The following is a 56226-nucleotide window of genomic DNA, read 5'->3' on the forward strand; positions in this document are numbered from 1 at the left end:
CGCCGTGCCAGAACCTCTGTCTCCACGCGGGCAGTTCGTGTCTGCCACGCCTCACTGACTTCCTGATGACAGCAGACACACTAACCCCGACGCATACGCATGTCTACAGCAGCCACGACAGGTTCCAGCCCATGAGAGTGAAAGGTTCTACATCAGCACCCATGTGCCGCAGCCGCGCGGCTTCGGTTGGGACATGACGCGCGGGAGCGCCCGTCGCGACGACGCGCCATCACGGCCGCGGCGCAACCATGAGCGGGCTTCGGGCGTCGTGATCACCGAACAGTGATCCGCGAGAAGGGGCATCCGTGCGCGCAGCCAGACGCTGGACCGGATTCGCCGTCGCCGCGGCAGGGGCGGCGGTGCTCCTCACCACCGCCTGCGGGAGGCCGTCGGCCCCGGCGGACGGCGACACGGGCAACTCCTCGCCCGGTGCTTCAGCGCCGGCGTCCCGGACGCCCGGTGCTCCGGCGGCCGTGAAGAGCCCGCCGAACCCCGGCTTCGCGGACTTCCAGGCCAAGCCCTGTCCCCGGCTCACCGAGGCCGACAGGACCAACGGCCACCTGATCACCACGGTCGCCGGCCCGCGCGAGGGCGTCACCGTCCACCCCGGTGGTGAACCGCAGACCGTCCTCGTCAAGCTCTGCAACACCACCGGCGAGGCACTCCGCGGCATCGCGCTCTCCGCACAGGTCGAGTGGAACTACGCGGGCGAGCGGCAGCCCGAGCTGACGGTGGAACGGCGCGAGGCCCCCGACGGCGACTGGCACCCCGTCGAGCTGGCCGTGGTCAACGACTACCAGCCGTTGACCGGCGCGTCCGGTGCGCGGGACCTGCCCGCCGACGGCACCCGCATCGTGGAGTACCGGATCAGCGCCGCCGAGGACGCCCCCGCGGGCAGTGGGCGGCTCAGTATCCATGCCGTCCGGGCCGACGCGGACCCGTTCGACATGGAGGACATGCGCGGCGGCGGCAGCGGCGGCTTCCCCCTCACCACGGCCTCCGGCAACTGAACGCTCCGGAGTTTCCGGAGTTCCCGGGGTGCTCGCGTCGGCGGTGCCCGTCGTGCGGTCCGGCATGCCCGGGATCGGCCGCGGCTGACGCACCGGGTTCAGAGCAGGTCCTGAGCCTCGTCGCGCAGCGTCGACAACGCGTGCCGCGCGGCCGCCGTGTCCGGCAGCACGGCGAACAGCAGGGGGCTGCCGGCGGCCGGTTCCTCGGCCAGGGTCCGGCGGATCCACTCCGTGCCTTCCTTGAGCTCGGCGTACGCGTCCACCGTCCCACCACTGCGGGCGAAGTTGCCGAGCGCCGACCGGTGCATCGCGTCGATCAGCGCGGAGAGCGCCACCGGCAGGAACGCCGGACCGTCCGGGGGCAGTCGGTCACGCAGATACGCCCGCGTCAGGGCGACGTAGCGCTCGTTCTCGAGCACCTCACGCCTGCGCAACTCGGGCACGACCCGGGTCAGCCGGTAGCGCTGGAGCACCAGTTCGGGCCTGCTCAGGAAGTCGAGCATCACCACCTCGGTGGCCGCGACGACGACGTCCACCGGCGACCGCCCCCCGGTCGGCTTCACCAGGTGGCGCGCCAGCAGCTCCAGCCGCGCGGAGTGATCGGGGAACGCCAGCTCGTCCTTGCCGTCGAAGTACCGGAACACCGTACGCCGCGACACCCGCGACGCGTCCGCGACGGCCTCCACGGTGACGCTCTCGTAGCCCTGCTCCAGGAACAGCGCCATCGCCGTCTCCGCGATGCGGTACTTCGTCTCCAGCCCCCGTTCGGCCACGGCCCCTCCCCTCCTCGACTCCTCGACGTCGTCGCGCGAAGTCGTCGAGGAGTCTATGGCCACGGTCGCGCGGGAAGGCCGGGCCTGCCGCCTCCCCGCGCGCGGTCGGCGCCGCCTACCCGCCGGACAGGCCGGCCCGGGCGGCGACGGCGCGGTTCCGCGTGGTCACCTCACCCCTTCCGCACCGGCCGGAGAGCCCACGTCGGCCTCCTGGCCGGTCCGCCGGTCCTCGGAACGCACCGTTCGGTGCAGCACCGGCAGGAGCAGCACGCCGAGGACGGCGGCGCCCACGAGCACGGCGTACCCGGCGGACTCGCTTCCCCGGCCCTCGGCGAGTCCGTACAGGTAGGGGCCGACGAACCCGCCGAGCAGTCCGACCGTGTTGATGAACGCGAGCCCGGCCGCGGCCATCAGCCCGGACATCCGCGCCATCGCGACCGACCAGTAGAGCGGGAGGATGCCGACCAGCAGCAGCATCGCGGCGTCGATCAGCAGAATGCGCAGCACGGCACCGTCGGAGACGCTGTACGCGATCGCCACCGGGACCGTGGCGACCGTCACGTACGTCAGGACCCGGACCTCGTTCCGCACGCGGCGCTGGATCCACGGGATCACGAGCACGCCGACGAACGAGGCGATGCCGGCGCTGCCGCTCACGACACCGATCAGGAAGGCCCCTTCGACGTCGAGGCTTTCGACGATGGACGGGAAGTTGTACTGGATCGCCACGCTGCTGACCTGGTTCGCGAAGTAGATCAGGGACAGGGCGAGGATGAACGGCCGGGCGAAGGCGATCCTGACGTTGCCCTTCAGGGTGCCGTGCCCCGGAGCGGTCCGCACGACCGCGCGGTCGTTCAGCACCGCGGCCTCCCGCTCCGTCAGCCACGGTGCGTCCTCCGGCCGGTCGGGTACGAGGCGCCACACGAAGTAGGCGACGACCACGGTGAGCAGGCCCTCGACCAGGAACATCCACTGCCAGCCGTACAGTCCGCCCGCTCCGTGGAGCTCCATGAGAGCGCCGCCGAGGGGAGCTCCGAGCGCGAACCCGGCACACACGGCGAGGTAGAGGATCCCGACCACGGTCACCCGCTGCTTCTGCGAGAACCAGATCGTGACGGTGTACATGAGCGCCGGGTACAGGCCGGCCTCGGCCGCGCCGAGCAGGAACCGGACGACGTAGAAGGACAGTTCGTCCTGCACGAACATCATGCAGGAGCACAGCAGACCCCAGGTCACGGCGATCCGGGTGATCCAGCGCCGCGGTCCGACGCGGTACATGATCAGGTTGCTGGGCACCTCCAGGAGCGCGTAGCTCAGGAAGAAGATGCCGGCGCCGACGCCGTACGCCGCGGCGCTGATGCCCACGTCGGCTTCGAGTGACGTCTTGGCCATACCGACGTTGGTGCGGTCCACGAACGCCATGAAGTACGTGAGGCACAGAATCGGCAAGAGACGGAAGGCCGCTTTGCGGCTCGCCGTGGCGTGCAGGGCGTCGGTGCCGTCCTGCGCGGTTCGCTGCTGGTTCACAACGGGGCTCCCGGAGCGTATGGCACTGGATGTCATTTTTTGACACTCGGTGGCGCTGGACTGTGCCACACGCCACACCCGAGCACAAGACCTCTGACGCAGGCTCGAGTTGACGCCTCTGGGCACGGGTGACGGCAGAGCAACGCCGCGGGACCGGCCGCCAACGCCGTCGCGGACGCGGGTGCGACAGGTCGGTGAAGATGAAGTGAAGGCAGTCCGAAGCAAGCGTGTGGGCGCGCGGCCGGTTGCCGACTAAAGTCTTTCCATCACTGCTGGTTACGGGGGCGGAACCTGGTGCACGCATGCCGGGTCGCCGGTGGGGAGGGCCTGTCGAGCATGAGCCGTCGCTCCAACGGGTTGGTCGCTGTCTGGGCCGAGGCGCAGCGCCAACAGCAACGTCAACAGGAGGCGCAAGCCAGGTTCCAGCGGGAGCAGGAGCGGCAACAGCGCGCCCACCAGCGGGAGATCACGCGCAGCTACCGTGAGCAGAGAGCGGCCTACCGGGAGCAGCGCGAGGCGGAGGCTCGGCGCCGTACGCAGGAACTCGACGCGCAGGTCGAGGCGTTGCAGGGCCTGCTGACGACGGGGTGCCGGGCTCCGGCGTTCCGGGCTGGCGCGCTCACCCGGCCGGAGCGGATCGAGGCCTTCTCCCGGGGCAGCTCGCGCACCCCATCCGCATGCCGGACCCGAACCAGCCTCAGTACCAGCCGCAGCAGGGCGGTTGGACCGCCGCACGGCGGGCGCAGGCACAGGCGGAGGCCCGCTCCAGGTTCGAGCGGGACCGGCAGGCCGCACAGGCCGCCGAAGCGCAGCGCCGACACCAGTTGGCCACCTATCAGGCGCAGTACCAGCAGTGGGCCGAGGCCCAGTTGGACGAGATCCGTCGGCACAACGCCGGCATCGTGGAGATGGCGACGGGGCTTCGCAACGGAGATCCCGAGGCCGCGGTGGAGTACTTCTCCGCCGCCCTCTACGCCTCGACCGGCTGGCCGGAGGACCTGCCCCGCCGGCTGTCCGCGGCGTACGACTCGGGGGCACGCCAGCTGGTGCTGAACTGGGAGCTGCCCAAGTACGACGTCGTCCCGGAGGCGAAGTCGGCGCGCTACATGATCAACGCCGATCAGGTGAAGGAGTCACCCCGACCGGTCACGCAACGCCGCGCCCTGTACCGGGACGTACTCGCGCAGTGTCTCCTGCTGGTGCTGCGGGACCTGTTCGCAGCCGATGAGTTCGGCGCGCTGGAATCAGTCGCGCTGAACGGGTTCGTGGACGATCACGATCCGGCGACCGGCAGACGGACGCCCATGTTCCTCGGCACCGTCATGGCTTCGCGTTCGACGTTCGCCGCATTGCACCTGGAACAGGTGAACGCGGTCAACTGCCTGGTGGACGGCCTCCGGGGGCAGTTGTCCCCACGCCCCGACCAGTACGCGCCCGTGCGGCCCGGCCGGCTTCCCGAAGACGTCGGCAACGGCGTCGTCACCCATGGGGACGGCGAAGAGCCGGATCTGTACGAGATGGACCCCGTCGCCTTCGAAACGCTGGTCGCCGATCTGTTCCGGGCCATGGGCATGCAGGCCGTGACCACCCAGCGCTCGAACGACGGCGGTGTCGACGTCGACGCGCTGGACCCGGCCCCGATCCGCGGCGGCAAGATCGTCGTGCAGGTCAAGCGCTACCGCAACACCGTCCCCCCGACCGCCGTCCGCGACCTGTACGGAACCGTCCAGGACGCCGGCGCCAACAAGGGCGTCCTGGTCACCACCTCCGCGTTCGGCCCCGGCTCACACACCTTCGCCAACGGCAAGCCCCTGGAACTGGTGGCGGGCTCCGAACTGGTCGACCTGCTGCACCGCCACGGGCTGCGCGGGCGCCTGGGCGGCGGCGGACGCCCGGTGCCTGCCCAGAGGACGGCACCGGACAGCGAGACCGGCGGTGACACCGGCAGCGCCACCGGCACGGACGATCACAACGTGTTGGGCATGTACTGGTCAGGCAGCGTCGCCCTGGACGTGTGCGTGCTCGTCTGCCACGGCAACCGGGTCCTGGACGACGACCACTTCGTCTTCTACAACAATCCCCGCACACCCGACGGCACGGTGCGCACGCTCGCCCCCGTCGCGCCGGACAGGGCCGCCGTCCAGGTCTCCTTCGACGCCCTGCCGGCACGCGCCGACCGCCTCGTCGTCATCGCCGCGGTCGACCCCGTCGCCGACCCCGCGGCCGACCTGTCCGGGTTCACCGACGCCGGCATCCGACTGCTGGACTCCGAGGGGTCCCCGCTCGACCAGCTACAGGTCTCCGACGGCCGCCCGGAGGAAACCGCCCTCGTGCTGGGATCCTTCCGCCGCCGCGCGAACGGCGACTGGGACTTCGTCACCGGAGGCAGGGGATACCGGGGCGGCCTGGAGGAACTGGTCCGGGATTACGGCGTCGACGTGGAATAGTTCCGCCGTCGAACGGCCGTGTCGCTTCGGAGGCGGGACCGAGGTGGACGAGTGGGTGAAAGCTGCTACAGATTTTCTAGTCATTCATAGTCATCTCTAGTCGCGGATGTCGAATATTTTGGCCTTGTGAAGCTTTCGGAGTGGGCACGGCAGCAGGGCGTGAGTTACCAGACCGCCTGGCGATGGGTGAAGAACGGGAAGATGCCCGTTCCGGTCCGCCAGGCGCCGTCCGGAACGTGGTTGGTCACCGAGTCCGCTCCGGCCGTCTTTGCGACCTCGGGGCGGGTGGTGGCGTACTGCCGCGTGTCGTCCGCCGACCAGAAGGCCGACCTCGAGCGGCAGGCGGCCCGGGTCGTGGCCGGCGCGAACGGGCTCGGCCTGGCCGTCGCCGAGGTCGTCACCGAGGTCGGCTCGGGGCTGAACGGGCGGCGCCGCAAGCTGCACCGCCTGCTGTCCGACCCGCAGACGGCGGTGATCGTGGTCGAGCACCGGGACCGGCTGGCCCGGTTCGGCGTCGAGCATCTCGAAGCCGTCCTGTCGGCGTCCGGGCGGCGCCTGGTCGTCCTCGACCCCACCGAGACCGCTGACGACCTGGTGCCAGACATCACCGAGGTGCTCACGTCGATGTGCGCCCGCCTGTACGGGCGGCGGGCGGCGAAGAACCGCGCCGCCCGCGCGGTGGCCATGGCGACCGGCGAGGCCACCGAGTGAAGAAGTTCCAGGCGCAGCCCGGTTTTGTGGTGCAGGCGTTCCGGTTCGCCCTGGACCCGAACGCCTCCCAGGAGCATGCGCTGCGTTCGCACTGCGGCGCGGCGCGTGCCGCGTACAACTGGGCTGTCGGCTGGGTCGAGGCGTCGTGGTGGCAGCGCCGCGCGGAGGAGTCCTACGGCGTCGCCGAGGAGCAGCTGACAAAATGGCGGCCATGGTCGCTGCCCGTCCTGCGGAAGGCGTTCAACGAGACCAAGCACACCGATCCGAGGTTCGCGGCCTGGTGGGAGGAGAATTCCAAGGAGGCGTACTCCACCGGCCTCGCGAACGCCGCTGCCGCGTTCGACAACTACGCCAAGTCGAAGCGGGGCAAGCGCCGTGGCCGTGCGATGGGTATGCCGCGGTTCAAGTCGAAACGGAAGGCACGTCTGTCCTGCCGGTTCACCACCGGCACGATCCGCGTGGACGCCGACGGCCGGCACGTCACGCTGCCCCGCCTGGGCACGGTCCGCACCCACGAATGCACAGCGAAGCTCCTCGACCGCGTCCAGGCCAGGACGGCCCGGATCCTGTCCGCGACGGTGCGGCACGAGCGCGGACGCTGGTTCGTGTCCTTCCAGGCGGAGGTGAAACGCGGCCTGGTCCGCGTCACGCGGCCGGATGCCGCGGTCGGCATCGACCTCGGGGTGAAGACCCTCGCGGTCATGGCCGACTCGACGGGTGAGATCCGCACCGCGCCCAATCCCGGCCACTACGACAGGGCACGCAAACAGCTGCGCCGCGTCTCCCGCGTCGTGTCCCGACGCCAGGGCCCTGACCGGCGCACCGGACAGCAGCCGTCGAAGCGGTGGGAGAAGGCCAACGCCCAGCGGAACAAGGTCCACCACCGCGTGGCAAACCTCCGCGAAGACGCTCTGCACAAGCTCACCACCGCGGTGGCCGCCGAGTACGGCACCGTCGTGGTCGAAGACCTCAACGTCGCCGGCATGCTCCGCAACCGGCGTCTGGCCCGCCAGATCGCCGACGCCGGATTCGGCGAGATCCGCCGCCAGCTCGACTACAAGACCCGTCAGCGCCACGCCACCCGCCTCGTGGTCGCCAACCGCTGGTACCCCTCCTCCAAGACCTGTTCCGGGTGCGGCGCGGTGAAAGCCAAGCTGCCGCTGCACGTCCGGACGTACGAATGCGACGCCTGCGGCCTGGTCATCGACCGGGACGACAACGCCGCGCTCAACCTCGCCGCCCTCGCGGCAGCCTGCGTGACTGGTACCGGAGTGGCCGGAGACCAGGACACCGCCCCGGCGGTGTCGAAGCCTCGTGGAGCCGACCAGAAGACCCGCACCACCCGCCTCCGCCGCACGGCGGAGGCGGGGCGGGCAGGTGGCGCAACCCTGCCTCGACAGCGGCAGACGGAAACGAGAGACCGTCCTCAAACCGAGCCCCTGACGCTCTGGTGACGAGACGGACCTTCCGGGCCGAAATGCCCGGAATGCCGAGACCTGACTACGGTCTCGGCAACGGCGAAGGACATGACGACCTGGGGACTGGTCATCGAGACGACCATGGGGGTCGGAGAACGCAAGCACACCGAGGCATACGTGCTCGCTCACGTCACCGGAGAGCGCGAGGAGGCACTCGCGGAGCTGGAACGGCGGGCGCGGAACCACTCACCCGCGCACCCCAGAAACCCCAAGCGCCGTCGGCTCCTACGACAGGACGACGGGTTCCTGCTCGTCGTGGACGGGGCGTGGCAGTCGTTCGTCACCCGGTTCACGGTGGCGGAACTGCTCGAGGACTCCGACGCGCCCCCCGCCCCGGAACCGGTGGTGGAAACCGTGCCGGAGCCTGTGGTGGAGGCGCCGAGTGCGCCCGTCGCCGCAGCAGCCGAGCCTGTGGAGCAGCCGGTCGAACGGTACGCGGACGGGGTGCCGGTCAAGCCGGCCTGGCTGGGACGCACCGACCTGCCGTGAGAACGCCACCGATCGATGCGCCGAGGTGGGTCATCAGGCCCCGGCGGTCGAAGCTGCCCTGGACGCGCTTGCGGACCGCGGGACTCGCCTGCTCCAACAGCGTGCGGTCTTCCATGTCCGTGTTCTCCTTCGTGCCGGTGTGCAGCAGGGCGGGTCCGGTCAGGCGGCCAGGCGTTCCGCGAGCAGGACGACACCAATGACGATCATGATGGCGCCCGAGGCGCGGGTGACCGCCCGGGCCGTGGAGGGACGGGTCTTCAGAACGGTGCGGGCGAGGAAGCCGACCGTGAGGTACACCAGCGCGCAGGCGGTCATGTGCAGGGTGCCGAACAGGCCGGTCTGCGCGGCGACGGGCCAGCCGCCGGTGGTGTCGATGAACTGCGGGAACAGCGAGAAGTACAGCAACAGCGCCTTGGGGTTCAAGCCGCTGATCCCGGCGCCCTTGAGCATCACCTGTCTCTGGGAGGCACCGGCCGTCTCCTCCGAGGCTGCCAGGGCGGCCGGCTGGCGCAGCACGTTCCAGCCCAGCCAGACCAGGTAGCCGGCTCCGGCGACGGTCAACGCGGTGAGCACGACCGGCGAGCTCGCCACGATCACGACCAGGCCCGCGACGGCCAGGATCGTGTAGCCCGCGTACCCGGCGATCAGCCCGGTCACGGCCGGGAGGACCGAGCGCTCCCGCAGACCCGCCGAGATCGTGAAGGCCCAGTCCGCCCCCGGGGTGAACACCAGCAGGAGGTCCACCGCCAGAAAAGCCGCCAGCGTGGTCGCGTCCATGAATCCGTCCCTCTCACGTACCCGGCTACGCAAGGGAGGCTAGGCCGGACCGGCCCGAAAGTGTTCCTGTCTTTACCCCAGAATCTCGCCTATTGGAGGAGAATCTTCTTCATGGACGCCCTAGACCGGAAGATTCTTGCCGAGCTGCAGATGGACGGCCGTCTCACGGTCACCGAACTCGCCGCACGTGTGCAGCTGAGCGTCTCGCCCTGCCACCGCCGCCTGCGCGACCTCGAACGCGAAGGTGCGATCCGCGGCTACCGCGCCGTCGTCGACCCCGCCGCCGTCGGCCTCCACTTCGAAACCCTCGTCTTCGCCACGCTGCGCTGGGAGGATCCCGACACCGTCACCTCCTTCGAAGAAGCGGTGAGCGCCATCCCGCACGTCCTCCAGGCCCAACGACTCTTCGGCGAACCCGACTACCTCCTGCGGGTCGCCACCACCGACCTCACCGCCTACCAGCAGCTCTACGACCAGCAACTCGCCCGCCTGCCCGGAGTGCAGCGCCTGACCTCCACCCTCGTCATGAAGAACGTCGTCGACGACCGGCCCTTGCCCGCATAGACCGTCGGCGCAGGCCGGACGCCGCTCAGCCCGGGCGCACCTCTCCGAGCCGATCCACAGGTCACGAGCATGGCTCGTCCGTGATGTTCCGTGGGAAGAGTGGGGGCATGACTGCGTACAAAACAATGCCGTTCCGCCTTGAGACCGAGCGGCTGATACTGCGGCCGTGGGCCGAGTCGGACGCCGCCGAGTTCTGCGCCCTCCTCTCCGAACGCGGCAAGGGGACCCCCACGGTTGAGCACATCCGGACGTCCATCGCGGAGCTGCTCACCGCGACGGCCACTACGGGGATCGCCCTGTTGCCCATCCAGCGCCGTGACGAAGACGACTTCATCGGCTACTGCGGGCTGATCATCGGCCGCTCCACCCTGGAGGAGCCCGAGATCGCGTATGAGCTGTTCCAGCGCGCGCATGGGCGTGGCTACGCCACCGAGGCGGCCAGGGCGGTGCTCGATGCCGCTGTCGCGACCGGGCGGAAACGGCTCTGGTCGACCGTCGGCGCATGGAACACACCGTCGCTCCGTGTCCTTGAGAAGCTCGGGTTCGAGCGGGACCACGTTTCCACGGAAGACAACGGTGAAGTGGTCTGGCTCACACGCGCGTTGCCGTGACGCGAGAGCACGCTCCCGGGGCTTCATGCACACCTGCTCGAGTGCGCTCCGGCGGGGCACCGGGCATGCCGAGATCGGTCAGCACTCGGGTCACCCCAGGCGACCCGACTACTGACCCTGCCTTGAAGGACGGGGCCTACGCGCGAGGTACTCGGTCACCCAGCGGTGCCCAGCTCGCACCATACGTACTTCCCCCTGTTCCCCTCCCTGGCCAGCGGCTGCCAGCCCCACACGTCGGCGCAGGCCCGCACCAGAGCCAGGCCCCGCCCGTCCTCTTCCTCCAGTTCCGGGGTGAAGGGCCGCGGCGGCTCCGGCGGGGACGGGTCCGCGTCCCACGCCCCGATCCGCAGGACGCCGTTGGCCGACCAGCGCACCCGCAGCGCCGCCGGCCCCTTGGTGTGGCGCACGGCGTTGGAGACCAACTCCGTAGCCATCAGCTCCGCGACGTCGACCAGGCGAATCAGGCCGTGCATGGTGAGGATCAGACGCAGGGTGCGACGGCAGATGGTGACGGCTCTCGGGTCGTTCGGGATGTACAGGGAGTACTCCCACGGCTCGGTTTCGGGCATGCGAACTCCAGTTGGGTGAGGGAGTTGGGAGCGCTGCAGGAGGACGGGCGACGGTGTCACTGCCGCCACGTCATGGCAGGACGAAGCGGTGCACTTCCGACGCTCCAGCTCACGTATAGCGCTCAATGCGTCACCGACGGTAGGTCTAATTCTTCATGTCACGCAAGCCGGTTCGCGTAATCTGACCCCGAACGAGTTGCGTTCACTGGCGCATTGGATTGGGGAGCAGTCGATGGCCTTGAGGCGTGAACCGACGGCGCGTCAGTTGAGATTGGCGACCGAGTTGCGTCGCCTCCGTGACGCTGCGGGGCTAGCCGCTCGGGAGGCGGCGGCGCTGCTCGGAGTGAGCCCCGTGCAGATCAGCCACATCGAATCTGCCCTCGCCGGCGTAAGCGAGGAGCGACTACGTCGCCTTGCCGCCAACTACGCTTGTTCAGACGTTGAGTTGATCGACGCGTTGGTCTTCATGGCAACTGAGCGGGCCCGAGGCTGGTGGGAGGACTACCGAGGTCTTCTGCCCGCCGCGTACCTGGATCTCGCCGAGTTGGAGCACCACGCGAAGTTCCGGAAGGACGTGGCGGTCATCCACGTGCCGGGGCTGTTTCAGACGGAGGACTACGCATGGGCCCTGTTCGCCTACATGAACCCGGAATTCCCGGACTCGGAGGTGGAACACCGGGTGTCACACAGGATGCGGCGGAAGATCGTCATCGAAGGCCCAGACCCGATCCCGTACGACACCGTGATCCATGAAGCAGCGCTTCGGATCAAGGTCGCCGGACGTGCTGCGACTCGGGCTCAACTGACGCGCATCCTCGAGATGTCAGATGCCGACCATGTCACGGTCAGGGTCATTCCCTTCGCACTGGACGACTTCGCAGGCGCCGGAAGCACCATGGTGCACCTGGGTGGACCGGTCCCTCGTCTGGACACCGTGGTACGCGATGCCCCTCACGGCACAGCACTCCTCGATTCCGAAGCCCAGCTGGAACACTTCCGGAAGCTCTTCCATAGGGTGAGTGAACGGTCACTCACCCCAGATCAGTCACGTGACCTCATCCATGAGTTGACCAAGGAGTTGTGAGGAACCCAATGACCGCCCACCCCACTACTCACTGGCGCAAGTCCTCCTTCTCCGGGGGCGGTGAAGGCAACGACTGCGTGGAGGTCGCGGAGTCTGACGACGCCCGCATAGCCATCCGCGACTCGAAGGACCCTGCCCGTGCTTCCCTCTCCGTCTCTGCCCTTGCTTTCGCCCTCCTCGTCGATGCTCTGAAGGATCAAAACGGTGTCGCCGTCGCCCAGGTCATCCCGACAGGGCCTGAAGACATCCCTCCGTACCCGACCGACCCCATGGGAGAGATAGGCCTGCCCGACCTCAGCAACGACGAGATCGAAGACACTCTGAGGGGGAATGGGTTCTCGCCCCTGGTCGCCAATGCCAACAGCAGCGCTCTGACCAAGGAGCTGTGAGGCGCCCGGTGATTACTCGCGACAACTGGCGGAAGTCCTCCTACTCGGGCAGCGGCGACGGCAACGCCTGCGTGGAAATCGCGGAGGCGGACACCCGCATAGCCATCCGTGACTCGAAGTACCCGGCCTGTGCCGCTTTCTCCGTATCCGCTCCGGTCTTCGCCGCCTTCGTCGGCGGCTTGAAGGCCCAACCGGGACCTCTGGTGTAGCAACAAGCGCTCTGCCACGCAGTGAAGTGGCTGGAACAAGTGCTTCGATCACTGGTTTTGACGCCAACCAGGGTGAAATCCGGTCACGTTCGCCTACGTTGGGCGCACTGATCGCGCTCATCACAGGAGGCTCAGCCGTGTCGGAGGACACCACCCCGGACAGTGCCGGTTTCGAGACACGTGCCCGCATCGATACGACGAAGCCGCACTCGGCGCGGTTCTGGAACTACTTCGTCGGGGGCAAGGACAACTACAAGGTCGACCGGGAGATCGGGGACCAGATCAAGGGCATCTTCCCCGGGCTGGTCGACGTGGCGCACACCAGTCGACGCTTCCTCGGGCGGGCCGTCGGGCATCTGGCCGGGCAGCAGGGGATACGGCAGTTTCTGGACATCGGTACGGGACTGCCGACCGCCGACAACACGCACCAGGTGGCGCAGCGCGTCGCTCCGGACGCGCGGATCGTGTACGTCGACAACGACCCGATCGTGCTGACCCACGCCAACGCCCTGCTGACCAGCACCCCCGAGGGCCGTACGGACTATCTGGACGCCGATCTCTACGACCCGGAGTCCGTCCTGCGGGCCGCCGCCGGGACGCTGGACATGTCCCAGCCCGTCGCGCTGATGATTCTCAACACGCTCGGCCACGTCGCCGACTACGAGCAGGCGCGTGATCTGGTGCGCCGGCTCATGGCGGGGCTTCCCTCGGGGAGTTACCTGGTGATCAGCGACAGTACGGCCACGAGCGAGGGCATGGTCGCGGCCTCGAACGCCTACAACGCGAGCGGCGCCGTGCCGTACTACGTGCGCGAGGTCGAGGAGATCGCCGGGTTCTTCGACGGCCTGGAGCTGGTGGAGCCGGGCGTCGTACGGGTCCCGGAGTGGCGTCCGGAGGCCAGCGCGCCGGACGAGGACGAGGCGAAGGACGTGGACGCCTTCTGCGGGGTGGGGCGCAAGCCGTAGCCGGGAGCAGGAAGGCGAGTGGGGGCCGACCCGCGGGTCGGCCCCCACCTGTTTCTCGCCCTCAGAGCCGACGGCCGGCACTGGCGATCCCGGGTAACGTTTCTGCAGGTCAGCGCAGCAATCACGTGATCACCTGTCATGGTGAAACCGCCCGACAGTAGACAACCCGAAAGGGCAATTCCTGGTTGTTCCCGACGTTCGCCAGGAACAACCAGCAGGAGATCACCTTGATCACGAAGTGAGACGTTCATGACCGAGCAGCATGGGTCGGATACGGGTCCGGGGTATGCGGAGCGCCAACGCCGGGCCGGGATCGTGTCGTTCGTTGCGGGGCTTGTCGCGGCTCTCGCCTTCTTCGCGTTCTTCCCCGGGTTGCCGCATGTCATCGACTGGGGCGCCATCCTCGCCTCCCTGGCCGCGGGTGCCCTTGCGCGCTGGGCTTGTCGGGCGTGGATGGCAAGGAGCCTGGAGAAGAAGGAGAAACACAGCGATCAGGTGTGATCGCTGTCTTTGGTCTCGTGGGCGGCTGGGGTTCGCGACCCGGTGGTGGGGGGTGAGGGTGCCGGCCTCTCCGCCGATGCGTGTCGCTTGTGGTGACGGCTTGACGCCGCTGCCAGTGCTGCTGTCACCGTCAGGGACGTCGCCGCGAGGGCCGTCATGGTGATGGCCGGGGTGGTCAGTTGGGCCAGGGTGCCGGACAGGGTGGCGGAGAGGCCCTGGAGGGTGAGCATGCCCGAGGAGTGGAGGCCGAGGGCGTGGCCGGAGAGGTGGGGCGGGGTGAGGGTCGTCAGGCGCTCCTGGTGGACCAGGCTCGCTCCGAAGCCGATCGAGGCCAGGGCGACCAGGGCGGCGGCCACGGGGACGGGTGGGTGGAGGGCGAAGAGCAGGTACGGGGTGGCCAGGAGCAGGAGGAGTGGGGTGCCCAGGCGGGTTCTGCGGCTGGGCGGGACCAGGCGGCCGACGGTGATGTCGCCGGCCAGCATGCCGAAGGCGGCGCAGGCGAAGAGGGTGCCGGCGGCCTCGGGGGCGTAGGGGACGTAGAGGGATTCGCAACCGACGATCAGGCCGTTGGGGATCCACAGGGCCAGGTAGACGTGGCGGCGGGGTGGGGACGACCAGAGGGCGGCGTTCGCGCGCCAGGTGGCTCGTACGGAGGGGCGGCCGGAGGCGCGCGGGCGGCGGCGGGTCAGGGTCAGGCGGGCGGCTGCGGCGGCCGTGGCATGCAGGGTCGCCGCCAGGAGCAGTGACAGGTGCGGGGAGAGGACGGCCACCAGGATGCCGCCCGCCGCGTAGCCCGCGATCTGCATGATTCCGCTCATCATGTTGAAGAGCGAGCGGCCCAGGAGGTAGCCGTCCTTGGGGAGGATCTCGTTGAGGAGTCCCCAGCGGACTCCCCCGCCGACCGACTCCGCCAGTCCCTTGACGAGGAGGACGGTGAACAGCGCCGTGAGCGGCAGGGTGGGCAGGGCCATGACGGCCGTACCGGCCGCGTAGAGCAGTGCCAGACCGGTCATCGCCGCGCGGGGTGGCAGGCGGTCCGCGGCGGACATGAGGAGCGTCGCGCCGAGGACGTGGGCGAGGGACGGGCCGAACATGGCCAGTGCGGACAGCAGGGGTGAGGCGGTCTCGCGGTAGACCAGGGTGGCCAGGGCGAGGCCGCTCGTCGTCCGGGCGACCGTCTGGGCGGCGGCCGTGAGGAAGAGCGGGGTGAACTCCGCGGTGCGGAAGAGGTCCCTGTAGCTGCGCATGCGCGGGAGTCTGGGGAGGGACGGTGAGCGGCGTTATTGTTTCGCCGGTGCGCGAAAGCAACTCGGCTTTGGGAAAGGACCCTTGGGGTGGGGTGGTGGCAGGTCAGTGCGGACACGCTGGCCGCGAGCCGGTTCGTGCTGTCACCGTGTGCCGAGACCTTCGCGAGTCTGCGGCTGCTGCACGCCACCCATGCCGCGCATCCCGGTGAGTGGCAGTGGCTCGATGCTCATCTGCCCGCCTACCGAGCGCGGTTGGCCCGCGACCCGGTCACCGCGCTGCTCGTCCCGTCCGGGCTCGGGGTGGAGTGGATCGCCGATTTCCTGACGCCGACTCCGAGGGGCGGGGAGACCTTCGAGGAGGAGGTCGCGCGGGTGCGCGCGGTCTCGCCCGCGGTCGCCCGGGAGCATCTCGGTCTGTCCCTGCGCGGTCCGCTTCCCCCGCTGCTGGAGCGCGACGACCTGCCGGAGCGCGCCGCGGACCTGCTCACGTGGGTCTGGGAGGAGACCGTGCGCCCCTACTGGGCCCGGCGCCGACGGGTGCTCGAGGCCGATGTGGTGGCGCGGGTGGCACAGGTGGGACGGGGTGGCTGGGCGGCCGTGCTGGACGCCCTGCGGCCGGGGACCCGGTGGCTCGGGGAGAGCCGGCTCCAGGTCAACCTGCACGAGTATCCGCCCCGGGAGATCTCCGGGGCCGAGTTGGTGTTCGTACCGGTGACGCCGCAGCGTGTGGGCTGGGTGTCGTGGGAGGGGACGGACCGGTACGCCCTGGTGTACCCGTGCACGGGGGCGCTCGCCGACGGGGGTGGGCGGGCGGTGCCGGTGAGTCTGGGGGCGCTGCTCGGGGGCGCGCGGGCCCGGGTGCTGGTGCTGCTCGGTTCCCCGATGAGTACGAGCCAGCTCGTCGCCGTGACCGGTCAGGGGCTGGGGTCGGTCGGCCGGCATCTGCGGGTGCTGCTGGACGCAGGGCTGGTGGAGCGGTGGGGCCGGGCGGGGCGGTCCGTGTTGTACGTGCGGTCGGCGGCCGGTGAGGTGCTCTTGGAGGCGGGTACGGGGATGTCCCGTGACGGGCGGAGTTAGCATCCGGGTATGACGACTGTAGAGACCAACGGTTCTTCTCCCCTCGATGTCGAGATCGGTGCTCTGAGCGGTGGGTCCGCCGAGCTGGGGCGGTATGCGGGGCAGGTCGTGCTGGTGGTGAACGTGGCCTCCAAGTGCGGGCTGACGCCGCAGTACGCCGGGCTGGAGCGGCTGCACGAGAAGTACGCGGCACGGGGCTTCACGGTGCTCGGGGTGCCCTGCAACCAGTTCATGGGGCAGGAGCCGGGCACCTCGGAGGAGATCGCCGAGTTCTGCTCCGCGACGTACGGGGTGACCTTCCCGATGACCGAGAAGGTCGAGGTCAACGGGGAGGGGCGGCACCCGCTGTACGAGCGGCTGGTCGGCTTCGCGGACTCCGAGGGGCACAGCGGGGACGTCCGCTGGAACTTCGAGAAGTTCCTGATCGGGCGGGACGGCAAGGTCGTCGCCCGATTCTCGCCGCAGACCGAGCCGGAGGCGGCGGAGGTCGTGGCGGCGGTCGAGAGCGCGCTCGGTTAGGGGCTGCCGCCCCGGCATCCGGTTCCGGGGGCCGCGTTGACCTTGCCCCTGGGGCAGGGTCCAGCGTTCGTGTCGTCGGGCGGACGGGCCGCCCGGCGACGGAGGATGGCGCGGTGGACCCAGAGGTGGACTCGGAGAGCGGGGAACTGCTCGGCATCGGCGCGTTCGCGGCGCGGGCGCGGCTGTCGGCCAAGGCGTTGCGGCTGTACGACCGGCTGGGGCTGCTGGCGCCGGCGCGGGTCGACGAGGCCACCGGTTACCGGTACTACCGGACGGGTCAGGTCGAGCGGGCCCGTACGGTGGCGCTGTTGCGGCAGTTGGACATGCCGCTCGCCCGGATCGCCGAGGTGCTCGACGCGGACGACGGTGCGGCCGCGGCCGACCGGCTCGCCGCCTACTGGGCGGACGTCGAGGCGCGGGTCGCCGGGCAGCGGACGCTCGCCGAATTCCTCCGTGGACGGCTCTCTGGGAGGAGTTCCGAGATGTACGGGAAGTTCGTGGTCGAGACGGTGGACGTGCCCCGGCAGGTGCTGATCACCGAGACGCGGCACACTCTGGCGGACGAGTTGCCCGCGTGGATCGGGGCGGCGCTGGGTCGGCTGGAGCGGGGCGCCTCGGAGTGCGGGGGCGTGGCCGGGGTGCCGTTCGTCGTCTATCACTCCGAGGTGTCGACGGAGAGCGACGGTCCTGCCGAGGCGTGCGTGCCGGTCGCCGACGAGGCGGCGGCGCGGGCCTGGGTCGAGGCGCGGGGCCGGGCGTGGGAGACGGCGGTGCGGGTGGAGCCGGCCCAGCGGTTGGCCTACACCCGGATCGCCAAGGCGCAGGTGGCTCATCCGCAGATCCTGGCCGCGTTCGAGGCGGTGGAGCAGTGGATGGCGGCCGAGGGGCTGGCGGCTGCGGGTCCGTGCAGGGAGGTGTACTTCGCGGACTGGGATGCCGCCGGGGTCGAGGATCCGGTGTGCGATGTCGCCTTTCCGGTGCGGTCAGCCGCTGAGTCGTCGGGCTGACGCCATGCGGTGAGGCTGCGGGGAGTCGTTCGCCGTGCCGAGAGGGTTGCGGGGTGGGTCGAGCCCTCTCGGCAAGGACGGCGGTCTCGTCGAGAGGGCTCCGTGGAGCTCTGTCCGGTTCCGGCCTTCTCAGGCCTTCACCGAGGCCACGAAAGCGGTCCACGCGTCCGCGGGGAAGGCCAGCTTCGGACCCTCGGGGATCTTGGTGTCCCCGAGTTCCAGTGCCTCCTCGGTGGTCGACCTGACCATCACGCACGCGCCGTTGTTGTTGGTGTAGGAGGACGTCGTCCACGTTTCCGTGGTGCCCAGACGAATTGCCATGTTCGCTCCGTAGCCAGTTGCTGAGTTGCTGTCACCGGGCTGCGCATTCCGGCAGGGACCCGCAGAACGGATTTCGCCAGCCCTCGTTCGTGGTTGGCGTGATCGACGCTACTCGTCAGCATCCTTTTCCGGCGGGGCCATTCACTCGACTGGGTGACATATTCCAAGAGCACTTTCAGTCAGGCGTGTCAGCGATATAACATCCCGCCCTCTCCCCCAGGGGGTCAGCGCGCGTACTCCTTCGCGACGCGTTCCAGCAGCTGGCGGGACTGTTCCACGTTCAGGGACTGCGCCCTCAAGTGCTCGTACATCACGGTGTACTTCTGCACGTCGTGCGGCTTCTCCAGGTACAGGTCGCTGGTCACGCCCTCGATGTACACCACGCTCGAGTCGGCCGCGTCCGCGAACTCCAGGATGGAGTACTGGCCGTTGATGCCGGAGTGCGCGCCGACCTCGAACGGCAGCACCTGCACGGTGATGTGCGGCAACTGGGACAGCCCCATGACGTGCTCGAGCTGTTCACGCATGACCTGCCTGCTCCCGACGATCCGGCGCAGCGAGGCCTCGTCCAGGACCACCCACAGCCGCAGCGGGTCCTTCTCGGCGGTGATACGGCCCTGTCGGCGCAGGCGCACCTCGACCCGCTTGTCGTTCTCCTGGTCGGACGACTCGGGCGAACCGCCCTGGACGATCGCCTCGGCGTACGCGCGGGTCTGCAACAAGCCGGTGATGATCTGCGGTTCGTAGACCCTGAGCGACTCCGCGTCCGTCTCCAGGCCGATGTAGACGCTGTACGGGATGTCGCCGAAGGCGTGCCACCAGCCCTGCTGGCGCGAGTCCTTGGCCATTTGCATCAGCGACTCGACGACCCGCTGGTCCTCCACCTCGTAGACTCCGCAGAGGTCGCGGACGTCACGCTGGCTGATGCTGCGCCGGCCGTTCTCCAGTCGGCTGATCTTCGACTGCGACACCAGCAGTCGTTCCGCCACTTCCTCGGCCGTCATGCCCTTGAGCTCGCGGAGCCTGCGGAGCTCCTGGCCCAGCCGGCGTCGCCTGACGGTGGGATTGACATTGGACGCCACGGGACGTGCACCTCCGGCTGTGTGCCTCGTACTTACTCGTACTTGCCACTTTGCGTATCTGGTGTTGAGCAGACTGCCACCAAGGCGCTTCCCACCGCTGGGAAACAGTGGATGTGCGACCACTGTCCGGCAGTTCGCGGTGTGGTGACGCGACGGACCGGTGCGGGCGGGTAGCGTCGACCGGTTGCGCCGTCGACCAGTCGTGAGGTCCGCCGGTTCGCGGCACGCCGAGCGGGGCGGAGAGAGCCGTGCACTCTCCGCCCCGCTCGAACAGCGGCTCCCGTGACCGGTGCTGCGGTGCCGGGGCCGAACCAGGGCCCCGGTGAGCCCGGTCGGCCTAGTGGGCGGCGGCGCGCGCCATGGATCCGTGGCGCGGCTGGGCCGGTACCCCTCGGGCGGGTTCCGGTCCGCCCCGGCCGCCGGGGGTGGCCTGACGGCCGCCTGCCGGGGCCGCGCCACGGCGTGGCTGGGCCGCCACACCGTTCTGCACGTCCATCACGGCATGCGCCACCAGGCCGCCCATCGGGTCGTGCCGGATCAGGTCCCGCAACCGGGAACGCGAGGAGCGACCCTCGTTCCCCGGGTACAGGTGCTTGCCGAGACCCACCGCGTGCGCCAGTGCGGCGAGCGCCGCGGTCCGCGGGTCCGGCGGCACGCCGGTGCGGATCGCGGAGTCCAGCCGGGCCCTGATCTCCCGGCTGATCTCGGTGTCCGTCGCCTGGTAGCGAGTCGTCGGCAACACCCCGCACATCTGGCCGGCCACGGCATGCACCATGCCGCACCGCTCCAGATGCGAGAGGTAGGTCTGGCGGAGCCCGAGACGGGGCCCGCCGATCCAGTGGACGGCCCGAACCGGAGCGCCGCGCCTTCGCAGCAACTCCAACGCGCAGTCCAAAGTCGGATCTCCAGTCGGCCGTGGCACCACCACGGCGATACGATCCCCGTCTGGGGCTATCCGTCCGGCCAGCGCCAGCTCCACTAGCTGCGCTCCGGCCAGACCGAGGTCGAGCGACTGCGGCTGCGCAGTGGTACCCGTGGCCGGGTCCAATGCCAGCAGCAAAAGCTCTTCCGGAAGTGTTCTGCGGCTCCTGCCCATCCATGCCTCCCCGCGTGGATGAATGACAGGGTGACCCCTCTCACATTGGTCTGTCGAGGGTGCGTGACCGGTTCGTGAGGGAACCGACAGGTATGTCGTTCTCGTCCACCACGTGGGGGACGCCCGTACACAGGACACTGGTACATGGTTCGGACAGCGCCGCTGAGCGTTGTTCCGGACGGGCGAATTGCGGATTCACGGTTCGGTAGGCGTACGCGCGGACGCGCGACGCACGGAGGAGGCATCGGTGGCGGGCGAGTCCCCCGACAGGTCGAAGCAGCGCGAGTCGTCGGCAGAACCGACGCCGGGGAGCGCGGGTCCGGTTCCCGAGGCCAGGAGTGCGACGGAGGACTCCGCGGAGAAGCGGGACCCCCGGCTGCCGGTGGGCCGGGACGCGGCGTCGTCGTCGACGCCGTCGGAGTCGTCCGCGTCGGCCAAGGACTCCACAGGGGACGCCGATACGGCCACCCGGGTGCTGTCGGTACGCGAGGCGCGGACCGACGAGGAGGAGCGGGAGGACCGGGAGGGCGAAGAGGCCTCGGATTCCGCCGAGTCGGGCTCCGGGGCCGAGGAAGCCGCACCCGACGGGCGTGACGATTCCGCCTTGGATGGTGACGGGCGGCTGCAGGCCGTCGCCGCCTCGTGGGTGCGGTCTGCGGACGAGGCGGAGCGGACGGAGCAGGACGGGCCGGGGAAGGGCGCGGAGAGCCCCCGGAAGGCCGAGGACGGTGACGGGGACGACACGGACGAGCAGGACGCCCAGAACGGCCAGGACGGCAGCGAGAGCCTCGACGAGGGCTCAGGCGAGGCTTCCGGGGCCGACGGTGGCGACGAGTCGGAGTCGGACGCGAAGGCCGACGCCGACGCGGCCCTCGTCGTCGCCGACACCCCCACCGCCGATGACGACGGCGACGGCACCGACACGGACGCGACCGCCGAGGCCGACGAGGCTGCCCCCGAAGCCGACGCGAACAAGGCGAGCGGCACCGACGACGTCGACGCCGAGTCCGCCGCCGGGACCGACGGGGCCGAGTCCGCCGAGACCGACGAGGCTGCCCCCGGCGCGCCCTCCACCGATCAGCCCACCGCCGTTTTCAAGGCCCCGCGCCCCTCCGCGCCCGCCGTCGATCAGCCCACCACCATGCTGAAGCTGGGTGACGCGGCCAAGGACGCCGACAAGGCCGCCGAGAGGACGGACGACAAGGCGGACGACAAGGCGGCGGAAAACGACCTCGAGGGCGAGGACGGCGAGGACAAGGCCAAGGACAAGGGTCGGTCCGCCCCCGACCCCCAGCCCGAGTCCGCGGCCGAGCGCACCAGCAAGTTCGTGCCGCTCAAGGACCTGGACGACCCCGAGGTGCGCAAGGCCCCGAAGCTCGGGGACTCCGTCACCACCGCGCTCCGGGTGCCGCCCTCCGCGTCGCCCGCCGCCGCATCGCCCGTCACTTCCCCCGCCGCCGCCACCCGTTCGGTCCCGCAGGTCGGGCCGGAGCTGACGAGGCAGCAGCCGCTGCCGCCCAAGCCGCCGCTGGACCTGCTGGCCGAGCTGACCAACACCCCGCCGCCGCCGGAGACCCCGCTGCGGACGGCCGTGCGGCGGGTCAAGATCTGGACGCCGCTGGTCGTGCTGCTGGTGATCGTCTTCGCGGTCGTGCAGAACATGCGGCCGCTGCCCGCACCCACCCTGGCGCTCACCGCGAAGGACACCCACACCTTCGACGGCGACCAGGTGAAGCTGCCCTGGCCGGACGAGGGCCAGGGCTGGATGAGCGTCGACGGCATCGGCACGATGGACCGGTTCGGTGAGCAGAAGCCGGTCGCCATCGGCTCGGTCGCCAAGACCATGACCGCGTACGTCATCCTGCGCGACCACCCGCTGAAGCCGGGCGAGGAAGGCCCGAAGATCGAGATCGACCCGACGGCGGAGAAGGAGGGCGGCTACGACCAGCAGGGCGAGTCCACCCTCAACACCGTCAAGGCCGGCGACTTCCTCACCCAGAAGCAGGCCCTGTCCGCGGTCATGATCCCCTCCGCGAACAACATCGCGCGCCTGCTGGCGCGTTGGGACGCGGGCTCCGAGGAGGCGTTCGTCGAGAAGATGAACGCCACCGCCAAGGAGCTCGGGATGACCGACACCACGTACACCGACCCGTCCGGCCTGGACAAGACCACCGTCTCCACCGCCGAGGACCAGGTGAAGCTCGGCATCGCGGCCATGAGGATCCCGGCCATGGTGGCCATCACCAGTGCGGCCAGCTGGACGGACCCGACCGGCAAGAACTGGAGCAACCACAACCATCTGCCCTACACCATCGGCGCGATCGGCCTCAAGACCGGCAACACCACCGCAGCCGGCGGCAACCTGCTCTTCGCCACCCGCAAGGAGGTCGACGGCCAGACGGTGACCGTCGTCGGCGCGATCCTCGGCCAGCGCAAGGCACAGTCGACCCTCGACCTGGTCAACGCGGTCAGCAAGACCGCGCTGCTCGCCGCGCAGGAGGTGCCGACCTCGGAGAAGATCCTGAAGAAGGGCGACGTCGTCGGGTACGTCGACGACCGGCTCGGCGGTCACACCCCGGTCGTCGTCACCAAGGACGTCACCGCGGTCGGCTGGGCCGGCCTGAAGGTGAAGCTGGACCTCTCCGCCGACGCCCTGCCGCACACCGAGAAGGCCGGTACGGAGGTGGGCGCGCTCACCGTGGGCGACGGCAAGGACAGCGCCGCCGTCAAGGTCCCGGTCGCCCTCCAGGAGGACCTCGTGGAGCCCGGCTTCTCCGCCAAGCTGACCCGCATCGGCTGATCCACGGCGAGCGGCGGGCATCGCGCCCCGCCGGTCGGTGCCCGCCCGGGCGCCGGCCGGCGGGGCGCGTGCTAGCGTCACGAAACGGGCAGGTCGCCGTGGCCGGGACGCGGATGTCAGCACCACGGCGGACGGCCGCGACCGCGAACGGAACGCGAACAGAAGACGGGACACGGGGAGTGCCTTCAGGTGGCCACTGCGGAGCCGACACGCGCCGACGACGCCGATCCGGGCCCGGGCTCCGGCCCGCGAATACACGCCCCGGAAGCAGATCGGCCGCCGGGCGGCACACCCGACCCTGAGCGCGGCTCCGAAGCCGCTTCGGACGCCGACCCCGATATCCCCACTCCCACGCGGGTCTCCCGTTCCAGGGCCGTCGTCCTCGCGGTGCGGGCCCGGATGCTGCGGCACCCGGTGCTGTCGGTCACCGCTCTCGCCGGCGCGCTGCACATCGTCTGGTTCTTCACCTTCGCGAACAGCGGCGGCGACCTGGCGGCGCAGGACGCCTGGGCCGAGTTCGTCGGCCGGCACCCCGACTCCGCGTACAACCTGGCCTGGTACGGCGGCATGCACCCGGTGTCGTACAGCGTGGTGTCGCCGTACCTGATGTCGCTCCTCGGTGTGCGGACGACGATGATGCTCGCGGGGACGGCGTCGGCCGCGCTGCTGACGATGCTGCTGATCCGCAGCCTCCCCGGCCTGCGCAATCCCCTGTGGGCGGCGCTCGCGGGCGTGTTCGGGCTGCTGGGCAACGCGGCCTCGGGGCGGGTGACGTTCGGGCTGGGCATGATGTTCGGGCTGGCCGCGGTCGCCGTGGTGTTCTGCTGGCCGTACCGCTGGCGTTACAAGCGCTGGGCGAAGGCGCTGTGCGCGGCGCCGCTGGCGGCGCTGGCCACGATGTCCTCGCCGGTCGCGGGCCTGTTCGTGGGGCTGGTGGCGGTGGCCCTGTTCCTGCAGAAGCGACGGCCGGGGGCGTGGGCGCTGGGGCTGGGGCCGACCGCGGTGGTGGCGGTGTCGGCCTGGATGTTCCCGTTCTCGGGGACGCAGCCGATGGGGTTCGGCTCGGTGGTCCTGCCGCTGGTGTTCTCGGTCCTGGTGGCCGTCCTGGTGCCCCGGGAGTGGCTCACGGTCCGGATCACGGCCGCGGTGTACGGGCTGGGCGTGGTGCTGGTCTGGCTGGTCAGTTCGCAGATCGGTTCCAACATGACGCGGCTGGCGATGCTGTTCGCCGGGGTGGCGCTGGTGGCGGCGCTGCCGTTCGCGGTGCCACGGAGCCTCAAGTGGTACGCGATCGTCGTGGCGTTCGTCGGGTTCGTCGGGTGGATCGGCTTCAAGTCGCTCGACGACGTCGTGCACACCACGCCGGCCGCGTCGTGGGCGCGTGAGCTGGCGCCGTTGGTGAACGAGCTCCAGGAGGTCGGGGCGGAGCGGGGGCGGGTGGAGGTCGTGCCGGCGCGTTCGCACCGCGAGGCCTCGGCGCTCGCGCCGTACGTCAATCTGGCCCGGGGCTGGAACCGGCAGGCCGACATGGAGCGCAATCCGCTCTTCTACGACGACACGCTCAACTCGGCGAACTACCACGAATGGCTGAAGCGCTGGGCGGTGCACTTCGTGGTGCTGCCGAAGGACGAGCCGGACGGTGACGGCGGTCAGCGGGAGCGGGAGCTGGTCCAGCGGGGGCTGCCCTATCTGAAGCAGGTCTGGGGCGACGCGAACTGGCAGCTGTTCGAGGTGAGCGAGCCGACCCCGCTGGCCGAGCCGAACACGGTCGTGGAGCGGGCCGAGCAGGGCGAGATGACGATGCGGGTCGAGAAGGCGGGCCGCGTCCTCGTGCGCATCCCGTACTCGCCGTGGCTGAGCATCGTCGACGCGGAGGGCAACAAGCTGCAGCCGCCGCAGGAGACGGAGGAGTCCAAGGAGCGTTCCGACGGGGACGGCTCCGGAAACGCTGAGGACGTGCCGAAGACGTACGACAACGTCAACGGCTGCCTGATGGAGACGGAGGAGGACGCGAACGGCGACAAGTGGACGGTGCTGCTCGCGCCGAAGCCGGGCACGTACCGGCTGGCGGCGCCGTACACCGTGCCGCGCGGCACACCCTGCCCGGACGAGCTGCGCTGACGGGGGGTCAGCCGGGCAGGGTGCCTGCGATCCCCCGGGGGTACCTCGCCAGCCAGGCCGGGGACGAGCCGGCGGGGCTGTGCAGGGCGGGGCCCTGGGTCATCTCCATGGCGAAGTCGTCGGCGAGTTCCAGGATCGTGGGACGGCCCTCCAGTTCGGCCAGCCAGGCCGGCGGGAGGGCCGTCTCGCCGTGCAGGGCGCCCAGCAGCCCGCCGGACAGCGCGCCGGCCGCCGCGCTCGGCCCGTCCTGGTTGGCGGCGAGGCACAGCCCGTGCCGTACGTCCTCCCCCACCAGGGCGCAGTACACGGCGGCGGCGACGAGCCCTTCCGCCGTGCCCGTCCCGGCGAGCTCGGTGACCCGCTCCGGGGTGGGCATCCCCTGCCGCACGGCACCCAGGGCCTGCTGCAGGGCGTCCGACACCGGCTGGTGCCCCGGCCGGGCGGCCAGCAGCGCGAGCGCCCGCTGCACCGCCGTGTCCAGGCTCTCGCCCCGGGCCAGCCCGTGCACGATCACCGCGTACGCGCCGGCCGCGAGGTAGGCGGTCGGGTGCCCGTGGGTCTGTGCCGCGCACTCCACGGCGAGCTGGGCGACGAGTTGCGGCTCCCAGCCGACGAGCAGCCCGAAGGGCGCCGAGCGGGCCGCCGCCTCGGGCCCCGCCTCACCGGGGTTCTTGGGCGACCCGGGCGTCCCCATGGTCCCGTCCCCGAGCCCCAGCAGCAGCGCGCGGGCCGGGTCCCGGCGGGCGTAGAGCCACTCCTCCCGCGCGAGCCAGCCGTCCTCCGCCCGGCGCTCGTCCGGCCCCCAGTCCCGTTGCGTGGTCGCCCAGCGCAGATACGCCTGGTGCAGGTCGGTCGGCGGATGCCAGGCGCCGGTGTCGCGCCGTACCTGCGCGCGGATCAGTCCGTCCACGGAGAACAGGGTCATCTGGGTGAGGTGCGTGACGGCCCCGCGCCGGTCGTGGGCGGGGACGAGTCCGGTGACCCCCGCGGCGCCGTGCGCCTTCCGGATCGCGTCGGCGCCCATCCCGTCCACGGGCGCGCCCAGGGCGTCCCCGAGGGCGACCCCGAGCAGCGTTCCGCGCACCCGGCTGCGGAAGTCCTGCTGCTCGCACCGCCCCCACACGGGCCCGGCAGTCGCGTCCACCCAGACCTCCCAGGCCACCGTGCGTACGTGCGACGCCCAGCACTGTAACGAACGGGAGTGACCGGTCCAGTACGCGGTGAGGCAGGGGAGCGGCACCCGAAACGACCGATCCTGACCATTACCGGCCACGCTGGGCACGTGCGTCCCAGCCCTTCACCGATCACCCCGGGTCACCCGGGTGCGCCTCACGTCGTCACAACAGCGCCCGACCACGTCGCGCAATCACGGCGGAGGGACACACCATCGATTGACTTCGGAATACGTTCCGAAGTACGGTTTCCGGTATGTCCACTCCCACGGTCGCCTTCTCAGAGCTCTCGAAGAACTCGAGACGTGTCGCCGAAACGCTCGACCGGGCCCACCGCGTGCACATCACACGTCGGGACGGCGAGGACCTCTACCTGACCACGGCCCGCCATGACCAGCAGCGCGAGGAAACGGCGGACGTCACGGCCCGTCTCCTCGCCGCCCTCGTTCGCAGCGATGCCGGCGAGCGGGCCGTACAGCGCGCGCTCCCCTCGGTCTTCCCCTGGGTCCGTCACCTGTCCACGGAGGAGCTGCGGCAGTTCGTGACCGACCTCATCGACGCCACGCACGACGTCGCCCAACTGGACATACACGGCGAACTCCACCGCGTCATCGTCGAATGGCGCGCTACGGCCCGCATTCTCGCCGATCCCGAACTCACCGCACAGCTCACCCGTCGGCTGCCGGACGAAGACCATGGCGAGGTGACCGCGCCGTGAGCCCCAGACGCGGTGACGAGGTCGCCCCACCCTCCGTGGGTGAGGAACGGCACCTGCGATTCGCGACGAACGAGGCAGCGAAGGGGTGGGGCGAGTTGGGTGCGGAGGCGCCGGGAAACACACGTCGCTGTTTCGAGGCCCTGCGCAGGGACCCGTTGTCCCGAGCAGACCTCGATCGTCAGCACCGGCTGCGCGGCCGACTGGCCACGGCCGACCTCCGCGGCCAGGAGCTCGCCCAGTGGGAGTACGAGGTGACGGCAGGCGGCCGTGTCCGCTACCTCGTCGACGAGGAGCGCCGGACGGTTCACCTCGTGTACGCGTCCACCCGGCACCCCAAGGACACCGACTGATCCGCCCGCGACGGCGTCGGATCGGCCGGGGTCGGCCGTTACTCGACGACCCGGACCGTGGTGCCCGGGGTGCCGAAGGTCCACAGGGCCTTGCCGTCCGCCTTGCCCACGCGGATGCCGCCGGTCGTCCGGCCGTCGGGCGGTGGGGGTGAGGAGCCGTCGACGGCGTTGGAGAAGGCGATGGAGACGCCCGACTTGGCGGCGAAGTAGATGACGTGCTCGACCTCGACGCCGTCGCTGCCGGTCGTGGCCTCGGTGCGGGTTCCGATCGTGTACGTGCCGGGGTCGGGGGCGACCGTGCCCGGCCAGACCTCGAAGGAGCGGCGGGGGGCGTCGCTGGCGTCCACCAGCCACACCTGCTGGTCGTCGAGGGAGTAGACGATCCGGCGGCCGGTGCCCGAGTCGGCCGGGACCGCCTCCGACTCCGTCCCGGTTCCCTTCTCCTTCGGTTCGGCGGACGGTTTCGCGTCCGCCGTCGCCGACGCGCTCGGGCGGCTCGTGGACGCGGTGGGCTTCGGCCCCTGGTCCGCCTGGACGGCCAGGACCGCCACCGCGGCTATCGCCCCCGTGGTCAGCCCGGTCACCCAGGCCCACGAAGGAAGACGGGCAGGCACCGGTACGCATCTCCTCAGCTACGAGAACCCCCTCACCTCCGGGGCCCGATCATCGTACTGCGACCGGGGCGGGGCAGCCGGATGGGCCGCCCTCACCCGTCCCGGCTCGCCCCGGCCCCGTCCCGGCTCGCCCCGGCCTCAGTCCAGGACCGGCAGGAGGGCCGGCAGGTGGCCGTCGGAGGCCGCCGCCGCCCGCTGTCGTTCGGCCGGGACCTCGCCGTACAGGGTGGTGCGGGGCCTGGCCGGGCGGCCCGCCGCCTCCGCGACCGCGATCAGGTCCTTGACGGACTTGTAGGAGCCGTAGGAGGAGCCCGCCATGCGGGAGATGGTCTCCTCCATCAGGGTGCCGCCGAGGTCGTTGGCGCCGGAGCGGAGCATGTCGGCGGCGCCGTCGGCGCCCAGTTTGACCCAGCTGGTCTGGATGTTGGGGATGTGCGGGTGCAGCAGGAGGCGGGCCATCGCGGTGACCGCGCGGTTGTCCCGGGTGGTGGGGCCGGGGCGGGCGATGCCGGCCAGGTAGACCGGGGCGTTGGTGTGGATGAAGGGGAGCGTGACGAACTCGGTGAAGCCGCCGGTGCGTTGCTGGATGCCGGCCAGGGTGCGCAGGTGCCCGAGCCAGTGGCGGGGCTGGTCGACGTGGCCGTACATCATCGTCGAGGAGGAGCGGATGCCCAGCTCGTGGGCCGTCTCGACGACCTCGATCCAGGTGGCCGCCGGCAGTTTGCCCTTGGTCAGGATCCAGCGGACCTCGTCGTCGAGGATCTCGGCGGCCGTGCCGGGGATGGAGTCCAGGCCCGCCTCCTTGGCCGCGGTGAGCCACTCGCGGACGGACAGGCCGGTGCGGGTGGCGCCGTTGACCACCTCCATCGGGGAGAAGGCGTGCACATGCATGCCGGGGACGCGTTCCTTGACCGCCTTCGCGATGTCGAAGTACGCGGTGCCCGGCAGGTCGGGGTGGATGCCGCCCTGCATGCAGACCTCCACCGCGCCCACGTCCCAGGCCTGCTGGGCGCGGTCGGCCACCTGCTGGAGGGAGAGCGTGTACGCGTCGGCGTCGGTGCGGCGCTGGGCGAAGGCGCAGAAACGGCAGCCGGTGTAACAGACGTTGGTGAAGTTGATGTTGCGGGTGACGATGTAGGTGACGTCGTCGCCGACCGCCGTCTTGCGGACGTCGTCCGCGATCCGGCACAGGGCGTCCAGCGCCGGGCCGTCCGCGTGCAGCAGGGCGAGGGCCTCGTCGTCGGTCAGCCTCGTCGGGTCGTCGGCCGCCCTCGCCAGGGCCTGGCGCACGTCGGTGTCGATGCGCTCGGGTGCCATGCCGGGGGCGGCGGCCTCGCGCAGCGCTTCCCAGTCGCCGTAGACCTCGTCGAAGTCGTCGCGGCGGTCTGCGGTGCGGCCCTCGGTGTCGATGGTGTGGTGCAGGTCGGTGCGGCCGCTGGCCGTGAACACCTCGTCGGGCTCCTGCCAGGGGCGGCCCTCGACCACGGCGTCCGGGAGGGCGAGGCCGGTGGCGGGGTCGGCGAGCGCGGCCACGTGCGGGCGCAGCCGCGGGTCCAGCCAGGGTTCGCCGCGGGTGACGAACTCCGGGTAGACGCAGAGACGTTCGCGCATCTCGAAACCGGCCGCCCGGGACTTCTCGGCCAGTTCCTCGATCCGCGGCCAGGGGCGTTCGGGGTTGACGTGGTCGATGGTGAGCGGGGAGACGCCGCCCCAGTCGTCGATGCCGGCCGCGATCAGCCGTCCGTACTCGGAGTCGACGAGGTTGGGCGGGGCCTGCAGGCAGGCGGACGGGCCGAGGACGTGCCGGGCCACCGCCACCGTGGCGACCAGCGCGTCGAGTTCCGCGTCCGGCATGCCGCGCATCGCGGTGTCCGGCTTGGCGCGGAAGTTCTGGACGATCACCTCCTGGATGCCGTGGTGGGCGCGGGAGACCTTCCGCAGGGCGAACAGGGACTCGGCGCGCTCCTCGTGGGTCTCGCCGATGCCGATGAGGATGCCCGAGGTGAAGGGGACGGAGGAGCGGCCGGCGTCCTCCAAGACGCGCAGCCGCACGGCCGGTTCCTTGTCCGGGGAGCCGTGGTGCGGGCCGCCGGGCTCGGACCACAGCCGGGTCGCGGTGGTCTCCAGCATCATGCCCATCGAGGGCGCGACGGGCTTGAGCCGCTGGAAGTCGGTCCAGGTCAGCACGCCCGGGTTGAGGTGCGGGAGGAGTCCGGTCTCCTCCAGGATGCGGATGGAGATCGCGCGGACGTAGGCGATGGTGTCGTCGTAGCCGTGCGCGTCGAGCCACTCGCGCGCCTCGGGCCAGCGGTCCTCGGGCTTGTCGCCGAGGGTGATGAGGGCTTCCTTGCAGCCGGCGGCGGCACCCTTGCGGGCGATGTCCAGGACCTCGTCCGGCGACATGAACATCCCGTGCCCGGCCCGGCGCAGCTTGCCGGGCACGGTGACGAAGGTGCAGTAGTGGCACGTGTCCCGGCACAACCGGGTCAGCGGGACGAAGACGCTCTTGGAGTACGTGATGACCCCGGGCCGGCCCGCCGCCCGAAGGCCCGCGTCCCGCACCCGGGCGGCCGAGGCGCACAGGTCCTCCAGGTGCTCGCCGCGCGCCTGGAGCAGGACGGCGGCCTCGGACACGTCGAGGGAGACGCCGTCACGGGCCCGCTTGAGGGCGCGACGCAGGGAGTTCTCGGTCGGACCGGTTCCGGATGTCGCGGATGTCGTCATTCCTTGAGCATACGTTCGGGGTGATCAGGGCAAAGAGGGGCCGGGGCCCTCCTCCGGGCCCGGCACTCACCGGCCGTCACGGAACCGCCGCCGGTGCCGCCGCCGGTACCGTCACCGGGTCGCCCCACCGGCGCCGTCGCCCGCCCCGTCGCCCGTGCCGTCGACGAACGGCTGGTAGGCGTCCAGGGCCCGCAGCACTCCCGCCTCGCCCTCCGGCGGCAGCTGCACCACGACCTCCTCGATCCCGAGCTCGGCGAAGCGGGCGAGCTTGCCCGGACTGGGTTGGACGGCGTACGGGACGACCTGGAGGGCGCCGGGGTCGCGGCCGGCGTCGGCCCAGGCGGTGCGCAGCCGGGGCACCGCCTCGGACAGGCCGCGCCCGCCGATCGGCATCCAGCCGTCGGCGTACTCGCAGATGTGCGCGAACAGCTTCGGCCCGGCCGTCCCGCCGACCAGCGTGCGCGGACCGATGACGGGACCGCGCGGCTTCTGCACCGGCTTGGGGTGCGCGAAGCTGGCCCGGACGCTGCCGAACTTCCCGTTGTACGCGGTCGGTTCCTCCGTCCACAGCGACCGCATCAGACCCATCCGGTCCCGGACCAGCTCCCGCCGCGTACGCCATTCCACCCCGTGGTCGGCGGCTTCCTCGACGTTCCAGCCGAAGCCGAGCCCGAGGGTGAACCGGCCGCCGGAGAGGTGGTCGAGGGTCGCGATCTGCTTGGCCAGGTCGATCGGGTCGTGCTGCGCGGCGAGCGTGATGCCGGTACCGACGTCGAGCCGCTCGGTGACGGCCGCGGCCTGCGCGAGCGCGACGTAGGGGTCCAGGGTGCGGCCGTACTCCCGGGGCAGGTCGCCGCCCGCCGGGTAGGGGCTGGTCCGCTCGACGGGGATGTGCGTGTGCTCGGGCAGATACAGCCCGGCGAAGCCGCGCTGCTCCAGCTCACGGGCGATCCGGGTCGGGGTGATCGTCTCGTCGGTGAGGAAGATCGTGACGGAGATGCGCATGAACGGGCCTTTCGTACGCGGACGACGGACCCATCCATACCCGGGCCCGGACCTCATGTCCATACCGACCGGTCGGGACATCGGGGCGGGCGCGGCGGGCGGGAGGACCCGCGACGGAGGGGCCGACGAGGAACGGTCCCCGTCGCTGAATCCGCTGGTTCCCTTCCCTTGCGCGGCAGTTCACCGCTCGCTGTCAGCGTGGTACCGCACCGCCCCTGCACCGCCCCGCACCCCCTGTCCTGTCATCCGCCCTGCCGTCACACGACACCCCGGGAGCCGCAGCATGTGCGAGGAGCACCGGAGCGGGATCGGCCGGCGTGCCGTCTTCCTGACGGGAGCCGCCGCCGCGCTTACGTTGGGGAGCGTGAGCTTCGCTTCCGCGGCCGGCCGCGGCGAACAGGAGACGAGGACGGTGCGCGGCACCCTCCCGCCGGGCGCCCCCGACTTCGTCTACGTCCCCGTCGAAGTACCGGACGGCGTACGGGAGATCAGGGTCGCCTACACCTACGACAGACCGTCCGTCCCGGCCGGGACCGCGGGCAACGCCCTCGACATCGGGATCTTCGACGAACGCGGCACCGAGCTGGGCGGCGCGGGCTTCCGGGGCTGGTCGGGCGGGGCCCGTGCGGAGTTCTTCCTCCGCGCGGACGACGCCACCCCCGGCTATCTGCCCGGCCCGGTGCGGGAGGGCACCTGGCACATCGCGCTGGGCCCGTACACCGTGGCCCCGCAGGGGCTGTCGTACGAGGTGACCGTCACGCTGACCCACGGGGAGCCCGGCGAGACGGTCCGGCCGGTGTATCCGCCCGAGCGGGCGAAGGGGCGCGGGCGGGCCTGGTACCGGGGCGACTGCCATCTGCACTCCTGGCACTCCGACGGCCGTCGCACCCCGGCCGAGATCGCGGCGCTCGCGCGGGCGGCGGGACTGGACTTCATCAACAGCTCGGAGCACAACACCCATTCCGCGCACGCCCATTGGGCGGATGCCGCCGGGGACGACCTGTTGGTGCTGCTGGGCGAGGAGGTCACCACCCGCAACGGGCACGTGGTCGCGCTCGGCACGGACCCCGGCACCTTCGTCGACTGGCGCTACCGGGCCCGCGACGACCGGTTCGGCCGGTTCGCCCGCCGGGTCCGCGGCGCCGGGGGCCTGGTCGTGCCGGCGCATCCGCACGCCACCTGCGTCGGCTGCGCCTGGAAGTTCGGCTTCGGCGAGGCGGACGCCGTGGAGGTGTGGAACGGCCCCTGGACACCCGACGACGAGGTGGCCCTGGCCGACTGGGACGGCATGCTCGTCGCCTCGGTGCGGGGCGGGCGGGGCGAAAGGGGCGGGCGGGGCTGGGTTCCGGCGATGGGCAACAGCGACGCCCACCGGGACCCGGACGTCGTCGGTCACCCGCAGACCGTCGTCCTCGCCGACGAGCTGTCCCGTCGGGCTGTCCAGGAGGGCATCCGCGCGGGCCGCTCGTACGTCGCCGAGTCCGCACGCGTCTCCGTCGCCTTCACGGCGTCCGGCGGGCGGGGCGAACACGCGGGTGTCGGCGAGCGGTTGGGCGTGGACCGGGACACGCCGGTCACCGTCCGCCTGGAGGCCGTCGGTGCCCCGCGCTGCACGGTCCGCCTCGTCACCGACCAGGGCGTCCTGCACACCAGCGCCCCGCTGCCGGTGTCCGGCTCGGGTGTCGTCGAGTGGCGGACCACCCCGTCGTACGCCGCCTACGTCCGCGCCGAGCTGCGGCACGAGACGGCGGCCGGCCCGCTGCCGGGTGTCCCGGCCGCGTTGACCAACCCGATCTTCCTGGGTCGCCGGTAGGCTCACCGCACCATGAGCCGTCATTCCGAACGCAAGTACCGGGCCGTCACCGCCGTCCAGCGCCGGATCGCCAACCCCGTGACGCGCCGCCTCCCGCTGCAGACCCTCCTGGAGACCACGGGCCGCGCCTCCGGCCTGCCCCGACGCACCCCGGTGGGCGGGCGGCGGGTCGGGGACTCGTTCTGGCTGGTGTCGGAGTTCGGCGAGCGGTCCCAGTACGTGCGCAACATCCGCGCGGATCCCCGGGTGCGGATCCGCATCCGGGGCCGCTGGCACACCGGTACCGCCCACCCGCTGCCCGAGGACGACCCGGTCGCCCGGCTGCGCGCCCTGCCGCGCATGAACAGCGCGACGGTACGGGCGGTGGGGGCGGAACTGCTGACGGTACGGATCGACCTGGACGACTGAGGCGGGCGGCGCCACCCCTCATTCGACTGACGCTGCGTCAACCACGAGAGCCGGCACCGGTTCCGGTGACATCGACGCGTACGTGTACGCAGAAGATGTGGGGGCCTCGTGGACCCGTGCGCGCCGCCGTGTGATCGCCGTCTCGCACGGCTGACGCATTCGTCATGAACAAGGCAGACTGGCGTGGTTGTTCAGGATCCGTAGGGGGACTCCATGGAGGGTGCACCACGAGTGCCGGAGCAGGGACGTCCCGGTTCGCCGACAGCACCGACAGCACCACCTGAGCTGCCGGTGCTGCGCTTCAGCGTGCTCGGGCCGGTGCGCGCCTGGCGCGGCGGCGAGCCCGTCAGTACCGGCAGCCCTCAACAACGCGCCCTGCTCGCCGCCCTGTTGCTCCGCGGGGGCCGTACGGCCACGGCGGCCGAACTGATCGACGCCCTGTGGGGCGAGGAGCCGCCCTCGCAGGCGCTGGCGGCGCTGCGTACGTACGCGTCCCGGCTGCGGAAGGTGCTGGACCCCGGGGTCCTGGTCAGCGAGTCCGGGGGATACGCGGTGCGCGGGCCGGGCGAGGGCGCGCTGGACGTCGAGGTGGCGCAGCGGCTGGCCGCCGAGGCGGAGCGGGCGAAGCACGCCGGGGACCTGTGCACGGCCCGTACGCTGCTGGACCGTGCCCTCGCGCTCTGGGACGGCGAGACGCTGGCGGGCGTACCGGGCCCGTACGCGCAGGCCCAGCGGGTGCGGCTGGAGGAGTGGCGCCTGCAGCTCGTCGAGACCCGGCTGGACATGGACCTGGAGCAGGGCTGCCACGCGGAGGCCGTCTCGGAGCTGACGGCGCTCACTGCGGCCCACCCGCTGCGCGAACGCCTGCGCGAGCTGCTGATGCTGGCGCTGTACCGCAGCGGACGCCAGGCCGAGGCGCTGGCGGTGTACGCGGACACGCGCCGGCTGCTCGCCGACGAGCTGGGTGTGGACCCGCGGCCCGGCCTGCAGGAGCTCCAGCAGCGCATCCTCCAGGCGGACCCCCACCTGGCGGAGCCCTCCTCCCCCGCGCCGCCCGAGCCCGCCGCCGCTCCGGTCCGTCCCGCGCAACTGCCCGCCACCGTGCCGGACTTCACCGGCCGCGCGTCCTTCGTACGCGAACTCGGCGCGATCCTCGCCTCGGTCGAGGGCCGGGTGATGGCGGTGTCCGCGCTGGCCGGGATAGGCGGCGTCGGCAAGACGACCCTCGCGGTGCACGTGGCCCACCAGGCACGGGCCGGCTTCCCCGACGGCCAGCTGTACGTCGACCTGCAGGGCGCGGGGCAGCGGGCGGCCGAGCCCGAGACGGTGCTCGGTGCCTTCCTGCGCGCCCTCGGCACCGCCGACTCCGCCATCCCCGACTCGCTGGAGGAACGGGCGGCGCTGTACCGGTCCGTCCTGGACGGCCGCAGAGTGCTGGTGCTGCTGGACAACGCGCGGGACGCCGCCCAGGTGCGCCCCCTCCTGCCGGGCACGGAGGGCTGCGCGGCCCTGGTGACGTCCCGGGTGCGGATGGTGGACCTGGCCGGCGCCCACCTGGTCGACCTGGACGTGATGTCCCCGGACGAGGCACTGGCCCTGTTCACGAAGATCGTCGGCGAGGAACGGGTGGCGTCGGAGCGCGAGGCCGCGCTGGACGTCGTGGCGGCCTGCGGTTTCCTCCCGCTGGCCATCCGGATAGCGGCCTCCCGGCTGGCGGCACGCCGCACCTGGACCGTCTCGGTGCTGGCGGCCAAACTCGCCGACGAACGCCGCCGCCTGGACGAGCTGCAGGCCGGCGACCTCGCCGTGAAGGCCACCTTCGAACTCGGTTACGGCCAGCTGGAGCCGGCCCAGGCCCGTGCCTTCCGCCTCCTCGGCCTGGCCGACGGCCCGGACATCTCCCTGGCGGCAGCGGCGGCGGTCCTCGACCTCCCGGCGGACGACACGGAGGACCTCCTGGAGTCCCTGGTGGACACCTCCCTGCTGGAGTCCGCGGCGCCCGGCCGCTACCGGCTGCACGACCTGGTCCGCCTCTACGCGCGCGCGTGCGCCGAACGCGACGAGCACCCGCCGGGTGAGCGCGCCGCCGCCCTCTCCCGTCTCCTGGACTTCTACCTGGCGACGGCGGCGGGCGTGTACGCGATCGAGCGGCCCGGGGACCGGCTGGTGGACCACCTGGCCGCCACCGACCATCCCGGGCTGCGCTTCCCCGACCGGGGGCCGGCGCGGGACTGGCTCTACACGGAGGCGAACTGCCTGCTGTCCTTCGCCCGGCAGTGCGCCGACCGGCCGGACACCCTGCGCCGGAGCATCGACCTGCTGTGGGCGGCGCTCGACCTGTCGGAGTCGGGGGCCAACTCCAAGGAGTACGAGTTCACGGCGCGGACCCTGCTGGAGGCGGCCCGGAAGGTCGGCGTCGCGCAGGTGGAGGCCCGGGCGCTGATGACCCTGGCGCACGCGCACCTCGACGGCGGCCGGTTCGACCTGGCCGACGAGGAGGCCGAGCAGGTCGTCCGCCTCGCCCGGCGGGCCGACGACCTGCTGCCCGTGTGCTGGGCGCACAACGCCCGCGGCGTGATCGCGCTCTACCAGGGCCGTACCGCGGCCGGCGAGGAGCACCTCTCCCACGCCCTCACGCACTTCCGGACGCTGGGCGACCGCCCCGGTGAGGCCAGCGCGCTCTGCAACCTCTCGCGGATCCGGCTGGCCGCCGGCAGCACGGACAGCGCCGTGGCACTCGCGCAGCAGGGCATGGAGATCTACGACGCCATGGGCAACTCCATGCGCGGTGCGAACGGCCGGTACGCGCTGGGCATGGCCCTCACCCAGAGCCACCGCCTGGTCGACGCGGCCGACCGGCTCCTCGAGGCGCTGGAGGTCTTCCGGGACAGCCGGCAACGGCTGTGGGAGGGCATGACCCTCTTCCGCCTGGCGGAGGTCGACATCGCGGGGCGGCGCTACGCCCCGGCCGCGGCGAACGCGGAGATGGCGCTGACGGTGCTGCGCGGCATCGGCGGGCAATGGCGGCGCGGCAACGTCCTGACGGTGCTGGGTCACGCCCTCACCGGCGTCGGCCACACGGGCCGCGCCCGCGTCTGCTGGGAGGAGGCCATGCGCATCTACGAGGCGCTGGGCTCACCGGAGGCCACGGCGGTACGCGCGCTGCTGGCTCCCGTCGAGGCCGCCTGAGCGTTCGCCGGCCACGGGTGACGGCGCCGCGCGGCGCGGGCCGCCGGTGACGGAGCGGTTGCCGCCCGCCCCCGTGTGGTGGGGCTTCGCCGAGTGCTCCTTGTACGTGCCTGCCGATGCGTGCCTGCCGGGCCGGGCCGGAACGGCGGTGCGGCCCGCTGCACGAGGGGCAGCGGGCCGCACGGAGGGGTTGGCTCGCGTCGGTGGCACCGTACGGGGCGGTGCCCGGACGCGGGCCGGTCGGGATCAGGCGGTGACGGCGTCGTCCTCCACCCGCATCCGGCCGCCCAGGAGTCCACCGAGGGCGGTGACCAGGGACAGGGCCATCAGCAGCAGCGCCGCCGGCCAGGAGGCCCCGCCGCCGCCGGCCAGCAGGGCGGTCGCCAGGAAGGGGAGGAAGCCGGTGAGGGCGCCGGCCAGGTTGTAGGAGAGGGCCACGCCGGTGTAACGCAGCCGGGCCGGGAACAGTTCGGCGAGCAGCGCCCCGGACACGGCGTACGCGACGGAGAGCACGCCGATGCCGACCGCCATGGCCAGCACGACCACGACCGGGTTCTCGGTCTCGACCAGCCAGAAGAGCGGGAAGGCGAAGGCTGCGCTGAGCAGGCCGCCCCACAGCGTGACCCGGCCGGGACCGAGGCGGTCCGCCATGCGTCCCACGACGATGATCACCGCGATCTGGACGACCGCCGCCACCAGCGTGCCGTTGACCATGAGGGAGCGCGGCATTCCCAGGGTGTCGGCCCCGTAACTGATCATGAACGTGGTCAGCATGTAGAACCCGCCGACTCCCAGGGTCGCCGAGGCCATCGCGACCAGCAGCCGGCCCCAGGCCTGGCGGAAGATGTCGAGCGCCGGCACCTTGGCCTGCTCGTTCTGCTCCAGCATCTCGTCGAAGAGCGGCGACTCCTCCACCTTGCGGCGGATGTAGACGGCGATGCCCATCAGGGGGAAGGCCATCAGGAACGGCAGGCGCCAGCCCCAGGAGTCGAAGGACTCGGACGGCAGGAGGAGCACCAGGGCGAAGGCGCCGGAGGAGAGCAGGGTGCCCACGGGGGAGCCGACCTGCGGGAGTGCGGCGTACCAGCCGCGCTTGTTCGGCGGCGCGTGTTCCACGGCCAGGGTGATGGCGCCGCCCCACTCACCGCCGACGGCGATGCCCTGGACCAGGCGCAGGAGCACCAGCAGCAGCGGCGCGGCGATGCCGATGGTGGCGTAACCCGGCAGCAGACCGATCAGGCCGGTGGCTATGCCGATCATCACCACGGTGATCAGCAGAGCCGGCTTCCTGCCCATGCGGTCGCCCAGCCATCCGAAGACGAGGGCGCCGATCGGCCGGGCGGCGAATCCGACGCCGAACGTCGCGAAGGCCGCCAGCGTGGCCGCCGTGGGGTTGAGCGTGGTGAAGTACAGCCGGTTGAAGACGATGGCGGAGGCGGTACCGAAGAGGAAGTAGTCGTACCACTCCAGTGCCGTGCCGACGAAGGACGCGAAGGCGACCCGTCCGGCGTCCTTGGCCTTCGTATCGGTCGACGTGCCCGGCGGAGCCCCTGGGGCGACCTGTCCGACTGTGCTCATGCGTGACTCCTTGCGTCCGGCCGGGGGGTTCCGGCCGTGGGGAGGGGACCGTTCGCTGCCGCGAGGTTCCCGACTGCGTCGGCGCCGTGGACGCACTCCCCGGCCACGAAGGTGGCGAGGACGTCGATGGCGCCCATCCGATGGCCGTCGACGGCGACAGGATCATCGGAAAGTATGACGAAATCGGCATATTTGCCGGGGGTGATGCTGCCGCGACGGCTCTCGTCGTGGCTGGCCCATGCCGCATCGATGGTGTAGGCCCGGAGGGCCTGCTCCGCGCTCACCCGCTCGTCCGGGGCGAGCACGGTGCCCGCCCGGCTGAGGCGCTCGACCATGGACTGCATCCCGAGGAGGGGCGCTCCCGGGGCGACCGGCCGGTCGGAGCTGCCCGGCACCCGGACCCCCCGGTCGAGGAAGGAACGGTGCCGGTACATCCAGAGGGTACGGTCCGGACCGAGTCCCTCGGCCATGCTGTCGCCCACGTCATACAGGAAGCGCGCCTGCGGCACCGGGACCACGCCCAGCTCCACGTAGCGGTCGAGCTGGTCGGGGCGGACCACCGCGGAGTGCTCGATGCGGTGTCGCACATCCGGGCGGGGCAGCACGCGCTGCGCCTCGGCGAAGGCGTCGAGGGCCAGGTCGACGGCACTGTCGCCGATGGCGTGGGCTGCCACCCGCCAGCCGGACCGGTGGGCGTCGACGACGAGCCGGTGCATCTCCTGCGGACTGTTCTGGTAGACGCCGCTCGTGTGGTCGTGCCCGCAGAACGGCTCGGAGACCGCGGCCGTGCGGCCGATCAGCGAGCCGTCCAGCCAGATCTTCATCGGGCCCAAGCGCAGCCGGTCGTCGCCGAAGCCGGTGCGCAGGCCCAGGTCGATGCCGGTGGTGATGCCGTCGTCGGCGTGCGCGCGCAGGGCGTGCAGGTTGTCGGCGGCGACCATGAGCTCGACCCGGGTGCGCAGGGTGCCGCGTTCGCGGGCCAGCTGGTAGGCGGCGGCCTCGACGGGACTGCGGCCGATGAGGCCGAGCCCGATCCCGGCCTCCACCACGTGGGTCAGGCCCTCCGCGGCGTAGACCTCGCTCGCACGGCCGAGGGCGTCGGCCAGTTCGGCCACCGGGTAGGGCATGACCAGGTCGGTGACCAGCGCCTGGGCCCGCTCCTGGAGCAGGCCGGTGGGGGCGCCGTCGCCGTCGCGCACCACGACCCCGCCCTCCGGGGCGTCGGCGGTGCCGTCGAGGACGCCGGCCCGCCGCAGCACCTCGCTGCCGGCCACGCACATGTGCCCGGAGCGGTGCTTGAGCCACACCGGCCGACCGCCGGCCGCCCGGTCCAGCTCCGTGCGGTGCGGGTGCCCGCCCATGACCGTGTCGTCGTACCCGGCGCCCACGATCCAGGCGTCGGCCGGCAGGGCGGCCGCGCGGCGGGCGACGGCGTCGTAGACCTGGGACAGCGTGGTGGCCGTGCTCAGGTCGAGTTCGCCGAGGGACTGGCCGAACCAGGCCATGTGGTTGTGGGCGTCGCCGAATCCGGGGACGACGACCGCGCCGCCGCAGTCGAGCACGGTGCGTGCGGGCAGGTCCTCGACCGTCTCGTCGAGGCCGACGATCCGCCCCGCCAGGACACCGAGGGTGCGGGCGCGGGGGTGGTGGTCGTCCACCGTGCGGATGCGGGCGTTGCGCAGTTTGAGATCGAGCATGGAGCGGCTTTCGGGTGGTGTGGGGGTGCCCGGGGCGGGGCCGGTTCAGGCCAGGTTCTGCAGGCGGGTCAGTGGCAGGTCGGCGGCGTGGTGGATGTCGATCGGGCGGCCGTCGACGAGGACCGCGTCGGGTGTGGTGGGTACCCGCACCGTCGGTACGGCGGTGTTGCCGACCATGTCGCCGCGGGTCAGGCCACGGCTGTCGCGCAGGGCGGTGTAACGCACCCCCGCGGGGAGGGCGTCGGCGGCGGCTCGGTCGTCGAGGCAGGCCTGGGAGACGAAGACCGTGGACAGCCGGCGCGGGGCTCCGCCCAGACCGCCGAAGTACGGTTTCATCACGCGCGGCTGGGTGAGCCGGGTCGAGCCGGAGCCCGAGCCCGTCAGCCCCCAGGCGACGAAGCCGGACTTGAGCACCAGCTCGGGCTGCGCGCCGAAGGTGGCGGGACGCCACAGCACGACGTCGGCGATGCCGCCGGGCCGCAGGGAGCCGACGTCCGCGGCCATGCCGTGGGCGATCGCGGGGTTCAGCGTGATCTTGGCCAGGTAGCGCAGTACCCGTTCGTTGTTGACGAAGTCCGGACCGGTCTGACCGGCCAGGTGGGCCTGGACGTGGGCGAGCTGCCAGGTGCGGCGCGCGGTCTCGGCGATGCGGCCCATGCCCATGGAGTCGGAGTTGACGATGCTGATCGCGCCGAGGTCGTGCAGGGCGTTCTCGGCGGCGATGGCGTGCTCGCGCACCCGGCTCGCCGCGATGGACACGTCGCTCTCCACCCCGTGGTGTCCGCCGTGGACGGTCATCGTCATGGGCAGCAGTTCGGCGACGGTGGCCGGGGTCAGCGGCAGCGTCGGGGTGGTGGAGGAGGTCAGCACGTGCGGCTGGGAGACGATCTCCAGCAGGTCGGGGTGACCGCCGCCGCCCTCGACGTGGTAGGCGTGCACGGTGCGTCCGCGGGTCGCCGAGAGGGTGTCGGCCAGATATCCGGACTCGTTGAGGGTGTCGGTGTGCAGGGCGACCGGCAGGTCGGCGTCCTCCGCGACGCCCAGGCAGGTGTCGACGATGCGGGGCGTGGCCCCCCAGTCCTCGTGGATCTTGAAGCCGCCGGAGCCGGCGAGGACCGCACGCTCCAGCAGCTCCTGCGAGGAGGAGGAACCGCGGGCGAGGAACGCCACGTTGACCGGGGCGTCGCGCCAGCCCTCGATGAGACTGTGCAGGTTGTACGCGGGGTTGGCTCCGACGTCCCACACGCCGCCGATGCCCATGCCGACCATGGTGGTGACGCCGGCGGAGAGCGCCGCGGGCACCACCTCGGGGCTGGAGAGGTGGACGTGGGAGTCCACGACCCCGGCCGTGGCGAGGAGTCCCTGGCCGTTGATCATCGCGGTGTGGGAGTCGACGACGAGTTCGACGCCGTCGTTGTTCTCCGGGTTGCCGGCCCGTCCGACGCCGACGATCCGGCCGTCCTTGATGCCGATGTTGGTCTTGCGGACGCCGAGCATCGGGTCCAGGACGACCACGCCGAGGATCACCATGTCCAGGGCGCTGTCCCGCGGGGCGCGGCCGGTCACGAGCAGGCCGTCGCGGGTGGTCTTGCCGCAGCCGCCGAGCATCTCCTCGCCGGGCTCGGTGTCGTCGGCGTCGACCCGTACCCACAGGTCGGTGTCGGCCAGCCGGATCCGGTCGCCGGTGGTCGGGCCGTACACGGACGCGTACGCGCGCCGGGACATCCGGTTCATCGGTCTCCTCCTCGTGCCACGACGGTGACGGTGCGGGTCGCACCGGGCTCGAACCGCTCGGAGGAGCCGGCCGGGACGTCCAGCCGGTGGCCGCGGGCGGCCTCGCGGTCGAACTCCAGGGCGGTGTTGGCCTCCTCCAGGGGGAAGTGGGAGGAGAGCCACACCGCGCGGGCGCCCCGGTTGGTGATCTCCAGTTCCCTGCGCGGCCGACCGGGAGCCAGGTCCGTCTCGCCCTCGGCGGCCAGTACGGCGCCGGGGTCGGTCGGCCCGGCCGGCCCGAAGGGCTCGGCGACGTGGACCAGCGTGGAGCCGTGCGGGAAGAGCGCCTCCACCTGGATGCCGGGCACGGCCCCGGCGACTCCCGGCAGCAGGTGCTCGCGCGGGACGACGTCCCGGGCCTGCTCGACCACGTTCTCCAGCGGCACCCCGTCCCAGGCCATCTCCAGGATCTCGTCGCACACCAGGGCGACGGCCTCCGTCGCACCGAGCCGGGCGCCGCGGGCCAGCCGCCGCCGGGCGAGTTCGGCGGCCGAGAACAGCGTCAGCCGTTCCTGCTCGCGTGGAGTCAGATGCATGGGTGTTCCCCTCGAGATGGTGCGGGCCCGTTGGCCGCGTGGTGGGGCGTGCACAGCACAATGCCCTGTGAGGAGGGCATGAACAATGCCGAAACGCTCCGTGCTGGAGCGGTGATAATGGGCATATGCACAATGCGCCGGACATCGACGGCCCCGCCCACACCCTCACCGCCCGACCCGCCGGCGACGGCGGCGCGTCGGTCTCCCCCGAACTGCGCACGCTGGTGCGCGACTGTCTGGACGACCTGGACGACCTGGTCGAGCACTACGTCCCGGAGGTCTCCGCGTTCGACGACTACCAGGGCGTGGTCACGCCCGAGGACCTGCGTGACACCGCCCGCGCCTCTTTCGAACTGCTGCTGCGCCTGATCGGCGGCCTGCCGGTGCCCGAGGACCTGCGCGAGGTTCCGGAGCGGCTGGGCCGCCGCCGCGCCCACCAGGGCGTGCCGCTGGAGCGGCTGCTGCAGGCGGTGCGCATGGACTTCCGCGTGCTGTGGACCGCGTTCCTGGAACGCACCCGTCCGGAGGACCTGCCGCAGCTGACGCGCGGGGCGGTGCGGGTGTGGGAGGCAGTGGAGTTCCACACCGTGCACGTGCACGCCGCCTACCTGGACCAGGTCGCGGTACTGGCCCGCGAGCAGGAGCGGGAGCGGACCGCGCTCATGGGCAGACTGCTGTCCTCGGACGGCCGCGACCAGCAACTCGTCGCCCAGGCGGCCACCCTCCTCCAGGTGAACGCGCAGTCGGACTTCGCCGTGGCGGTGGCTCCGCCGGAGTCGCAGGAGGAACTGCGCCGGGCCGTCACGGCACGGCTGACGGGTCACTCCCCCCACCTGCAGCAGCACAACGGCATGCTGGTGCTCGTGGCCAGGCTTCCGCAGGGAGCGGACGCGCTCCCGTCCGCCTGGCTGGACGGTGTGGCGTGCGCGGTCGGCCCGGTGGCGCGCGGACTGGCCCGCGTCCCCGACGCGGTGCGGGTGACCGAGGCGATCGCCATGACGATGGACGGCGGCGACACGGCGCGAGGCGGCCCGGTGACCCTGGTCGACGCATGGATGCCCGTGGCCGCGGCACGGCTGGGCCCGATCGCGGGGATGCTGGCCGACTCGGTGCTGTCCGGTCTGGACCGGCTGTCCCCGCACGAGCGCGGGCGCCTGCTGGACACCGTGGTCGCCTACTGCGAGTCCGGGACGGTCGCGGCGGTCACCCGCGACCTGTACTGCCACCGCAACACGGTGCTCAACCGGCTGAGCCGGTTCACCGAGCTGACCGGCCTCCACCCCACCAGGCCGACGGAGGCGGCCACCGTCCTGTTCGCCCTGCAGTGCTCCCGCAGCCGTGGCGGGTGACGCCCGCGGACCGTGTGACACCTGCCGCTCCGGCGACCGGGCTCACGCCAGGGCGTTCACCGCTGCGGCGAAGAGGTGGGGCAGGCGGCTGGCCGCGGGGGTGATGTGGTGGGCGAGGGCGGGGTGTTGGCGGGCTCTGACCAGGAGGTGGGTCAGGATGCGGTGGCGGCGGGTGGCTCGTCTCCAGTCGGTCTCGTAGTGGCCCGGGGTGCCCCGGCGTACGTTGGCGACCAGGGCCTCGGCGCCGGTGAGGGCGTGGGTGATGCCCTCACCGGTCAGCGCGTCGATGTAGCCGGCGGCGTCACCGACCAGGAGGACCCGGCCGTGGACGCGGGTACGGGCTCGTTGGCTCAGTGGACCGGCGCCGCGCACCGCGGTGACGGCCGCTTGCGCGGGAAGACGGGCGGCGAGTTCGGGGAACGTCCGCAGGTGGGTGGTGAAGGGGGCCCGCCGGGTGGTCAGGAGGGCGACGCCCACGAGGTCGGGGCCGAGCGGGGTGACGTAGGCCTCCGCGTGGGGACCCCAGTGGACTTCGACGTAGGGGGACCAGGGGGGCACCGCGTAGTGGCGGCGCAGGCCGTAACGGGGGGTCCCCGTGGTCCGCACGTCCAGGTCGAGGGAGCGGCGGACGGGTGAGTGCAGACCGTCGGCGGCGATCAGCCAGCGGGCGCGCAGGCCGGTGCCGGGGACGGTCACGCCCGTGGTGTCCTGCCGCACCTCCCCCACCTTCAGGGGCAGTACGGGCACTCCCGCGTCCAGGACGGCCCGGTGCAGGGCGCTGTGCAGGCCGGTGCGGCGGGCGCCGAGGCCGAGGCCGCACCGGAAGGCGGCCTGGACCCGGCGGGGGCCCTGGACGTAACGGACGCCGGTGATGGGGTGGCCGGGGACGTCCAGGCCGAGGGCGGCGAGCGCGCGGACGGCACCGGGCATCAGGCCCTCGCCGCACGCCTTGTCGACCGGGGCCCGGCGGGGCTCGGCGACGACGGCGTCGAGCCCGGCGCGCGCGGCGTGCAGGGCGGTGGCGAGGCCGGCGGGTCCGCCTCCGACGATCAGCAGGTCGTGGGTGCCGTTCACGCGGGGACCGCCCGGGTGAGGGCCGTGTTCTCGCAGCGGATCCGGACCGTGAGCAGCATCGCGTTGGCGAGGGTGAACGCCGTCGCGGTCAGCCATGCGGAGTGCACCAGGGGCAGCGCGACGATCTCCACGACGACCGCGACGTAGTTGGGGTGGCGCAGGAGACGGTAGGGGCCCGCCCCGACCAGGCGTGCTCCGGGGACGACGATGACGCGGGTGTTCCAGTACGGGCCGAGGGTGGTGACGCACCACCAGCGCAGGGCCTGGGCCAGTACGGCGAGCGCCAGCATGGGCAGGCCGAGAGCGGGCAGGAACGGCCGGCCGGCGAGGAGCACGGGTTCGAGCAGGCAGCACGCGAGCAGGCCCGTGTGCAGGGCGACCATGACGGGGTAGTGGCCCCGGCCGTGCTCCACACCGGCGCGGGCGAGGGTCCAGGCCGCGTTGCGCCGGGCGACGACGAGTTCGGCGACGCGCTCGGCGGCGACGGCGAGGACCAGGAGGACGTACCACCACTGCACGGGGGCGCTCACCAGCGCAGCAGGACGAGTTCGGAGCAGAAGCCCGGGCCCATCGCCAGGAGCAGGCCCCAGGTGCCGGGTTCGGGGCCGCGGGCTTCCCGGATGCCCTGCAGGATGTGCAGGACCGAGACCGAGGACATGTTCCCCGCCGTCGCGAGGGAGCGCCACGCGGACTCCAGGGCGTCGCCGGGCAGGCCGAGGGCGTCGGTGACGGCGGAGAGGACCTTGGGGCCTCCCGGGTGGCACACCCAGGTCCCGATGTCGTCGGTGGTGAGGCCGTGTTCCGCGAGGAAGGCGCGCACGTGCCGGCCGAGGTGGTCGCGGACGACGCCGGGCACCCCGGCGTCGATCACGACGCGGAAGCCGCCGGCTCCGATGTCCCACCCGAGGAGCGGTGCGGTGTCCGGGTAGAGGTGGCTGCGTGTGGCGACCACCGAGGGGGCGGGGCCGGCCGCGTCCGGGTCACCGTCGTTCCTCCCGCCCTCGCTCCCCCGCCCGTCGGCAGCGCCCGCGCCGCGTGCGACGAGTGCCGCCGCGCCGTCGCCGAACAAGGCGCCGGCGACCAGGTTGGCGCGGCGGTCGTCCCGGTGCTGGAGCGTCAGCGAGCACAGTTCGACGGTGAGCAGCACCGCGGTGTCGTCGGGGTGACCGAGCAGGTGGTCGTGCACCCTCGCGAGGCCGGCGGCGCCCGCCACACAGCCCAGACCGAAGACCGGAAGCCGCTTGACGTCGGGCCGCAGCCCCACGCGCCCCGCCAGTCGGGCGTCGAGCGAGGGGGCGGCGACGCCGGTGATGGAGGCGCACACCAGCAGGTCGACGTCGGCCGGTGCGAGCCCCGCCTGCTTCAGTGCGCCGGTGAGGGCTTCCTCGCCCAGTTCGAGGCCGACCGCCAGCCAGGTGTCGTTGCGCAGCCCGAAGTCCCTCAGACCGGCGTACCGCTCGATCGGCAGGGCGAGGTGCCGGGTGCGTACGCCCGCGGACGCGTGCAGGCGGCGCAGTACGGTGCGGTCCGCGCCCGGGGACAGGCACAGGTCGCCGATCGGCTCGGTCAGGTCGGCCTGGGCGTACCGGTGCGGCGGCAGCGCGGTGTGGACGGCGGCGATCACAGACGGCACGGCCGGCACGTCCGGCGCGGCTGCCGCGGCCGTCCGGCGCGGGACGGCGGTCGGGGAGGTCGAGGTGGTCGGGGAGGGGGCATGGTCGGCGATCAGGGGGACACGCATGTCGGTCATGCCTCCCCCGCATCGGCTGCCTGATTACCTTGCGCATGTGTCTCTCCACCCGTCCGGGGCCCTCCGACGCTCGACGCGCCGGGTCCCGGTGTTGCTGCGTTCCTGTCATCCGGAGCCGACGGTCGCCGTGACGGTGTTCGTGACCGCTCTGGCCGTGGCGGCGGGCCACGGGCCGGCGGGAGCGGCGGCGATGGGTGCGGCGGTGCTGGCCGGTCAGCTCTCGGTGGGCTGGTGCAACGACGCCGTCGACGCGCGGCGCGACACGTACTGCGGGCGGGGCGACAAACCGGTCGCCGCCGGCACGCTCCCGCCGCGGGTGGCGGCCGCCGCGGCGGGGACGGCCCTGGCGTTGTGCGTACCGCTGTCGCTGCTGAGCGGCGTCGTGGCGGGTGCGGCACATCTCACGGGCGTGGCCGCGGGCTGGGCCTACAACCTGCGGTGGAAGCACACGGTGCTCTCGCCGCTGCCCTACGCCGTGGGCTTCGGCTCGCTGCCGGCCTTCGTCGTTCTCGGTCTGCCGTCGTCGTCCCGGCCCGCGTGGTGGGCGGTGGCGGCGGGGGCGCTGCTGGGTGTGGGGGCGCACCTGGTGAACGTGCTTCCGGACATCGAGGACGACCTGGCGACCGGCGTGCGCGGACTGCCGCACCGGCTGGGCCGTCCGGTCTGCCGGTGGCTGGCTCCGTGCGTGATGTCGGCGGCCGTGCTGGTGGTCGTCGCGGGGCCGCCCGGAGCGGTGGGGAGGCCGGGGTGGGTGCTGGGGACGGCGGGCGGGATCGTCGCGGTCGCGGGTACGGCGGTACCGTCGGCGGACCGGAGTCGGTGGCCGTTCCGGGCGGCGGTCGTGGTGGCCGGGACGGCCGTGGCGCAGCTCCTGCTCCGGGGCTCGGACATGGCTTCCTGACACCGGCGTTCATCATTCGTTTATCGCCGGGCGCCATCGTGGAGTCAGTCGATCCGTCGTGTCGGGGGGCAGACGGGTCGTCACCGAAGGCCGCTGTACCGGCCCACCCGGGTCGAGCGGCTGAAAGGCCCGTCCGGTCGTCCTCGGGGGAATGCCCGGGCGGGCCTCATGACGACGAACACCACACAGGGGAGACCGAAGAATCATGAGTGACGAGCAGGTCGTCAAGCCGCAGGACATCCACGCCACCTCGGAGCCGCTCGGCACGAAGAGCGCGGACCCGAAGGCCCCCAAGGCCCCTGAGGCAGAGGCCGGCGGAGCGACCACCCAGGGCGACATCCACGCCACCGACGAGCCCCTGGAGACCAAGGACATCCACGCCACGTCGGAGCCGTTCAAGCCGACCCGGTAGACCGCACCCGCACGGGGAGACAGCTGGGCCGCGACGGCGCGGAGGGGGAGCCGTCGCGGCCCAGCCGTGTGCGCACGCCCCGTCCGCCGGCCTCGCCCGGGGCTCGCGCGGGGCCGGGCGGGTCAGCGGGTGCCCGGGGCGTACCGGTCGGGGGCGCAGGTGGAAACCCGGGCGGCACGTTCGGGGTCGCCGGCGACCTTCACCCGCGCGGTCGCCGTACCGTCGGCGGCCACGGAGACCCGCTGCGCCGGGGAGGCGACCGTGCGCCCGGCCCTGTCCCTGAAGGCGACGGTGACGGTGAAGACGCCGTCGACGGCGTTGGGGTTGGTGACGCGGACGGTCGCGTACGGGACCGTCTTCGAGGCGCAGCTCAGCAGTTCCACGGTCGCGTCCCGGAGGGACGGGGACGAGCCCCCGCTGCTCCCGCCGGTGCTGCCGCCACCCGCGTCGGCGTCGTCGTGGTCGTCGTAGTAGTAATCGTCGTCGTAGTCGTCATCGTCGTAGTCGCGGTGGCTTCCTCCGCCGGACCTCGACGACGAGTCGTGGTTCTGCGACGAACTGCTGCACCCGCCACCGTCGTCCCCGCCGCCGCGGCCGTGACCGCGTCCGGTCGAGAAGCCGGTGAGGGTGAGGACGACCAGCGCCGCCACCGCTGTGAGCTTGAGAGTGTTCCCCCGTGACCGCATGCCCGGCAGGCTAGCCACCCCCTGTCACGAGCACGTCACTGCTGGGCGACCGCCGCGTACCCGCCGGGGCGGCGGGGTCGGCGGGCCCCGCGGCAGGGCCCCGCCGTCACGTCGTACGTGCCGTGCCCGTCCCCTTCTCCGCGTCCAGGGCGTAGACGCAGCGGTCCTTGCTGCACGCGTAGACGACGCCGTCCCGGACGACCGGGGAGCCGGTGATCTCACCGCCGGTCGCCAGTTTCCATCTCAGGCGGCCGTCGTCGGCCTTCAGCGTGTAGAGCAGGTGGTCCGTGGAGCCGAAGTGGATGCGGCCCTCGGCGACCGCGGGGGCGCCCACGATGTCGCCGCCGGCCTGGAAGCGCCACTTGGGCGTGCCGGTGACGGCGTCCAGTGTGTAGAGGCCCCTGCCGCTGCCGACGTGGACGTGGCCCGCGGCGACCAGGACCGGTTCGATCGAGGCGCGGGCCTCGGTGGCGATGCGCCAGCGGTCGCGGCCGTCGGTGGCGTCGAGGGCGTAGACCGTGCCGAGGTAGTCGGCGAGGTAGACGCCTCCGCCGGTGACCGCCGGACCGGAGACGAAGGTGGGCTGCGAGAGGAAGACCGCCGGCGCCTCGAAGTGCCAGCGGACGTGCCCGCCGGCGACGTCCAGGGCGAGGACGCGGGTGCCCGCGGAGACGTACACGTACCCGTCGGGGGCGTGGGTGAGGCGGACCGGGACGCCGCCGCAGGAGGCCGCGTCGCCGATGGGGTACGACCAGCGCTCGTCGCCCGTGCGGGCGTCCAGGGCGCGCAGGCGGGCGTCCTGCCAGACGTAGACCGTTCCCTCGTGGACGGCGGGGCCGGCCTCCGGGGTCTCGAAGTCGGTCTGGCAGCCGGTGGCCTCCCACAGCTTCCGGCCGGTGGAGGCCTCCCACGCCTGGACGCCGCCGCCCCGGGTGCCGGTGACGACGGTGCCGTGGTCGGCCTGGAGGGAGTACACCCAGGCGTCCGTGGAAAGCCGCCACAGATCGCCGCCCTCACGGGCGTCCAGGGCGAACAGGGTGGGGCCGTCGGATGCGTGGATGCGGCCGTCGGCGACCGCCATCGACCAGGCGACGTCCCGGGTCTTGAACCGGCGGCGGCCGGTGGCCACGTCGAGGGCGTGCACCTCGAAGGAGGTGACGTAGACGAGGTCGTCGGCGACGGAGGGGGTGCCCCAGACGTCGTTGGACATCCGGAAACGCCACGGCCGCCAGCCGCTCGGCTGCTCCGGCGGCAGGGGCGGCACGGGCGGCGCCACGATCGCGGGGACGGCGGGGTCGGCGCCGTTGACGCCGGGACGGGGCTTGGACCAGGAGGCGGCGAGGGCGGCCTCCGGCGGGGGCGCCTTGACGGCGGCGGCGCGGACGTCGGCGACGCGCGGGCCGGGGCCGATGGGCACCGAGACGCCGGCCAGCCGGACCGGGCCGGTGTCGGGGGCGCCGACCGGCACGGGCGGGTGCGGCGGCGGGATCACGGGGTCGTGCGCGGGCGGGGGCGGGACCGGGGGGCGGGCGGCGCTGAGGCTGCGGCCCCCCGTGGGGGCGGGACGGGCGGGCGGCCGGCCGCCCCGGCGTCCCTCGATCAGGCTCACCGCCCGCTCGGGCAGCCACGCGGAGGCCGTGCCGCTGTCGTCGGAGCCGGAGCCGAACAGGTGCGGGGCGAGCTGGGACTGGAGGTCGGCGGGGCTGGGCCGGGCCGGGGCCTCCATCTGCATGCAGGACTCGATCAGCGGACGCAGTTCGTCCGGGAGGCCCTCCAGGTCCGGGCCCTCGCGCAGCAGCATGAAGACCGTCTCGACCGGGTTCGCCCCGTGGAACGGGGCGTGCCCGGTGGCCGCGAAGACCAGGGTGGAACCGAGCGAGAACACGTCGCTGGCGCCGGTGACGCTGCGGGAGTCCTTGGCCTGCTCGGGGGACATGTAGGCGGGGGTGCCGACGGCGACGTTCGTCATCGTCAGACGGGTGTTCGACACGCCGGAGGCGATACCGAAGTCGATCACCCGGGGGCCGTCCTCGACGACGAGGACGTTGGACGGCTTGAGGTCGCGGTGGACGAGTCCGGCGCCGTGGATGGAGTGCAGCGCCTCCGCCACCCCGGCCGCCAGCCAGCGCACCGCCTGGGCCGGCATCGGCCCGCACTCGTTCACTATCTCCTCGAGGGAGGGGGCGGGGACGTACGCGGTGGCCAGCCACGGCACGGCGGCCCGCGGATCGGCGTCCACCACGGCCGCGGTGTAGAACCCGGAGACCGCGCGGGCCGCCTCCACCTCGCGGGTGAAGCGGACGCGGAACAGCTGGTCCTCGGCCAGCTCGGTCCGGACGGTCTTGATCGCCACGCGCCGCCCGGACGCCGAGCGCGCGAGATAGACCAGCCCCATCCCGCCGGCCCCCAGCCGTCCCAGCACCTCGAACGGCCCGATACGCCGCGGATCGTGCTGCGTCAGCTGATCCACCACTTGCCTGCCACCTCCCCGTACGAGTCGCGCCACCACCTGTACGCGACCGAAGTGCAGCGTCTCACCACCGCAGCCCCGTGGCGGCACGCCCCCCGATTGTTCCTGTCCGGGGCGCCGGTTGCGAACCCGACGACATAGGGGGTGTCTAGTCTCATATGCAAAATAACGGGGCGGACGGGAGGCCGAGAACCCCCGGGACGACCGGTCAGCGGGTCAGCGGGTCAGCGGGTCGTCCGGGTCGGCGGGCCAGGAGGGCGAAGGACGCGCCCTGGTCGTCGGTGACCACGGCCACCGTGCCGTAGGAGGCGTCGAAGGGCGGGACCTGGACGCGGCCGCCGAGCCGGGTCACCTCCGCCATGGTGGCCTCGGGATCCTCGACGGCGAAGTGGACGAGGAAGTGGGGCGGCATCTCGGCCGGGAAGACGTCGGAGACCGGGGCACGGCCGAAGTCGGGCTCGGCGCCCTCACCGAACAGGGCGTCGTGGAAGAGACCGCCGTAGAAGGCGTCGGCCGCCTCGGTGTCCCGGGTGTAGAGCTCGGCCCAGGCGAAGCTCCCCCGCTCGTGCCGACGCCCGAAGCCGGGGCGGTCACCGGGCTGCCACAGGGCGAACACGGCATCCTCGGGGTCGGTGACGAGTGCGGTGACGCCGAGTTCGCCGACCGGACGCGGCGCCGAGACGAGCTGTCCGCCGGCCGCGACGATCCGTCGGCACAGCGCGCCGACGTCCGGGGTCGCGAAGGACACCGTCCAGACGGTGGGGAGCCGGCCGTCCGTCTTGTGCGCGAGGGACGCCACCGGCTCACCGTCGAGCAGCGCCCGCACGGTTCCCAGGGGCGGGGAAGCCTGCGCTGAGCCCGACGGCCCCGACGGCGCGGGCCGCGAGGCCGGGGCGGGCCACTCGGGCTGCTCGGGCTGGTCTTCGAACGTCCACTCGAAGAGTTCGCCGTAGAACCGCTTGCCCGCCTCCACGTCGGGAAGCTGCGCATCGACCCAGCAAGGGGTGCCCTCCGGGTACTCCGATGCTCTGTTTCCAGCGTTTCCAGCGTTTTCGGCGTTTTCGGCCATGCAGCCAAACTAGCCGTGCCGTACGCACCGCGCAGACCAGGCACACCAGGCGCCGAGAGCCCGCACACCCCATTTGCAGTCGGCCGAATCGCGCTCCGATCACCCGTCGGTAAGCTGACGTCATGACAGGACAAGTGCGTACCGTCGACGGCCGCGTGGCCGGTCGGCGTGGGCAGGCGACCCGGCAGAAGCTGCTCGACTGCCTCAGCGAGATGCTCAGCTCCTCCCCCTACCGGGATGTCAAAGTCATCGATGTCGCCCGCAGGGCGGGGACTTCGCCCGCGACCTTCTACCAGTACTTCCCGGACGTCGAGGGCGCCGTTCTCGAGATCGCCGACCAAGTGGCCGCCGACAGCGCCGGGTTGAGCGAGCTCCTGGAGGGCCGCTCCTGGGTCGGCAAGGCGGGCTGGCAGACGGCACAGGAACTTGTCGACGGTTTTCTGGACTTCTGGCGGAAGAACGACGCGATCCTGCGAGTCGTCGATCTCGGCGCCGCCGAGGGCGACAAGCGCTTTTACAAGATCCGTATGAAGGTCCTCAACTCGGTGAACAGCTCCCTCACGGACGCCGTCGCCGAGTTGCGGTCCAAGGGCCGGGTCGACAAGGACGTGAACCCGGCCGCGGTGGCCGGTTCCCTGGTCGCCATGCTCGCGGCGGTCGCACTGCACCAGAAAGGTTTCACCTCCTGGGGCGTGAAGCAGGCCGAACTCAAACCCAACTTGGCCCTGCTGGTCCACCTGGGCGTCACCGGCAAGAAGCCGACGAGGTAGGCGGATGCCGACGACACTTCCCCTATCATCCCTTTCGCACTTCACGTCCTGTCAGGCAGGCGGTGGTTCACCCCGGTGAGCCACCGCCTGTCGCATGTCACGACACCTCGCCGGTCCCGCCGTCGACCCGGCTGCCGGACTGCCGCCTCGGACACGTCCGGGCAGACTCGGGACATGGGAACCGATCTCCATGAGCTGCTGAAGTCACTGCGGGTGTGGGATCCGGAGGTCACCGACCTGCCGGAACTGGACCGGGCCGCCACCCCCGCCGAGCCGCTGCCGCTGTTCACCCGGTGGTTCGCCGAGGCGGTGGCGGCCGGTCAGCCCGAGCCGCACACCATGTCGCTGGCCACGGCGGACGCCGAGGGGCTGCCCGACGTACGGATCGTGACGCTGCACGGCGCGGACGCGGACGGCTGGTCCTTCGCGACCCACGCCCACAGCCGCAAGGGCGGTCACCTCGCCGCCCGCCCGTATGCCGCGCTGGCCTTCTACTGGTCGGCGCTGGGCCGCCAGGTCCGGGTCCGCGGGCCCGTCGGCACCGCCCCGGCCGAGGAGGCGCAGGCCGACCTGCACGCCCGTTCCACCGGGGCACTGGCCGCCGCGCTCACCGGCCGTCAGAGCGAGGTCCTCGGCTCGCCCGGGGAACTGGCCCGAGCCTCGGAGACCGCCTGGGAGCGGGCCCGGCGGGAGCCGGACGCCCCGGTTCCTTCCTGGACCCTGTACCGCCTGCGCCCGGACGAGGTGGAGTTCTTCCAGGGCGACGCCCTCCGCCGTCACACCCGGCTGCGCTACCGCCGCCCGCCCGGGGAGGGCTGGACGCGGGAACTGCTCTGGCCGTGAGGTCCGCGGCGGGGCCTTCGACGAGCCTTCCGTGGGACTTCAGCAGCCCTTCGGTGGGGCCGGCTCCGGGTCCGTGGCGAGGCGGGCGTGCAGGTGGGAGTCGCGGAAGGCGTCGTGGCTGCCCTCCGCGAACATCGCCTCGCGCAGGACCCCCTCGGCAAGGAACCCGCACCGTTCGGCGATCCGGCAGGACACCTCGTGTTCGACCGCGTGGTCCAGTTCGAGCCGGTGCAGGCCGAGTTCGGTGAACGCCCACCGCGCGGCGAGCAGCAGCGCCCGGGTGGCCACGCCCCGGCGGCGGGCCTCGGGCAGCACCCAGTAGCCGACCATGCCCAGCCCCTGCACCGGCCGGACGTCGTTGACACCGATGTGCCCCAGCGGCGTACCGGTGTCCGCGTCGGCGATCCGGAAGGACACGGTCGTGCCGTCCTCGGTCCACTGCGCCCTCCTGCGCAGCGCCTCCCGGGCGCCCGCGACGTCCGTGACCGGCCGGAGCGGGGTGTTCCAGCGGTTGAACTCCGGGTCCGTGGTGCCGCGCAGCCACACCTCGGCGTCGGACCGGGACGCCGGGTCCCAGGGGCTCAGGTGCAGGCCGTGGCCGTGGAGTTCGGGGAGGGACCGCAAGGAGTGCGGGTGCGCATGCGTATCAGCCATACGGGTCATTCAAACCTGCACGGCCGGCCGGGACACGAGAATTTCCGTCACTCGACCTCCCCCTGTACCTACAGACGTGATCAATCCGCAACCAATTCCGGTCTTGACCGATACCCATCAACCTGGTGCGTGATTACGCTCGCGCTCATGGCCGACTCCACCACGCCCCCGAACCCCACCGCACCGCCTCGGGAAGACCGCCCCGTCTACGTCGTCGGCGGTGGTCCCGGCGGCCTCGCCGTCGCGTACTCGCTGCGCGCCCGGGGCGTGCGGGCCGTCGTCCTGGAACGGTCCGAACACGTGGGAGCTTCCTGGCGGCGCCACTACGACCGGCTGCGCCTGCACACCACGCGGCGCCTGTCCGCGCTGCCCGGTCTGCCGATACCGCGCCGGTTCGGGCGGTGGGTGGCCCGCGCCGACATGGTCCGGTACCTGGAGAAGTACGCCGAGCACCACCGCCTCGAGATCGTCACCGGTGTCGAGGTCTCCCGCGTCGAGCGCACCGCCGACGACACGGGCTGGCTGCTGCGCGCCACCGGCGGCCGCGAGCTGACCTGCGCCGCGGTCGTGATCGCCACCGGCTTCAACCACACGCCCCGCCTGCCCGACTGGCCCGGCCGGGAGACCTACACCGGCGAGTTCCTGCACGCGTCCGAGTACCGCAACGCGAAGCCCTTCGTCGACCGGGACGTCCTCGTCGCGGGCATCGGCAACACGGGCGCGGAGATCGCCGTCGACCTGGTGGAGGGCGGCGCCTCCCGGGTGCGGCTGTCGGTCCGTACCGTGCCGCACATCGTGCGCCGCTCGACCGCGGGCTGGCCCGCCCAGCACTCGGCCGTCCTGGTGCGCCGGCTGCCGGTCGGGCTCGTGGACCGGCTGTCCCGGGCGCAGGCCAGGGTGGCGCTGCCCGACCTCTCGGCCCAGGGCCTGCCGCGCCCCGACAAGGGCCTCTACAGCAGGGTGCTGGAGGGTGCCATCCCCGTACAGGACGTCGGACTGGTCGACGCCGTACGGCGGGGCAGGGTGGAGATCGTGGCCGCCGTGACGGGGTTCGAGGACGGCGAGGTCACCCTCGCCGACGGCACCCGCGTCGGCCCCGACGCGGTGATCGCGGCCACCGGGTACGCCCGCGGCCTGGAGGGTCTCGTCGGCCACCTCGGCGTCCTCGACGACCGGGGCAGACCGGTGGCCCGCGGCGCCGGCACCCCGCCCCGCGCCCCCGGCCTGTACTTCACCGGCTTCACCAACCCCATCAGCGGCAACCTCCGCGAGCTGGCCATCGACGCGGAGAAGATAG

At 72.0% G+C, this 56226-nt stretch carries 50 protein-coding genes and 1 pseudogene (1 of these 51 only partly in view); 28 read left to right on the forward strand and 23 right to left on the reverse strand.

The window, feature by feature from the left end; all coding sequences use genetic code 11:
• The first annotated feature begins 305 nt into the window (after positions 1-305).
• A complete protein-coding gene (locus tag AB0I73_RS24820; RefSeq protein ID WP_363040768.1) occupies positions 306-1010 on the forward strand; it encodes a hypothetical protein in 705 nt (234 codons plus the stop codon).
• A 98-nt stretch (positions 1011-1108) separates the two neighbouring features.
• On the opposite strand, the gene AB0I73_RS24825 is transcribed toward AB0I73_RS24820, so the two are convergent.
• Positions 1109-1783 carry a TetR family transcriptional regulator gene (locus AB0I73_RS24825; RefSeq protein WP_363040770.1) on the reverse strand — a complete coding sequence of 225 codons (675 nt, stop codon included), beginning with the start codon at positions 1781-1783 and terminating at the stop codon, positions 1109-1111.
• A 165-nt stretch (positions 1784-1948) separates the two neighbouring features.
• Positions 1949-3310, reverse strand: coding sequence for an MFS transporter (locus AB0I73_RS24830; protein WP_363040772.1), 1362 nt, complete (start codon positions 3308-3310; stop codon positions 1949-1951).
• Between the two features lie 336 nt (positions 3311-3646).
• On the opposite strand from AB0I73_RS24830, the pseudogene AB0I73_RS24835 reads away from it, so the two are divergent.
• From AB0I73_RS24835 to AB0I73_RS24850, 4 genes and pseudogenes are all read left to right on the forward strand, one after another.
• Positions 3647-5757 (forward strand): annotated as a pseudogene (locus AB0I73_RS24835) (restriction endonuclease).
• Between the two features lie 126 nt (positions 5758-5883).
• A complete protein-coding gene (locus tag AB0I73_RS24840) occupies positions 5884-6468 on the forward strand; it encodes an IS607 family transposase (RefSeq protein ID WP_363040773.1) in 585 nt (194 codons plus the stop codon).
• The gene (gene tnpB, locus AB0I73_RS24845) at positions 6465-7922 is read left to right on the forward strand and encodes an IS607 family element RNA-guided endonuclease TnpB (RefSeq protein WP_363040775.1); all 1458 of its coding nucleotides are present in this window, start codon (positions 6465-6467) and stop codon (positions 7920-7922) included. The genes AB0I73_RS24840 and tnpB overlap by 4 nt, the downstream gene beginning before the upstream one ends.
• A gap of 72 nt (positions 7923-7994) precedes the next feature.
• On the forward strand, positions 7995-8435 hold the full coding sequence (locus tag AB0I73_RS24850; protein WP_363040777.1) for a hypothetical protein: 441 nt from the start codon (positions 7995-7997) through the stop codon (positions 8433-8435).
• A 159-nt stretch (positions 8436-8594) separates the two neighbouring features.
• On the opposite strand, the gene AB0I73_RS24855 is transcribed toward AB0I73_RS24850, so the two are convergent.
• Positions 8595-9212, reverse strand: a complete 618-nt coding sequence (locus tag AB0I73_RS24855; RefSeq protein ID WP_363040779.1) for a LysE family translocator — start codon at positions 9210-9212, stop codon at positions 8595-8597.
• 111 nt (positions 9213-9323) lie between these two features.
• Between AB0I73_RS24855 and AB0I73_RS24860 the strand changes: the two genes are divergently transcribed.
• A complete protein-coding gene (locus AB0I73_RS24860) occupies positions 9324-9776 on the forward strand; it encodes an Lrp/AsnC family transcriptional regulator (protein ID WP_109381312.1) in 453 nt (150 codons plus the stop codon).
• Positions 9777-9883: 107 nt separating this feature from the next.
• The gene (locus tag AB0I73_RS24865) at positions 9884-10387 is read left to right on the forward strand and encodes a GNAT family N-acetyltransferase (RefSeq protein WP_363040781.1); all 504 of its coding nucleotides are present in this window, start codon (positions 9884-9886) and stop codon (positions 10385-10387) included.
• A gap of 155 nt (positions 10388-10542) precedes the next feature.
• On the opposite strand, the gene AB0I73_RS24870 is transcribed toward AB0I73_RS24865, so the two are convergent.
• Positions 10543-10956: an ATP-binding protein gene (locus AB0I73_RS24870; RefSeq protein ID WP_363040783.1), complete on the reverse strand. Its 414-nt coding sequence runs from the start codon at positions 10954-10956 to the stop codon at positions 10543-10545.
• 232 nt (positions 10957-11188) lie between these two features.
• Here AB0I73_RS24870 and AB0I73_RS24875 point away from each other — a divergent pair, with 232 nt between their 5' ends.
• The 5 genes from AB0I73_RS24875 (at position 11189) to AB0I73_RS24895 (ending at position 14104) form a co-directional block, all read left to right on the forward strand.
• Positions 11189-12040, forward strand: coding sequence for a DUF5753 domain-containing protein (locus tag AB0I73_RS24875; RefSeq protein ID WP_363040785.1), 852 nt, complete (start codon positions 11189-11191; stop codon positions 12038-12040).
• Positions 12041-12048: 8 nt separating this feature from the next.
• On the forward strand, positions 12049-12429 hold the full coding sequence (locus tag AB0I73_RS24880) for a DUF397 domain-containing protein (RefSeq protein ID WP_363040787.1): 381 nt from the start codon (positions 12049-12051) through the stop codon (positions 12427-12429).
• Between the two features lie 8 nt (positions 12430-12437).
• Positions 12438-12638 (forward strand): DUF397 domain-containing protein, encoded by a 201-nt coding sequence (locus AB0I73_RS24885; protein WP_363040789.1) that lies wholly within the window; start codon positions 12438-12440, stop codon positions 12636-12638.
• Between the two features lie 137 nt (positions 12639-12775).
• Positions 12776-13603: an SAM-dependent methyltransferase gene (locus AB0I73_RS24890; protein ID WP_363040791.1), complete on the forward strand. Its 828-nt coding sequence runs from the start codon at positions 12776-12778 to the stop codon at positions 13601-13603.
• 249 nt (positions 13604-13852) lie between these two features.
• A complete protein-coding gene (locus AB0I73_RS24895; RefSeq protein ID WP_363040793.1) occupies positions 13853-14104 on the forward strand; it encodes a hypothetical protein in 252 nt (83 codons plus the stop codon).
• Here the strand turns inward: AB0I73_RS24895 and AB0I73_RS24900 are convergent.
• Entirely contained in the window at positions 14095-15351 is a 1257-nt protein-coding gene (locus tag AB0I73_RS24900) for an MFS transporter (RefSeq protein WP_363040795.1), read from the reverse strand. The two genes, AB0I73_RS24895 and AB0I73_RS24900, sit on opposite strands and share 10 nt — an antisense overlap.
• An 87-nt stretch (positions 15352-15438) precedes the next feature.
• Between AB0I73_RS24900 and AB0I73_RS24905 the strand changes: the two genes are divergently transcribed.
• The 3 genes from AB0I73_RS24905 to AB0I73_RS24915 all read left to right on the forward strand — a co-directional run bounded on the left by AB0I73_RS24905 (position 15439) and on the right by AB0I73_RS24915 (position 17954).
• Positions 15439-16428 carry a winged helix-turn-helix domain-containing protein gene (locus AB0I73_RS24905; protein WP_363040797.1) on the forward strand — a complete coding sequence of 330 codons (990 nt, stop codon included), beginning with the start codon at positions 15439-15441 and terminating at the stop codon, positions 16426-16428.
• Positions 16429-16437: 9 nt separating this feature from the next.
• The gene (locus AB0I73_RS24910) at positions 16438-16947 is read left to right on the forward strand and encodes a glutathione peroxidase (RefSeq protein ID WP_363040799.1); all 510 of its coding nucleotides are present in this window, start codon (positions 16438-16440) and stop codon (positions 16945-16947) included.
• 113 nt (positions 16948-17060) lie between these two features.
• Positions 17061-17954, forward strand: coding sequence for a MerR family transcriptional regulator (locus AB0I73_RS24915; RefSeq protein ID WP_363040801.1), 894 nt, complete (start codon positions 17061-17063; stop codon positions 17952-17954).
• A 129-nt stretch (positions 17955-18083) separates the two neighbouring features.
• On the opposite strand, the gene AB0I73_RS24920 is transcribed toward AB0I73_RS24915, so the two are convergent.
• From AB0I73_RS24920 to AB0I73_RS24930, 3 genes are all read right to left on the reverse strand, one after another.
• A complete protein-coding gene (locus AB0I73_RS24920; RefSeq protein ID WP_109381322.1) occupies positions 18084-18275 on the reverse strand; it encodes a DUF397 domain-containing protein in 192 nt (63 codons plus the stop codon).
• A 224-nt stretch (positions 18276-18499) separates the two neighbouring features.
• Complete coding sequence (locus tag AB0I73_RS24925) at positions 18500-19357, reverse strand: helix-turn-helix transcriptional regulator (RefSeq protein ID WP_363040804.1); 858 nt, start codon at positions 19355-19357, stop codon at positions 18500-18502.
• 337 nt (positions 19358-19694) lie between these two features.
• Positions 19695-20453: a GPP34 family phosphoprotein gene (locus tag AB0I73_RS24930; protein ID WP_109381324.1), complete on the reverse strand. Its 759-nt coding sequence runs from the start codon at positions 20451-20453 to the stop codon at positions 19695-19697.
• A 247-nt stretch (positions 20454-20700) separates the two neighbouring features.
• Here AB0I73_RS24930 and AB0I73_RS24935 point away from each other — a divergent pair, with 247 nt between their 5' ends.
• Together AB0I73_RS24935 and AB0I73_RS24940 are read left to right on the forward strand one after the other, a co-directional pair.
• Positions 20701-23253, forward strand: a complete 2553-nt coding sequence (locus AB0I73_RS24935; protein WP_363040806.1) for a D-alanyl-D-alanine carboxypeptidase — start codon at positions 20701-20703, stop codon at positions 23251-23253.
• 189 nt (positions 23254-23442) lie between these two features.
• Entirely contained in the window at positions 23443-25374 is a 1932-nt protein-coding gene (locus tag AB0I73_RS24940; RefSeq protein ID WP_363040808.1) for an MFS transporter, read from the forward strand.
• Positions 25375-25381: 7 nt separating this feature from the next.
• On the opposite strand, the gene AB0I73_RS24945 is transcribed toward AB0I73_RS24940, so the two are convergent.
• On the reverse strand, positions 25382-26518 hold the full coding sequence (locus AB0I73_RS24945) for an ADP-ribosylglycohydrolase family protein (protein WP_363040810.1): 1137 nt from the start codon (positions 26516-26518) through the stop codon (positions 25382-25384).
• Between the two features lie 284 nt (positions 26519-26802).
• Here AB0I73_RS24945 and AB0I73_RS24950 point away from each other — a divergent pair, with 284 nt between their 5' ends.
• Positions 26803-27264, forward strand: a complete 462-nt coding sequence (locus tag AB0I73_RS24950) for a prevent-host-death family protein (protein WP_363040812.1) — start codon at positions 26803-26805, stop codon at positions 27262-27264.
• Positions 27261-27614 carry a hypothetical protein gene (locus AB0I73_RS24955; protein WP_363040814.1) on the forward strand — a complete coding sequence of 118 codons (354 nt, stop codon included), beginning with the start codon at positions 27261-27263 and terminating at the stop codon, positions 27612-27614. Before AB0I73_RS24950 ends, AB0I73_RS24955 begins: the two co-directional genes overlap by 4 nt.
• Before the next feature lie 38 nt (positions 27615-27652).
• Here the strand turns inward: AB0I73_RS24955 and AB0I73_RS24960 are convergent, their stop codons facing one another.
• The 3 genes from AB0I73_RS24960 to AB0I73_RS24970 form a co-directional block, all read right to left on the reverse strand.
• Positions 27653-28228, reverse strand: a complete 576-nt coding sequence (locus AB0I73_RS24960) for a hypothetical protein (protein WP_363040816.1) — start codon at positions 28226-28228, stop codon at positions 27653-27655.
• A gap of 138 nt (positions 28229-28366) precedes the next feature.
• On the reverse strand, positions 28367-30952 hold the full coding sequence (locus AB0I73_RS24965; protein ID WP_363040818.1) for a bifunctional FO biosynthesis protein CofGH: 2586 nt from the start codon (positions 30950-30952) through the stop codon (positions 28367-28369).
• 111 nt (positions 30953-31063) lie between these two features.
• A complete protein-coding gene (locus tag AB0I73_RS24970) occupies positions 31064-31957 on the reverse strand; it encodes an LLM class F420-dependent oxidoreductase (RefSeq protein ID WP_363040820.1) in 894 nt (297 codons plus the stop codon).
• A gap of 283 nt (positions 31958-32240) precedes the next feature.
• Between AB0I73_RS24970 and AB0I73_RS24975 the strand changes: the two genes are divergently transcribed.
• The 3 genes from AB0I73_RS24975 to AB0I73_RS24985 all read left to right on the forward strand — a co-directional run bounded on the left by AB0I73_RS24975 (position 32241) and on the right by AB0I73_RS24985 (position 37367).
• Positions 32241-33770, forward strand: coding sequence for a CehA/McbA family metallohydrolase (locus AB0I73_RS24975; RefSeq protein ID WP_363040822.1), 1530 nt, complete (start codon positions 32241-32243; stop codon positions 33768-33770).
• A 12-nt stretch (positions 33771-33782) separates the two neighbouring features.
• Entirely contained in the window at positions 33783-34178 is a 396-nt protein-coding gene (locus AB0I73_RS24980; protein WP_363040824.1) for a nitroreductase/quinone reductase family protein, read from the forward strand.
• 213 nt (positions 34179-34391) lie between these two features.
• Positions 34392-37367 carry a BTAD domain-containing putative transcriptional regulator gene (locus AB0I73_RS24985; protein WP_363040826.1) on the forward strand — a complete coding sequence of 992 codons (2976 nt, stop codon included), beginning with the start codon at positions 34392-34394 and terminating at the stop codon, positions 37365-37367.
• 246 nt (positions 37368-37613) lie between these two features.
• Here AB0I73_RS24985 and AB0I73_RS24990 read toward each other — a convergent pair whose 3' ends face one another.
• From AB0I73_RS24990 to AB0I73_RS25005, 4 genes are read right to left on the reverse strand one after another with little or no spacing between them, the layout of a single operon-like run.
• A complete protein-coding gene (locus AB0I73_RS24990; RefSeq protein ID WP_363040828.1) occupies positions 37614-38945 on the reverse strand; it encodes an MFS transporter in 1332 nt (443 codons plus the stop codon).
• On the reverse strand, positions 38942-40642 hold the full coding sequence (locus AB0I73_RS24995) for an amidohydrolase (RefSeq protein ID WP_363040829.1): 1701 nt from the start codon (positions 40640-40642) through the stop codon (positions 38942-38944). The genes AB0I73_RS24990 and AB0I73_RS24995 overlap by 4 nt, the downstream gene beginning before the upstream one ends.
• A gap of 45 nt (positions 40643-40687) precedes the next feature.
• On the reverse strand, positions 40688-42376 hold the full coding sequence (locus AB0I73_RS25000; protein ID WP_363040831.1) for an urease subunit alpha: 1689 nt from the start codon (positions 42374-42376) through the stop codon (positions 40688-40690).
• Positions 42373-42951 carry an urease subunit gamma gene (locus AB0I73_RS25005; protein WP_363040833.1) on the reverse strand — a complete coding sequence of 193 codons (579 nt, stop codon included), beginning with the start codon at positions 42949-42951 and terminating at the stop codon, positions 42373-42375. Before AB0I73_RS25005 ends, AB0I73_RS25000 begins: the two co-directional genes overlap by 4 nt.
• A gap of 125 nt (positions 42952-43076) precedes the next feature.
• On the opposite strand from AB0I73_RS25005, the gene AB0I73_RS25010 reads away from it, so the two are divergent.
• Positions 43077-44300, forward strand: a complete 1224-nt coding sequence (locus tag AB0I73_RS25010; RefSeq protein WP_363040835.1) for a helix-turn-helix domain-containing protein — start codon at positions 43077-43079, stop codon at positions 44298-44300.
• A gap of 42 nt (positions 44301-44342) precedes the next feature.
• Here AB0I73_RS25010 and AB0I73_RS25015 read toward each other — a convergent pair whose 3' ends face one another.
• From AB0I73_RS25015 to AB0I73_RS25025, 3 genes are read right to left on the reverse strand one after another with little or no spacing between them, the layout of a single operon-like run.
• Positions 44343-45374, reverse strand: a complete 1032-nt coding sequence (locus AB0I73_RS25015) for an NAD(P)/FAD-dependent oxidoreductase (protein WP_363040837.1) — start codon at positions 45372-45374, stop codon at positions 44343-44345.
• A complete protein-coding gene (locus tag AB0I73_RS25020) occupies positions 45371-45904 on the reverse strand; it encodes an isoprenylcysteine carboxylmethyltransferase family protein (RefSeq protein WP_363040839.1) in 534 nt (177 codons plus the stop codon). The genes AB0I73_RS25015 and AB0I73_RS25020 overlap by 4 nt, the downstream gene beginning before the upstream one ends.
• Entirely contained in the window at positions 45901-47124 is a 1224-nt protein-coding gene (locus tag AB0I73_RS25025) for a 3-oxoacyl-[acyl-carrier-protein] synthase III C-terminal domain-containing protein (RefSeq protein ID WP_363040841.1), read from the reverse strand. The genes AB0I73_RS25020 and AB0I73_RS25025 overlap by 4 nt, the downstream gene beginning before the upstream one ends.
• A 127-nt stretch (positions 47125-47251) precedes the next feature.
• Between AB0I73_RS25025 and AB0I73_RS25030 the strand changes: the two genes are divergently transcribed.
• Both AB0I73_RS25030 and AB0I73_RS25035 read left to right on the forward strand, forming a co-directional pair.
• Positions 47252-48025, forward strand: coding sequence for a UbiA family prenyltransferase (locus AB0I73_RS25030; RefSeq protein ID WP_363040843.1), 774 nt, complete (start codon positions 47252-47254; stop codon positions 48023-48025).
• Positions 48026-48230: 205 nt separating this feature from the next.
• Complete coding sequence (locus tag AB0I73_RS25035) at positions 48231-48437, forward strand: hypothetical protein (protein WP_363040844.1); 207 nt, start codon at positions 48231-48233, stop codon at positions 48435-48437.
• Positions 48438-48559: 122 nt separating this feature from the next.
• On the opposite strand, the gene AB0I73_RS25040 is transcribed toward AB0I73_RS25035, so the two are convergent.
• From AB0I73_RS25040 to AB0I73_RS25050, 3 genes are all read right to left on the reverse strand, one after another.
• Positions 48560-49123 carry a hypothetical protein gene (locus tag AB0I73_RS25040; protein ID WP_363040846.1) on the reverse strand — a complete coding sequence of 188 codons (564 nt, stop codon included), beginning with the start codon at positions 49121-49123 and terminating at the stop codon, positions 48560-48562.
• A 106-nt stretch (positions 49124-49229) separates the two neighbouring features.
• Complete coding sequence (locus AB0I73_RS25045; protein WP_363040848.1) at positions 49230-51596, reverse strand: serine/threonine-protein kinase; 2367 nt, start codon at positions 51594-51596, stop codon at positions 49230-49232.
• Between the two features lie 205 nt (positions 51597-51801).
• Positions 51802-52662, reverse strand: a complete 861-nt coding sequence (locus AB0I73_RS25050) for a VOC family protein (RefSeq protein WP_363040850.1) — start codon at positions 52660-52662, stop codon at positions 51802-51804.
• A 134-nt stretch (positions 52663-52796) separates the two neighbouring features.
• On the opposite strand from AB0I73_RS25050, the gene AB0I73_RS25055 reads away from it, so the two are divergent.
• Both AB0I73_RS25055 and AB0I73_RS25060 read left to right on the forward strand, forming a co-directional pair.
• Positions 52797-53432 (forward strand): TetR family transcriptional regulator, encoded by a 636-nt coding sequence (locus AB0I73_RS25055; RefSeq protein ID WP_363040864.1) that lies wholly within the window; start codon positions 52797-52799, stop codon positions 53430-53432.
• 174 nt (positions 53433-53606) lie between these two features.
• Positions 53607-54275, forward strand: a complete 669-nt coding sequence (locus AB0I73_RS25060) for a pyridoxal 5'-phosphate synthase (RefSeq protein ID WP_363040852.1) — start codon at positions 53607-53609, stop codon at positions 54273-54275.
• A 39-nt stretch (positions 54276-54314) separates the two neighbouring features.
• On the opposite strand, the gene AB0I73_RS25065 is transcribed toward AB0I73_RS25060, so the two are convergent.
• Complete coding sequence (locus AB0I73_RS25065) at positions 54315-54929, reverse strand: GNAT family N-acetyltransferase (protein ID WP_363040854.1); 615 nt, start codon at positions 54927-54929, stop codon at positions 54315-54317.
• A gap of 147 nt (positions 54930-55076) precedes the next feature.
• On the opposite strand from AB0I73_RS25065, the gene AB0I73_RS25070 reads away from it, so the two are divergent.
• Positions 55077-56226, forward strand: the 5' portion of a protein-coding gene (locus AB0I73_RS25070; RefSeq protein WP_363040856.1) for an NAD(P)/FAD-dependent oxidoreductase. 53 nt of this gene lie beyond the right edge of the window; the window shows 1150 of its 1203 coding nt (coding positions 1-1150); it begins with the start codon at positions 55077-55079; its stop codon lies off the right edge, out of view.

The organism is Streptomyces sp. NPDC050388, assembly GCF_040655635.1.
Classification (GTDB): domain Bacteria; phylum Actinomycetota; class Actinomycetes; order Streptomycetales; family Streptomycetaceae; genus Streptomyces.

What these genes read in the sequence shown, in the direction of transcription:
- AB0I73_RS24850 (WP_363040777.1), top strand. Translation starts at nt 7,995, where the DNA reads ATGACGACCTGGGGACTGGTCATCGAGACGACCATGGGGGTCGGAGAA.
- AB0I73_RS24855 (WP_363040779.1), bottom strand. Translation starts at nt 9,212, where the DNA reads ATGGACGCGACCACGCTGGCGGCTTTTCTGGCGGTGGACCTCCTGCTG.
- AB0I73_RS24860 (WP_109381312.1), top strand. Translation starts at nt 9,324, where the DNA reads ATGGACGCCCTAGACCGGAAGATTCTTGCCGAGCTGCAGATGGACGGC.
- AB0I73_RS24865 (WP_363040781.1), top strand. Translation starts at nt 9,884, where the DNA reads ATGACTGCGTACAAAACAATGCCGTTCCGCCTTGAGACCGAGCGGCTG.
- AB0I73_RS24870 (WP_363040783.1), bottom strand. Translation starts at nt 10,956, where the DNA reads ATGCCCGAAACCGAGCCGTGGGAGTACTCCCTGTACATCCCGAACGAC.
- AB0I73_RS24875 (WP_363040785.1), top strand. Translation starts at nt 11,189, where the DNA reads ATGGCCTTGAGGCGTGAACCGACGGCGCGTCAGTTGAGATTGGCGACC.
- AB0I73_RS24880 (WP_363040787.1), top strand. Translation starts at nt 12,049, where the DNA reads ATGACCGCCCACCCCACTACTCACTGGCGCAAGTCCTCCTTCTCCGGG.
- AB0I73_RS24895 (WP_363040793.1), top strand. Translation starts at nt 13,853, where the DNA reads ATGACCGAGCAGCATGGGTCGGATACGGGTCCGGGGTATGCGGAGCGC.
- AB0I73_RS24900 (WP_363040795.1), bottom strand. Translation starts at nt 15,351, where the DNA reads ATGCGCAGCTACAGGGACCTCTTCCGCACCGCGGAGTTCACCCCGCTC.
- AB0I73_RS24910 (WP_363040799.1), top strand. Translation starts at nt 16,438, where the DNA reads ATGACGACTGTAGAGACCAACGGTTCTTCTCCCCTCGATGTCGAGATC.
- AB0I73_RS24920 (WP_109381322.1), bottom strand. Translation starts at nt 18,275, where the DNA reads ATGGCAATTCGTCTGGGCACCACGGAAACGTGGACGACGTCCTCCTAC.
- AB0I73_RS24930 (WP_109381324.1), bottom strand. Translation starts at nt 20,453, where the DNA reads ATGGGCAGGAGCCGCAGAACACTTCCGGAAGAGCTTTTGCTGCTGGCA.
- AB0I73_RS24950 (WP_363040812.1), top strand. Translation starts at nt 26,803, where the DNA reads ATGTCCACTCCCACGGTCGCCTTCTCAGAGCTCTCGAAGAACTCGAGA.
- AB0I73_RS24965 (WP_363040818.1), bottom strand. Translation starts at nt 30,952, where the DNA reads ATGACGACATCCGCGACATCCGGAACCGGTCCGACCGAGAACTCCCTG.
- AB0I73_RS24970 (WP_363040820.1), bottom strand. Translation starts at nt 31,957, where the DNA reads ATGCGCATCTCCGTCACGATCTTCCTCACCGACGAGACGATCACCCCG.
- AB0I73_RS24975 (WP_363040822.1), top strand. Translation starts at nt 32,241, where the DNA reads ATGTGCGAGGAGCACCGGAGCGGGATCGGCCGGCGTGCCGTCTTCCTG.
- AB0I73_RS24980 (WP_363040824.1), top strand. Translation starts at nt 33,783, where the DNA reads ATGAGCCGTCATTCCGAACGCAAGTACCGGGCCGTCACCGCCGTCCAG.
- AB0I73_RS24985 (WP_363040826.1), top strand. Translation starts at nt 34,392, where the DNA reads ATGGAGGGTGCACCACGAGTGCCGGAGCAGGGACGTCCCGGTTCGCCG.
- AB0I73_RS24990 (WP_363040828.1), bottom strand. Translation starts at nt 38,945, where the DNA reads ATGAGCACAGTCGGACAGGTCGCCCCAGGGGCTCCGCCGGGCACGTCG.
- AB0I73_RS24995 (WP_363040829.1), bottom strand. Translation starts at nt 40,642, where the DNA reads ATGCTCGATCTCAAACTGCGCAACGCCCGCATCCGCACGGTGGACGAC.
- AB0I73_RS25000 (WP_363040831.1), bottom strand. Translation starts at nt 42,376, where the DNA reads ATGAACCGGATGTCCCGGCGCGCGTACGCGTCCGTGTACGGCCCGACC.
- AB0I73_RS25005 (WP_363040833.1), bottom strand. Translation starts at nt 42,951, where the DNA reads ATGCATCTGACTCCACGCGAGCAGGAACGGCTGACGCTGTTCTCGGCC.
- AB0I73_RS25010 (WP_363040835.1), top strand. Translation starts at nt 43,077, where the DNA reads ATGCACAATGCGCCGGACATCGACGGCCCCGCCCACACCCTCACCGCC.
- AB0I73_RS25025 (WP_363040841.1), bottom strand. Translation starts at nt 47,124, where the DNA reads ATGACCGACATGCGTGTCCCCCTGATCGCCGACCATGCCCCCTCCCCG.
- AB0I73_RS25035 (WP_363040844.1), top strand. Translation starts at nt 48,231, where the DNA reads ATGAGTGACGAGCAGGTCGTCAAGCCGCAGGACATCCACGCCACCTCG.
- AB0I73_RS25040 (WP_363040846.1), bottom strand. Translation starts at nt 49,123, where the DNA reads ATGCGGTCACGGGGGAACACTCTCAAGCTCACAGCGGTGGCGGCGCTG.
- AB0I73_RS25050 (WP_363040850.1), bottom strand. Translation starts at nt 52,662, where the DNA reads ATGGCCGAAAACGCCGAAAACGCTGGAAACGCTGGAAACAGAGCATCG.
- AB0I73_RS25060 (WP_363040852.1), top strand. Translation starts at nt 53,607, where the DNA reads ATGGGAACCGATCTCCATGAGCTGCTGAAGTCACTGCGGGTGTGGGAT.
- AB0I73_RS25065 (WP_363040854.1), bottom strand. Translation starts at nt 54,929, where the DNA reads ATGGCTGATACGCATGCGCACCCGCACTCCTTGCGGTCCCTCCCCGAA.